47 protein-coding genes and 2 tRNA genes are annotated in these 57,671 nt (G+C 71.7%); 24 read left to right on the top strand and 25 right to left on the bottom strand.

Annotated elements, in window-relative coordinates:
* Nucleotides 1-156: 156 nt before the first annotated feature.
* The 3 genes from ndk to folC all read right to left on the bottom strand — a co-directional run bounded on the left by ndk (nt 157) and on the right by folC (nt 2,571).
* Nucleotides 157-570: a nucleoside-diphosphate kinase gene (gene ndk, locus ACSNOG_RS00825; RefSeq protein ID WP_179080876.1), complete on the bottom strand. Its 414-nt coding sequence runs from the start codon at nt 568-570 to the stop codon at nt 157-159.
* 88 nt (nt 571-658) lie between these two features.
* The gene (locus ACSNOG_RS00820) at nt 659-1,003 is read right to left on the bottom strand and encodes a DUF4233 domain-containing protein (protein ID WP_436750524.1); all 345 of its coding nucleotides are present in this window, start codon (nt 1,001-1,003) and stop codon (nt 659-661) included.
* 2 nt (nt 1,004-1,005) lie between these two features.
* On the bottom strand, nt 1,006-2,571 hold the full coding sequence (gene folC / locus ACSNOG_RS00815) for a bifunctional tetrahydrofolate synthase/dihydrofolate synthase (protein ID WP_436750523.1): 1,566 nt from the start codon (nt 2,569-2,571) through the stop codon (nt 1,006-1,008).
* 143 nt (nt 2,572-2,714) lie between these two features.
* On the opposite strand from folC, the gene ACSNOG_RS00810 reads away from it, so the two are divergent.
* The 5 genes from ACSNOG_RS00810 (at nt 2,715) to ACSNOG_RS00790 (ending at nt 8,686) form a co-directional block, all read left to right on the top strand.
* Entirely contained in the window at nt 2,715-3,785 is a 1,071-nt protein-coding gene (locus ACSNOG_RS00810; RefSeq protein WP_436750522.1) for an ATP-binding protein, read from the top strand.
* Complete coding sequence (locus ACSNOG_RS00805) at nt 3,782-4,510, top strand: response regulator transcription factor (RefSeq protein WP_436750521.1); 729 nt, start codon at nt 3,782-3,784, stop codon at nt 4,508-4,510. Before ACSNOG_RS00810 ends, ACSNOG_RS00805 begins: the two co-directional genes overlap by 4 nt.
* Nucleotides 4,511-4,631: 121 nt before the next feature.
* Nucleotides 4,632-5,762 (top strand): non-hydrolyzing UDP-N-acetylglucosamine 2-epimerase, encoded by a 1,131-nt coding sequence (gene wecB / locus ACSNOG_RS00800; protein ID WP_436750520.1) that lies wholly within the window; start codon nt 4,632-4,634, stop codon nt 5,760-5,762.
* A 181-nt stretch (nt 5,763-5,943) separates the two neighbouring features.
* On the top strand, nt 5,944-7,308 hold the full coding sequence (locus ACSNOG_RS00795) for a glycosyltransferase (protein ID WP_436750519.1): 1,365 nt from the start codon (nt 5,944-5,946) through the stop codon (nt 7,306-7,308).
* Nucleotides 7,309-7,513: 205 nt separating this feature from the next.
* A complete protein-coding gene (locus ACSNOG_RS00790) occupies nt 7,514-8,686 on the top strand; it encodes a hypothetical protein (RefSeq protein WP_436750518.1) in 1,173 nt (390 codons plus the stop codon).
* A 197-nt stretch (nt 8,687-8,883) separates the two neighbouring features.
* On the opposite strand, the gene ACSNOG_RS00785 is transcribed toward ACSNOG_RS00790, so the two are convergent.
* On the bottom strand, nt 8,884-11,517 hold the full coding sequence (locus ACSNOG_RS00785) for a valine--tRNA ligase (RefSeq protein WP_436750517.1): 2,634 nt from the start codon (nt 11,515-11,517) through the stop codon (nt 8,884-8,886).
* 143 nt (nt 11,518-11,660) lie between these two features.
* Here ACSNOG_RS00785 and ACSNOG_RS00780 point away from each other — a divergent pair, with 143 nt between their 5' ends.
* The 3 genes from ACSNOG_RS00780 (at nt 11,661) to ACSNOG_RS00770 (ending at nt 14,097) form a co-directional block, all read left to right on the top strand.
* Complete coding sequence (locus ACSNOG_RS00780; RefSeq protein WP_436750516.1) at nt 11,661-12,413, top strand: hypothetical protein; 753 nt, start codon at nt 11,661-11,663, stop codon at nt 12,411-12,413.
* 67 nt (nt 12,414-12,480) lie between these two features.
* The gene (locus tag ACSNOG_RS00775; RefSeq protein ID WP_436750515.1) at nt 12,481-13,194 is read left to right on the top strand and encodes a hypothetical protein; all 714 of its coding nucleotides are present in this window, start codon (nt 12,481-12,483) and stop codon (nt 13,192-13,194) included.
* 249 nt (nt 13,195-13,443) lie between these two features.
* A complete protein-coding gene (locus ACSNOG_RS00770; RefSeq protein WP_436750514.1) occupies nt 13,444-14,097 on the top strand; it encodes a hypothetical protein in 654 nt (217 codons plus the stop codon).
* Nucleotides 14,098-14,148: 51 nt separating this feature from the next.
* Here the strand turns inward: ACSNOG_RS00770 and ACSNOG_RS00765 are convergent, their stop codons facing one another.
* Nucleotides 14,149-14,577 carry a hypothetical protein gene (locus tag ACSNOG_RS00765; protein ID WP_436750513.1) on the bottom strand — a complete coding sequence of 143 codons (429 nt, stop codon included), beginning with the start codon at nt 14,575-14,577 and terminating at the stop codon, nt 14,149-14,151.
* 154 nt (nt 14,578-14,731) lie between these two features.
* On the opposite strand from ACSNOG_RS00765, the gene ACSNOG_RS00760 reads away from it, so the two are divergent.
* Nucleotides 14,732-14,965: a GntR family transcriptional regulator gene (locus ACSNOG_RS00760; RefSeq protein WP_436750512.1), complete on the top strand. Its 234-nt coding sequence runs from the start codon at nt 14,732-14,734 to the stop codon at nt 14,963-14,965.
* Between the two features lie 289 nt (nt 14,966-15,254).
* Here the strand turns inward: ACSNOG_RS00760 and ACSNOG_RS00755 are convergent, their stop codons facing one another.
* From ACSNOG_RS00755 to ACSNOG_RS00720, 8 genes are all read right to left on the bottom strand, one after another.
* Nucleotides 15,255-15,674 (bottom strand): hypothetical protein, encoded by a 420-nt coding sequence (locus tag ACSNOG_RS00755; RefSeq protein ID WP_436750511.1) that lies wholly within the window; start codon nt 15,672-15,674, stop codon nt 15,255-15,257.
* Nucleotides 15,675-15,803: 129 nt separating this feature from the next.
* A complete protein-coding gene (locus ACSNOG_RS00750; RefSeq protein ID WP_436750510.1) occupies nt 15,804-16,205 on the bottom strand; it encodes an ACT domain-containing protein in 402 nt (133 codons plus the stop codon).
* A 73-nt stretch (nt 16,206-16,278) separates the two neighbouring features.
* Complete coding sequence (locus ACSNOG_RS00745) at nt 16,279-16,542, bottom strand: hypothetical protein (protein ID WP_436750509.1); 264 nt, start codon at nt 16,540-16,542, stop codon at nt 16,279-16,281.
* Between the two features lie 192 nt (nt 16,543-16,734).
* Entirely contained in the window at nt 16,735-18,024 is a 1,290-nt protein-coding gene (gene clpX, locus ACSNOG_RS00740; RefSeq protein ID WP_030366476.1) for an ATP-dependent Clp protease ATP-binding subunit ClpX, read from the bottom strand.
* A 142-nt stretch (nt 18,025-18,166) separates the two neighbouring features.
* On the bottom strand, nt 18,167-18,835 hold the full coding sequence (locus ACSNOG_RS00735) for an ATP-dependent Clp protease proteolytic subunit (protein ID WP_374206189.1): 669 nt from the start codon (nt 18,833-18,835) through the stop codon (nt 18,167-18,169).
* 82 nt (nt 18,836-18,917) lie between these two features.
* Nucleotides 18,918-19,523 (bottom strand): ATP-dependent Clp protease proteolytic subunit, encoded by a 606-nt coding sequence (locus ACSNOG_RS00730; protein ID WP_058044443.1) that lies wholly within the window; start codon nt 19,521-19,523, stop codon nt 18,918-18,920.
* Between the two features lie 389 nt (nt 19,524-19,912).
* Complete coding sequence (tig, locus tag ACSNOG_RS00725) at nt 19,913-21,265, bottom strand: trigger factor (RefSeq protein ID WP_436750508.1); 1,353 nt, start codon at nt 21,263-21,265, stop codon at nt 19,913-19,915.
* 182 nt (nt 21,266-21,447) lie between these two features.
* A tRNA-Pro gene (locus ACSNOG_RS00720) sits at nt 21,448-21,524 on the bottom strand.
* Nucleotides 21,525-21,710: 186 nt separating this feature from the next.
* On the opposite strand from ACSNOG_RS00720, the gene ACSNOG_RS00715 reads away from it, so the two are divergent.
* A tRNA-Gly gene (locus tag ACSNOG_RS00715) sits at nt 21,711-21,784 on the top strand.
* A gap of 106 nt (nt 21,785-21,890) precedes the next feature.
* Here the strand turns inward: ACSNOG_RS00715 and ACSNOG_RS00710 are convergent.
* On the bottom strand, nt 21,891-22,085 hold the full coding sequence (locus ACSNOG_RS00710) for a hypothetical protein (protein ID WP_168092540.1): 195 nt from the start codon (nt 22,083-22,085) through the stop codon (nt 21,891-21,893).
* 227 nt (nt 22,086-22,312) lie between these two features.
* Between ACSNOG_RS00710 and ACSNOG_RS00705 the strand changes: the two genes are divergently transcribed.
* On the top strand, nt 22,313-23,395 hold the full coding sequence (locus ACSNOG_RS00705; protein WP_436750507.1) for an acyltransferase family protein: 1,083 nt from the start codon (nt 22,313-22,315) through the stop codon (nt 23,393-23,395).
* A 27-nt stretch (nt 23,396-23,422) separates the two neighbouring features.
* On the opposite strand, the gene ACSNOG_RS00700 is transcribed toward ACSNOG_RS00705, so the two are convergent.
* Together ACSNOG_RS00700 and ACSNOG_RS00695 are read right to left on the bottom strand one after the other, a co-directional pair.
* Nucleotides 23,423-23,869, bottom strand: a complete 447-nt coding sequence (locus ACSNOG_RS00700; RefSeq protein WP_436750506.1) for an HD domain-containing protein — start codon at nt 23,867-23,869, stop codon at nt 23,423-23,425.
* Between the two features lie 23 nt (nt 23,870-23,892).
* On the bottom strand, nt 23,893-25,032 hold the full coding sequence (locus ACSNOG_RS00695) for a PP2C family protein-serine/threonine phosphatase (RefSeq protein ID WP_436750505.1): 1,140 nt from the start codon (nt 25,030-25,032) through the stop codon (nt 23,893-23,895).
* 147 nt (nt 25,033-25,179) lie between these two features.
* On the opposite strand from ACSNOG_RS00695, the gene ACSNOG_RS00690 reads away from it, so the two are divergent.
* Entirely contained in the window at nt 25,180-26,409 is a 1,230-nt protein-coding gene (locus tag ACSNOG_RS00690) for a GNAT family N-acetyltransferase (protein WP_436750504.1), read from the top strand.
* Nucleotides 26,410-26,447: 38 nt separating this feature from the next.
* Here the strand turns inward: ACSNOG_RS00690 and ACSNOG_RS00685 are convergent, their stop codons facing one another.
* Both ACSNOG_RS00685 and ACSNOG_RS00680 read right to left on the bottom strand, forming a co-directional pair.
* On the bottom strand, nt 26,448-27,257 hold the full coding sequence (locus ACSNOG_RS00685) for an Fpg/Nei family DNA glycosylase (RefSeq protein WP_436750503.1): 810 nt from the start codon (nt 27,255-27,257) through the stop codon (nt 26,448-26,450).
* 73 nt (nt 27,258-27,330) lie between these two features.
* Complete coding sequence (locus tag ACSNOG_RS00680) at nt 27,331-27,816, bottom strand: ribose-5-phosphate isomerase (RefSeq protein ID WP_436750502.1); 486 nt, start codon at nt 27,814-27,816, stop codon at nt 27,331-27,333.
* A 167-nt stretch (nt 27,817-27,983) separates the two neighbouring features.
* Here ACSNOG_RS00680 and ACSNOG_RS00675 point away from each other — a divergent pair, with 167 nt between their 5' ends.
* Nucleotides 27,984-29,426, top strand: a complete 1,443-nt coding sequence (locus ACSNOG_RS00675; protein ID WP_436750501.1) for an amino acid permease — start codon at nt 27,984-27,986, stop codon at nt 29,424-29,426.
* Between the two features lie 82 nt (nt 29,427-29,508).
* On the opposite strand, the gene ACSNOG_RS00670 is transcribed toward ACSNOG_RS00675, so the two are convergent.
* Nucleotides 29,509-30,111, bottom strand: a complete 603-nt coding sequence (locus ACSNOG_RS00670; RefSeq protein ID WP_436750500.1) for a biotin transporter BioY — start codon at nt 30,109-30,111, stop codon at nt 29,509-29,511.
* Between the two features lie 284 nt (nt 30,112-30,395).
* Here ACSNOG_RS00670 and ACSNOG_RS00665 point away from each other — a divergent pair, with 284 nt between their 5' ends.
* From ACSNOG_RS00665 to ACSNOG_RS00655, 3 genes are all read left to right on the top strand, one after another.
* On the top strand, nt 30,396-31,790 hold the full coding sequence (locus ACSNOG_RS00665; RefSeq protein WP_436750499.1) for an amino acid permease: 1,395 nt from the start codon (nt 30,396-30,398) through the stop codon (nt 31,788-31,790).
* 171 nt (nt 31,791-31,961) lie between these two features.
* Entirely contained in the window at nt 31,962-33,374 is a 1,413-nt protein-coding gene (locus ACSNOG_RS00660; RefSeq protein WP_436750498.1) for an amino acid permease, read from the top strand.
* A gap of 199 nt (nt 33,375-33,573) precedes the next feature.
* Nucleotides 33,574-34,212: a superoxide dismutase gene (locus tag ACSNOG_RS00655; protein ID WP_058044431.1), complete on the top strand. Its 639-nt coding sequence runs from the start codon at nt 33,574-33,576 to the stop codon at nt 34,210-34,212.
* Nucleotides 34,213-34,308: 96 nt separating this feature from the next.
* Here ACSNOG_RS00655 and ACSNOG_RS00650 read toward each other — a convergent pair whose 3' ends face one another.
* Together ACSNOG_RS00650 and ACSNOG_RS00645 are read right to left on the bottom strand one after the other, a co-directional pair.
* Nucleotides 34,309-34,902 (bottom strand): hypothetical protein, encoded by a 594-nt coding sequence (locus ACSNOG_RS00650; protein WP_436750497.1) that lies wholly within the window; start codon nt 34,900-34,902, stop codon nt 34,309-34,311.
* Between the two features lie 54 nt (nt 34,903-34,956).
* Entirely contained in the window at nt 34,957-35,601 is a 645-nt protein-coding gene (locus ACSNOG_RS00645; protein WP_436750496.1) for a DsbA family oxidoreductase, read from the bottom strand.
* A gap of 106 nt (nt 35,602-35,707) precedes the next feature.
* On the opposite strand from ACSNOG_RS00645, the gene pepN (ACSNOG_RS00640) reads away from it, so the two are divergent.
* Entirely contained in the window at nt 35,708-38,299 is a 2,592-nt protein-coding gene (pepN, locus tag ACSNOG_RS00640) for an aminopeptidase N (RefSeq protein WP_436750495.1), read from the top strand.
* A gap of 306 nt (nt 38,300-38,605) precedes the next feature.
* A complete protein-coding gene (locus tag ACSNOG_RS00635; RefSeq protein ID WP_436750494.1) occupies nt 38,606-39,661 on the top strand; it encodes a hypothetical protein in 1,056 nt (351 codons plus the stop codon).
* A 44-nt stretch (nt 39,662-39,705) separates the two neighbouring features.
* Here the strand turns inward: ACSNOG_RS00635 and ACSNOG_RS00630 are convergent, their stop codons facing one another.
* Nucleotides 39,706-41,460 carry a TIGR03767 family metallophosphoesterase gene (locus ACSNOG_RS00630; protein ID WP_436750493.1) on the bottom strand — a complete coding sequence of 585 codons (1,755 nt, stop codon included), beginning with the start codon at nt 41,458-41,460 and terminating at the stop codon, nt 39,706-39,708.
* Between the two features lie 493 nt (nt 41,461-41,953).
* On the opposite strand from ACSNOG_RS00630, the gene ACSNOG_RS00625 reads away from it, so the two are divergent.
* From ACSNOG_RS00625 to pepN (ACSNOG_RS00605), 5 genes are all read left to right on the top strand, one after another.
* On the top strand, nt 41,954-45,259 hold the full coding sequence (locus tag ACSNOG_RS00625; RefSeq protein WP_436750492.1) for a S8 family serine peptidase: 3,306 nt from the start codon (nt 41,954-41,956) through the stop codon (nt 45,257-45,259).
* Nucleotides 45,260-45,453: 194 nt separating this feature from the next.
* Nucleotides 45,454-46,371: a trypsin-like serine peptidase gene (locus ACSNOG_RS00620; RefSeq protein WP_436750491.1), complete on the top strand. Its 918-nt coding sequence runs from the start codon at nt 45,454-45,456 to the stop codon at nt 46,369-46,371.
* Between the two features lie 46 nt (nt 46,372-46,417).
* Nucleotides 46,418-46,708, top strand: coding sequence for a carboxypeptidase-like regulatory domain-containing protein (locus ACSNOG_RS00615; protein WP_436750490.1), 291 nt, complete (start codon nt 46,418-46,420; stop codon nt 46,706-46,708).
* Nucleotides 46,709-46,864: 156 nt separating this feature from the next.
* Nucleotides 46,865-47,893, top strand: coding sequence for an aspartate-semialdehyde dehydrogenase (locus ACSNOG_RS00610; protein WP_436750489.1), 1,029 nt, complete (start codon nt 46,865-46,867; stop codon nt 47,891-47,893).
* A gap of 126 nt (nt 47,894-48,019) precedes the next feature.
* On the top strand, nt 48,020-50,590 hold the full coding sequence (gene pepN / locus ACSNOG_RS00605) for an aminopeptidase N (protein ID WP_436750488.1): 2,571 nt from the start codon (nt 48,020-48,022) through the stop codon (nt 50,588-50,590).
* Between the two features lie 198 nt (nt 50,591-50,788).
* Here pepN (ACSNOG_RS00605) and ACSNOG_RS00600 read toward each other — a convergent pair whose 3' ends face one another.
* The 3 genes from ACSNOG_RS00600 to malQ all read right to left on the bottom strand — a co-directional run bounded on the left by ACSNOG_RS00600 (nt 50,789) and on the right by malQ (nt 54,432).
* Nucleotides 50,789-51,763 (bottom strand): acyl-ACP desaturase, encoded by a 975-nt coding sequence (locus ACSNOG_RS00600; protein WP_436750487.1) that lies wholly within the window; start codon nt 51,761-51,763, stop codon nt 50,789-50,791.
* Between the two features lie 199 nt (nt 51,764-51,962).
* Nucleotides 51,963-52,169, bottom strand: a complete 207-nt coding sequence (locus ACSNOG_RS00595; RefSeq protein ID WP_436750554.1) for a hypothetical protein — start codon at nt 52,167-52,169, stop codon at nt 51,963-51,965.
* A 109-nt stretch (nt 52,170-52,278) separates the two neighbouring features.
* On the bottom strand, nt 52,279-54,432 hold the full coding sequence (malQ, locus tag ACSNOG_RS00590) for a 4-alpha-glucanotransferase (RefSeq protein WP_436750553.1): 2,154 nt from the start codon (nt 54,430-54,432) through the stop codon (nt 52,279-52,281).
* A gap of 222 nt (nt 54,433-54,654) precedes the next feature.
* Here malQ and ACSNOG_RS00585 point away from each other — a divergent pair, with 222 nt between their 5' ends.
* On the top strand, nt 54,655-57,612 hold the full coding sequence (locus ACSNOG_RS00585; protein ID WP_436750486.1) for a beta-N-acetylglucosaminidase domain-containing protein: 2,958 nt from the start codon (nt 54,655-54,657) through the stop codon (nt 57,610-57,612).
* Nucleotides 57,613-57,671 lie beyond the last annotated feature (59 nt).

The raw sequence follows: 57,671 nt of genomic DNA, 5'->3' as shown, positions 1-57,671 counted from the left end.
GGTTCCTCCGCCATTGTCGGCGGAAGTCGAGCTCCCCCCAGTAATGGTGACGTCGTGTCGGAGTGAGAGGTTCCCTCGTTCGCCGCGCATATGCCAGGGGCGACCGAAATAAAATCGGTCGCCCCTGATCGGAAAGGCTCCGGGCCTGAAGAGCTATCAGGCGAGGCCGGGAAAGAAAATCTTGATTTCCCGCTGGGCCGAGTCCTCGGAGTCCGAGGCGTGGATGAGGTTCTCGCGCGTGATGGTGCCGAAGTCACCACGGATGGATCCCGGGGCGGCCGAAATCGGGTCCGTCGGGCCGGCCAGGGCGCGCACGCCCTCGATGACGCGCTCGCCCTCGACGACCATGGCGACGACGGGCCCGGAGGACATGAAGCCCATCAGCGGCTCGTAGAACTCCCGGCCCTCGTGCTCGGCGTAGTGCTGGGCGAGGGTGGCACGGTCGAGGGTGCGCAGCTCCAGCGCGCTGATCGTCCATCCGGCCTTGCGCTCGATGCGGGCGATGACCTCGCCGACCAGCTTGCGCCGGACGCAGTCGGGCTTGAGAAGGACGAGGGTGCGCTGGCTCATACTGCGGCTCCTTGCGGGCGATCGAGTCTGGTGGCCCAGAGGGTACAGGGGCGCGGCGCAGGACCGGCACCGGGCACCGGGGACCGGGCTATGCGGCGTCGGCCGCCTGCGCGGCGAAGCGGGCCTTGGCCTCGTCGATCTTGCGGCCGAAGTGGACCGAAGCCCACCACAGGCCGCCGAAGACCACCCCGAGGATGAACATCATCGGGACGATGAAACCGCTCAGGACCAGGCCGATCTGGAGCAGCCAGCCCAGCTGGACGCCGCCGGGCCGGGCGAGCATGCCGCACAGCAGCACGCTGAGCACCATCGCCGTGGCGCTGACAGCCCACACCGTGCCCGCCGACAGGTCGGAGGTCTGCATGGCGACCAGGCCGGCGAACCCGATGACGAAGAATTCACCGATCAGAGTGCTGGCGCACAGCATTCGCATGATCAGCCCTTTCCGAGGAGCAGCCGGGCCTCGCCGACCGTGATCACCGAGCCGGTCACGAGGACGCCCGCGCCGGAGAACTCCGCCTCCTCCTCCGCGAGGGTGATCGCGGCCTCGAGGGCGTCGTCCAGACGCGGCTCGACCTGCACGCGCTCGGCGCCGAAGACCTCGACGGCGACGGCCGCGAGCTCGTCGGGGTCCATGGAGCGCGGGGTGGAGTTACGGGTGACGACGACCTCGGCGAAGACCGGCTCGAAGGCCTCCAGCAGGCCGCGGACGTCCTTGTCGGCGCTGGCGCCGACGACGCCGATGAGACGGCTGAAACCGAACGCCTCGGTGACGGCCTCGGCCGTGACCTGCGCGCCGGCCGGGTTGTGCGCGGCGTCCAGCACGACGGTGGGGCTGCGGCGCACGACCTCCAGCCGGCCCGGGGAGGTGACCTGGGCGAAGGCGCGGCGGACGGTGTCGATGTCGAGCGTGCGGGCGTGCTGCGAGCCGATCCCGAAGAACGCCTCGACGGCGGCCAGGGCGACCGCGGCGTTGTGCGCCTGGTGGGCGCCGTACAGCGGCAGGAAGACCTCGGGGTACTCGCCGCCGAGGCCGCGCAGCGTCAGCAGCTGGCCGCCGACGGCGACCTCGCGGGAGACGACGCCGAACTCCATGCCTTCGCGGGCGACGGTGGCGTCGACCTCGACCGAGCGCTTGAGGAGCACCTGGGCCGCGTCCACCGGCTGCTGGGCGAGGACGACCGTGGCGTCCTGCTTGACGATGCCGCCCTTCTCGCCCGCGATGTCGCCGGGCGTCGAACCCAGGCGGTCGGTGTGGTCCAGGGAGATGGGGGTGACGACGGCGACGGAGGCGTCGATGACGTTGGTGGCGTCCCAGGTGCCGCCCATGCCGACCTCGACGACGGCCACGTCGACCGGGGCGTCGGCGAAGGCCGCGTAGGCCATGGCCGTCATGACCTCGAAGAAGGACAGGCGGTAGTCCTCGCGGTCGTCGACCATCTCGACGTACGGCTTGATGTCCCGGTACGTCTCGATGAAGCGCTCGGCGGAGATCGGGGCGCCGTCGAGGCTGATGCGCTCGGTGATGGACTGGACGTGGGGGCTGGTGTAGCGCCCGGTGCGCAGGTCGAAGGCGCTCAGCAGCGACTCGATCATGCGGGCGGTGCTGGTCTTGCCGTTGGTGCCCGTGATGTGGATCGAGGGATAGGCGCGCTGCGGGTGGCCCAGGATGTCCATCAGGGCCTCGATGCGCACCAGCGACGGGTCGAGCTTGGTCTCGCCCCAGCGGCCGGCCAGCTCGGTCTCGACCTCGCGCAGCGCCCGGTCGGTCTCGGGGTCCTCGGGGCGGGCGGGGATGTCGCCCTGCGGCGGCCCGGCCTGGGTGCGCAGGGTCCGGCTGCCGGCCTCGATGACGGCGAGGTCGGGGGTCGGGGTCTCCCCTGCTCGAGCGGAGTCGAGAGCTTGGGGAAGTTCGGTCTCGGCATCGACAATGCCCTCGAAACGGTCATTGTCGTCGGGGCCGGTGCTGCCGTTGTCGTCGTTCAGGGGGCGCTCGCTCACGCGGACCAGTCTACGGACGGGGTACGACAGCGCGGGCGGCAGGCCCGGCGGCCTTGTCCTACGGTTTTCCCGGAAGACCCCTTTTTTCTGCTTTTTCCGTTTCCTTGAAAAGCCCCTCACGTACGGGAGCCGGGTGGTGCCGGGTGGCGAGCGAGGACGAGGACCGGTGGCGGACGCTGCTGGACGCGCTGCTGGAGGCGCTGCCCGCGGGCGCCGCCGTGCAGGGCCCGGACGACCGGGTGATCGCGGCCAACCGGAGGTTCACCCGCATGTCCGGCGCCGGGGCCCCGGCCGGCGAGATCCCGCCCCGCCACCACGTCCACCGGACGGCCGAGCTCCCCCTCCCCGACGGCCGCACCGTCCGCCGCGTGATCGAGCCGCTCCGCCACGAAGGCGCCTACCTGGGCGCCCTGTGGACGTACGAGGACGTCACCGAGCGCAAGCGGCGCGAGCGGGACCTGGAGCGCGACAACGTGGCGCTCACCGAGCTGGCCCGGCAGCGCAACGCCTTCACGGCCGCCGCCTCCCACGAGCTGCGCACGCCCCTCACCTCCGTGATCAGCTTCTGCGAGCTGCTCACCGACCCGTCCTTCGGCACCCTCACCGACGAGCAGTCCTCCTTCCTCGACGCCATCCGGCGCAACGCCGACCGCATGCAGCGGGTGATCGCCGACCTGCTGCTGACCACCCGGATGCGGGCCACCGCCGGCCTGGAGCTGGAATTCGGCGACGTGGAGGTGGACCGGATGCTGCAGGACGCCGTCCTCGACCGGATGAGCACGACACAGGAGGCGGGATTGTTCACCGTTGTGGAGTGCGCCCCCGGGCCCGTCCTGCGCGGCGACCGGCACCGGTTGCAGAACGTCCTGGCCAATCTCCTGGAGAATGCCGCGAAATACACTCCCGCGGGTGGCCGGATCTCGGTCACGGCGGCGCCGCGCGGCGAGTTCTGGGAGATCGAAGTCGCGGATACCGGAATCGGCGTCCCGGAGGAATTCCGCGAGGAGATCTTCAATGGTTTCGTACGGGCCCCGAACGCACGTACGGGTGGTTATCCCGGCACCGGTCTCGGACTCGCCATCAGCCGCGCGATCGTCCGGCTGCACGACGGCACGATCACCGTCGGCGAGGCGGCGGACGGCGGCGCGGCCTTCCTGATCCGGCTGCCCGTGGCGGGCCCGGGCGAGCCCCCGCACGAGGAGGCCGCCCCGTGACCCGCGTGCTCGTCGTCGAGGACGACCCCGACCTCGCCCTGGCCCTGCGCACCCTGCTCACCCGCGCGGGCTACGAGGTCGCCCACGCCGACAACGGCCGCGAGGGGCTGCGGCTGCTGTTCGCCGAGCGCCCCGCCCTCATGCTCCTCGACATCGGCCTGCCGCAGCTCGACGGCTGGGAGGTGCTGGAGCGCACCCGCGACCTCAGCGACCTGCCCGTCCTGCTGCTCACCGCCCGCGGCGCCGAGACCGACCGGGTCCGCGGCCTGCGCGCCGGCGCCGACGACTACCTGCCCAAGCCCTTCGGCAACGACGAGCTGCTCGCCCGCGTCGAGGCGCTGCTGCGCCGCACCGCCCCCACCCGCTGGGCCGGCGACTCCTTCGACGACGGGCTGCGGCTCGTGCCCGAGCGGCGCTCGGCGGTCTGGCAGGGCCACGAGGCCCGGCTCAGCGACATCGAGTACCGGCTGCTGCAGGTGCTCGTCCGCAACCGCGGCCGGGTGATCACCACCGACCAGCTGCTCGACCGCGTCTGGGACGACCCGCAGGGGACCGGGCGCGAACGCGTGAAGTTCGCCGTCCTGCGACTGCGGCGCAAGCTGCGGCAGGCCGCCGGCGACGAGGCCGCGGACCCACTGGAGGCCGTACGGGGCCTGGGCTACCGCTACCGGGCCGACGGCGGGGACGAAGGGCCCGCCGACGAGGAGGACGAAAGTCCCTTCTAGGGGTTTCCGCCCCTGTTCAGGCGATTCGCAACCGTCCGGCAACCGAAGACACCCCAGGGGTGCAACCGAGCACCCGGAGGCTCGTGAGCTGTCACCGCCCGCCAGCTCCAGGAGTCCCCTCGTGCAGTCCCTGCCCGCCCGCAGCGTCGCCGTCGTCCTCGGTACCCGCCCCGAGCTGGTCAAGCTCACCGACCTCGTACGCCTCCTGGGCCCCGCCGCCCACCTGGTGCACACCGGTCAGCACTACGACGAGGAACTGTCCGGCCGCTTCCTGACCGAGCTGGGCCTGCCCGAGCCGACGTTCCTGACGGGGGTCGGCGGGCAGCCGCGGGCCGTCCAGATCTCCGCCGCCCTCGCCCAGCTGGACGACCTCTTCACCGCCGAGCCGCCGCTCGCCGTCGTCGTCCAGGGCGACACCAACGCGGCCCTCGCCGGCGCGCTCGCCGCGAACGCCCGCGGCATCCCGCTGCTGCACGTCGAGGCCGGCCTGCGCAGCCACGACCGCAACATGCCCGAGGAGCACAACCGCGTCCTCATCGACAGCATCGCCGACGTGCTGTGCGCGGCCACCGAGGACAACCGCGCCAACCTGCTCGCCGAAGGCGTCGAGGACGCCCGCATCGCGGTGACCGGCAACACGGTCGTCGAGGCCGTCCACGGCCAGCTGCCGCCGGCCGCCGAGCGCGCGGCCCTGCTGGAGCGGCACGGCCTGAGCGCCGACTCGTACGTCCTGGCCACGATCCACCGCCCCGAGAACACCGACTCCCCCGAGGCGCTGCGGGCCATCTTCACCGAGCTCGCCGCGCTCGTGACCGACGGCCGGCCCGTCGTGCTGCCGCTGCACCCGCGCACCCGCGCCCGCGTCGAGGCCGCCGGCCTGGAGCACCTGCTGGCGGGCCTGACCGTCACCCGCCCGCTCGGCTACGGCGAGTTCCTCGCCCTGGCCCGGCACGCGGCGCTGCTCGTCTCCGACTCCGGCGGCATCCAGGAGGAGTGCACGGTCCTCGGCCGCCCGCTGGTGGTCGTACGCCGCTCCACGGAGCGGCCGGAAGCGATGGCGGACTTCGCGGACCTCGTCGCGCCGGGCGGCGCCATCGGCGAGGCCGCGGTGCGCCGCCTCGCGGAGGGCCCGGAGGGCCTGGCCCGCCTGGCGTCCCTGCCGAGCCCGTTCGGGGACGGGCTCGCATCGGAGCGGATCGTGACGCTGCTCGCGCGGATCGGCGCCCGGCAGGAACTGGTCACCGCCGCGTAACCGCGGGCCGGCTCGGCACCGCCGGACAGCGCCGTACCGAGTGCTCGCCGCCGCGGCGGAAGGACTGTGCAGCGCTGCTGCACCCCTTCCCCGCAGCAACGGCGGCCGGCCCCCACCGGCGTGACCAGCGGTACCGAGCCCACCGAAAGCCACTCCCCCTCTGAACCCCCGCGGAGCATCCGTGTTCTCCAGCCCCTTCCTCCTCGCCTTCCCCTTCTTCCTCCTCGCCTGCTTCCTCCTGTACTGGGCCGGCGCCCGCCACGCCTACCTCCGCCGCCCCGAGGCGGAGAACGGCGACGCCGACGCCTTCGACTGGCACTTCTTCGTCCCGTGCCGGGACGAAGAGGCCGTCGTCGGCACCACGGTGGAACGCCTGCGCACCGACCACCCGCGCGCGCACGTGTGGGTCATCGACGACGACAGCGACGACCGCACCGGCGCCATCGTCGCCGAGCGCGCCGAGACCGACCGCCGCGTGCACCTGGTCAGCCGGGTGCGCCCCCACGCCCGCCAGGGCAAGGGCGCGGCCCTGAACTCCGCCTACGACGAGCTGAACCAGTTCCTGTCCAAGGACACCGACCGCGAGCGCGTCGTCGTCTGCGTCATCGACGCCGACGGCCAGCTCGACCCGCACGCGCTGGAGCGCGTCAGCGGCCCCGCCGGCTTCGGCGACCCGGAGACCGGCGGCGTGCAGGTCAGCGTGCACATGCGCAACGCCGACGACCCGCGCCCGCTGCCGGACCGCGGCCGCCTCCGCAACGCCTTCGCCCGCCTCCTCGTGCGCATGCAGGACATGGAGTTCTCCGTCTCCAACGCCGGCATGCAGCTGCTGCGCGGCCGCACCGGCTCCGTGGGCCTGGGCGGCAACGGCCAGTTCACCCGGCTCGCCGCCCTGGACCGCATCGCCGCCGCCGAGCGCCGCCCCTGGCAGCGCGGCGCGCTCCTGGAGGACTACGAACTGGGCCTGCACATGATCCTCGGCGGCGACCGGATATCCCACATAGCCGACACCTGGGTCTCCCAGGAGGGCCTCCCGCACGCCCGCCGGTTCCTCACCCAGCGCACCCGCTGGGCCCAGGGCAACCTGCAGTGCGTCCGCTACGCGCCGCGCATCGTCTCCTCGCGCCACTACGGCGGCAAGGGCGTCCTGGAGACGCTGTACACCTTCCTGCAGCCGGTCGCCCACCTGGTGACCCTGGCCCTGTGTGCCGTCATGTTCGCCCTGCTGGGCCTGACCGCCGCCGAGGACGGCGTCGGCGAGGCGTTCGGCGGCATGCTCGCGCTGTGGCCGCTGGTCCTGGGCCTGGCCGTCGTCTCGGTGATGCCGTTCGTCCTGTGGGGCCCGGTCTACCGCCGCGACCGCGCGAGCGACCGCTCGCTGCTGTCCGCCCTGCTGTGGGGGCTGGCACTGTGGCTGTACGCGTACCACCTCTTCCCGGCGTCCGCGCGCGGCTTCGTGCGCATGCTGCGCGGCCGCAACGGCTGGGCGAAGACGCGCCGCAACGCCGAGGTGGTCACCTCGGGCCCGATCGCGATCGAGAGCTGATCGAGAACCGATCGTGAGGTGACCGGGAGCTGACGGCACGCCACCCCGCCCCAAACCATGAAGTGGGCCACATTCGCGGCCCACGAGGCAACCAACGCCCCCGTTCCGTCATCTGACCCCCGGTGACACATGTCCGGAGCAGGTCCGGGCAGCGGAACGGGAGCGTTGTGCGGTGCGGGTACGGGTACCGGAAATCAGCACACGGATGCACTTGCTGCTGCTCACGGCGTGGACAGTGCTGTGGTTCGCCCTGGTGGAGCCCAACGGCGGCTTCTCCTGGCACTACCTGCGCACCGGCGGCGAGCTGATCTACCAGGGGGCGTCGGGCGACGGCACCGGCGGGCTCAACCTCTACGCCCACCACCCCGAGCTGCAGATGGGCCCCATCAGCTTCCTGGTGGCGGGCCTGTTCAACCCCTTCTCCGAGCACGCCGGACAGTTCCTGGCGGCGGCCTTCATGTCCGTGCTCGGCCTGGTCATCGTGGTGCTCGCGGGCCGCAGCGCCGCCATCCACTTCCTGGGCACCGGCACCAACCACCAGCGCCTGCGGCAGCGCGTCCTCATCGCGGGCGCGGCGTTCATCCCCATGTGGATCGAGGTGTCGGTCCGCTTCGGACACCTGGACGACGTGCTCGCGCTGTTCTTCACCGCGCTGGCCGTCTGGTTCCTGACCCGGTGCAACCCGGCCGCCGTCGGCATCTGCCTGGCCCTGGCCATGGACTCGAAGCCGACGGCACTGGCCTTCGTCCCGCTGATCCTCGCCCTCCCGCGCGACCGCTGGCTGCGCGCGGCCCTCTGGTGCGCGGCCCTGCTGGCCGTCGCCTGGCTGCCGTTCTTCGTCGCGGCCCCGGACTCCTTCGCCGCCGCGAAGTTCACCATCCCCAACAACCCGGCCTCCGCGCTGCGCTGGCTGGGCGGCAACACCCCCGTGACCCCCGACTGGGCCCGCCCCGCCCAGGCCGCCCTCGGCCTCACCCTGGGCGCGATCGCCGTGTGGCGCGGGCGCTGGGCCGGAGTCGTGCTGCTGGGCGCGAACGCCCGTATCCTCCTCGACCCCAGCGTCTACACGTACTACACGGCCTCCGTGCTGCTCGGCACCCTGCTGTGGGACGTGTGCGGCCAGCGCCGCCTCGTGCCGTGGTGGAGCTGGATCGCCCTGATCGTGCTCTACGGAAGCGTCTTCGTCATACCCGACGAGTCGGCCAAGGGCTTCATCCGCCTGAGCTTCGTCGCGATCTCGACGGCGTACGTCCTGTTCTGGCCCCAGCACCGCCGCAAACGCCGCCGCGCCTCGGCCGAGGACGACGAGGGCCTGGTGGAGGGCCCATGGGGCCCCATGTGGGACCCGAACCGAACAAGACCGTGGGCAGCACGCTGAGCGCTCGGCTGTAGGCACACGCCCTGTAAGGGGCGCGGGGCAGCATCAATCTGCGGCTCCGCCGCGTGGGCGCGCCCTGTAAGGGGCGCGGGGAACTGCGCGACAAGCCCCCACCGACGGGCACTCGACATCGGACAGCAAAACGGCCCCCGTACCCATGGATACGGGGGCCGTTTTCAAAACCCGGCGGCGCCGGCTCAGCCCTTGGGCAGACCCGCCAGCTGCAAGCTGATCCGCTCGATATCCGCCTCGGCCGTCTCCAGCCGCTTACGGATCTTCTCCACGGCGGCTTCCGCCGCCTTGGCCAGGAACGCCTCGTTGCCGAGCTTGGCCGTGGACTGCGCCTTGTCCTTCTCGGCCGCGGCCAGCGCCTTGGTCAGACGCTTGCGCTCGGCCTCGACGTCGATCGTGCCGGACAGGTCCAGGGCGACGGTCGCCCCCGCGACCGGCAGCGACGCGGTGGCGGCGAAGCCCTCGCCGGCCGGCTGCAGACGCAGCAGCGACCGCATCGCGTCCTCGTGGGCCGCGAGCGCCGTACCCGCCAGGTCCAGCTGGGCCGGGACCTTCTGGCCGGGCTGCAGGCCCTGGTCGGAGCGGAAGCGGCGGACCTCGGTGACGACCTGCTGGACCGTCGCGATCTCCTGCTCGGCGGCCGCGTCACGGAAGCCACTGTCCTTGGGCCAGTCGGCGATGACGACGGACTCGCGACCCGTGAGCGTGGTCCACAGCGTCTCGGTGACGAAGGGCACGACCGGGTGCAGGAGCTTGAGGGTGACGTCGAGGACCTCGCCCAGGACGCGGGCCGAGACCTCGGCCTCGGGGCCGCCCTTCTGGAAGGTGGTCTTGGACAGCTCGACGTACCAGTCGAAGACCTCGTCCCACGCGAAGTGGAACAGCGCGTCGGAGAGCTTCGCGAACTGGTAGTCGTCGTAGAGGGCGTCCACCTCGGCGACGACGGCGTTCAGGCGCGAGAGGATCCAGCGGTCGGTGGCCGACATCCGCTCGGCGGGCGGCAGGTCGCCCTCCACCGTGGCGCCGTTCATCATCGCGAAGCGCGTCGCGTTCCAGATCTTGTTCGCGAAGTTGCGCGAGCCCTGGACCCAGTCCTCGCCGATCGGCACGTCGACGCCGGGGTTGGCGCCGCGGGCGAGGGTGAAGCGGACGGCGTCGGAGCCGTACTTGTCCATCCAGTCGAGCGGGTTGACCGCGTTGCCGAAGGACTTCGACATCTTCTTGCCGAACTGGTCGCGGACCATGCCGTGCAGGGCGATGGTGTGGAACGGCGGGGTGCCGTCCATCGCGTACAGGCCGAACATCATCATCCGGACGACCCAGAAGAAGAGGATGTCGTAGCCGGTGACGAGGACCGAGTTCGGGTAGAACTTCTCGACGCTCTCGGTCTTCTCCGGCCAGCCGAGGGTGGAGAAGGGCCACAGGCCCGAGGAGAACCAGGTGTCGAGGACGTCGGTCTCCTGGTGCCAGCCCTCGCCGCTCGGCGGCTGCTCGTCCGGGCCGACGCAGACCATCTCGCCGTCCGGGCCGTACCAGACCGGGATGCGGTGGCCCCACCACAGCTGGCGCGAGATGCACCAGTCGTGGAGGTTGTCGACCCACTCGAAGTAGCGCTTCGACATCTCCTCGGGGTGGATCTTGACCTTGCCGTCGCGGACGGTGTCGGCCGCGGCCTTGGCCAGCGGCGCGGTCTTCACCCACCACTGCATGGACTGACGCGGCTCCAGCGTCGTCTTGCAGCGCGAGCAGTGGCCGACGGAGTGGGTGTACGGGCGCTTCTCGGCGACGATCCGGCCCTCGGCGCGCAGGGCGCCGACGATCGCGGAACGGGCCTCGAAGCGGTCCAGGCCGAGGAAGGGCCCGTGGACGGTGATGACGCCGTGCTCGTCGAGGACGGTGAGCGAGGGCAGGTCGTGGCGGCGCCCGATCTCGAAGTCGTTCGGGTCGTGGGCCGGGGTGACCTTGACGGCACCCGTGCCGAACTCGGGGTCGACGTGCTCGTCGGCGACGACCGGGATGCGGCGGCCGGTCAGCGGCAGCTCGATCTCGGTGCCGACGAGGTGCTTGTAGCGCTCGTCCTCGGGGTGGACGGCCACGGCGGTGTCGCCGAGCATCGTCTCGGCGCGGGTCGTGGCCACGACGATGGAGGCGTCACCCTCGCCGTAGCGGATGGAGACGAGCTCGCCGTCGTCGTCCTGGTACTCCACCTCGATGTCGGAGATGGCGGTCAGACAGCGCGGGCACCAGTTGATGATGCGCTCGGCGCGGTAGATCAGCTCGTCGTCGTAGAGCTTCTTGAAGATCGTCTGGACGGCCTTGGACAGCCCCTCGTCCATGGTGAAGCGCTCGCGGGACCAGGCCACGCCGTCACCCAGACGGCGCATCTGCCCGGAGATCTGCCCGCCGGACTCGGCCTTCCACTGCCACACGCGCTCGACGAAGGCCTCGCGGCCGAGGTCGTGGCGGGACTTGCCCTCCTTGGCCAGCTCGCGCTCGACCACGTTCTGCGTGGCGATGCCGGCGTGGTCCATGCCGGGCTGCCACAGGACCTCGAAGCCCTGCATGCGCTTGCGGCGGGTGAGGGCGTCGATCAGCGTGTGCTCGAAGGCGTGGCCCAGGTGGAGGGAGCCGGTGACGTTCGGCGGCGGGATGACGATCGTGTAGGGCTCCTTCTCGCTCTTGGCATCCGCCTCGAAGTAGCCCCGCTCTACCCAGCGCTCGTACAGCGGCCCCTCTACGTCGGCCGGCGCGTACTGGGTCGGCAGGTCAGGGGTGCGGTCGGCGTGCCCGCTGTCGGGGCGCTGAGTGTTGTCGGTCACGGGGTGAATTCTACGGGGGCGTACGCGGGGGTTTCGAATCGATTGCCGCGGGATCGGCAAGGATGACGCCCACGCAACGAGAGAAGCGGCGGCAGAACGATGAGCAAGCGGTGAGCGAGCGGTGAGGAAGCAGTGAGTAAGCAGTGAGCAACCAGCAGGCCGGCCTGTACGAGCCGCTCCCCGTCGCCCCCAGGTCCTACGCGCAGCCGGGCGGCCCGAGCGGCTACGGCGCGGCCGTCTGGCCACCGCCGGTCCCGGACCGGCAGCGGGCCGGTGCCGGGAAGGTGATGGCCGCGGTGGCCATCAGCTCACTCGTCCTGGTGTGCACACTTCTGGGCGGTTTTCTGCTCCTCACGGGCGGCGGCAGCAAGGCGGACGGCGGCACGCGCTACCGCCTGGCGGCGCCGGACCACGTGGGAGCCTTCCGCAAGGATGCCCCCGTGGACCGCGCCTTCCGCGCGGACCACCTGGAGCGGCTGCGGCAACTGGGGGTACGGGACGCGGGGAGCGTCACGGCGGGCTATTCCGCACGGGAGGGGATGCTGATGTACAGCGGCCTGTGGGGAGAGGTGCAGGACCCCGAGCGCGCGGTCGACGGCTTGTTCGCGGCGATGGCGGAGAGCGCGCGGGAGCAGCGCGACGCCCGGCAGGACATCGAGGGCACCCCGGAACGGGTGAGCCGCCGGGCGCCGGGCGACGCGGTGACGAAGTGCCAGCCGGTGCGCTTCACTCCGGCGGAGGGCGGGGACGGGGCGGGCCTGACCCTCACGTACTGCGTATGGGCGGACCACAGCACGGTGGGCGTCGTGGGAGCGGCCCTGGGCGAACGGACGGGCGTCCCGGAGGCCGCGAAGGTGACGGGGCAACTGCGAGAGGCAGCGCGGACCCCGCAGTAAGGGCTGAATAAACGACAAGAAAGGATGTACCCGACTTCTATCGACAAAGAGACGCGGGGGACATCCGATGCACGATCCGATGCACGGCACGACGAGCCACAACCAGCCGCGAGGCAGAGGCAAAGCGATCGGCATCGGCGCGGGGGTCCTGGCCGTGCTGGGCGCCCTCGTGGGCGGCGGCCTGTACATGGTCAGCGGCAACGACGACACGGCGGGGACGTACACGATCGAGCTGCCGAAGACCCTGGCGGACGGCGAGTACAAGCAGCTCCCCGGCAAGAAGGAGAAGAGGGATCCCGACGCCGAGGACCGCGCCGAGATGAAGAAGCTGGGCGTCGGGGACGATGCCGACGGCGACAACGCCGCCTACCGGAACGACAAGAAGCAGGGTCTCCAGGTCATCGGCATGTACGGCAGGATCCCCGAGCCGGCGAAGGCCGTAGACAAGATGATCAAGGAGATGGGCAAGGCCGACGAGGACGACGCCAAGCAGCCGCCGGGCGATGAGCTCAAGCGCGGGGAGTACAAGGACTACCGCCCGAGCGGCTTCGACGGGGCGGTCCTGAAGTGCAAGCAGGACATGATGTCGTTCAGCACGGGCGGGGCGAGGATCTCCATGACCACGAGCCAGTGCATATGGGGCGACAAGGGCGCGGTCGGGGTCGTCGTCAGCCACTCCATGGGCGGCAGTGACGACTCCCGGCAGTCGGACGGCCTGCCCGCGGAGAAACTGGCCGAGCTCACGACCAAGATCCGCAACGAGGTCCGCAAGCCGAAGTAGCCGCGCGGAGCACAACTGTTCCGAAACCGTTGCCGCTCTGCGGTAAGGAGCACCTAAGAGATCCGGAAGGATAGCGGGACTGTCACACGAGTCCCCCCACGGATCGAGAGAGACGCATGAGCTACAACCAGCCGGGCCCGTACGGGCAGCAGCCGCCCCAGCAGCCGGGTCCCTACGCCCAGGGCGCGCCCGCCGGCCCCGCCCCAGAGCGGCGGCAAGGGCAAGGCGATCGGCATCACGATCGGCGCGGTGGCGGTCGTGGGCGCGCTCATCGCGGGCGCGATGTACTTCATGGGCGGCGACGGCGACGTGAAGCCGTACACGATCGTCCTGCCGGACAAGCTGCTGGACGGCAAGTACACGAAGGGCAGTGCGAGCGCGCCCGGCGCGAAGCAGACGGACACGCAGGACCTGAGCGACGACAAGAAGGCCAAGGAGCTCGGCATCTCCAACGGCACCGCAGTCTCGGGCACTTACACCAACGCCGAGAAGCAGCGCCTGTCGGTGACCGGTGCGTACGGTGAGCTCTCCGACCCGGCCAAGACGGTCGACGCGATGATCGCGAAGATCGAAGAGAGCCAGAAGCAGACCTCCTCGGGCGCGCAGGGGATCAAGCTCGAAACGGTCACTCCCTGGACGGAGTTCTCGCCGAGCGGCTTCGATGGTGCGGTCATGAAGTGCGCGACGAAGAAGTCGTCGTACACCTACGGGACCATGACGGGTTCCAGCGAGACCAGCCAGTGCCTCTGGGGGGACTCCAGCGCCATGGGTGCCGTCCGGATCACGAGCTCGAAGAGCAACAGCCCTTACGGAGGCGAGACGTCCACCGGGCAGCCGGTCTCCGCCAAGGACCTGTCCGAGCTGACCGTCAAGGTCCGCAACGAGGTCCGCAAGGAGAAGTAGCAGCGAACGGTGACGGCCGCCGCGGGGCAGGCGGCCGTCACCGCGTCCGGCCTACTTCCCCCACCGGCTCGCCGTGTTGGCGGCCTGCACCTTCGCACTGAGCAGCTCGGCCTCGGTGACGGGCCGGACCACGTCGGGGTCCGCTTCCCACTCCTTACCACCGGCGAGCCCGCGCAGCAGGAGCTGCGGCCCGCCGTTGCGCATGACCTGCCCCACGGCGCCGTCGCGGGTGTCCAGGACGAACGTGCCGATGCCGGGCAGGGGTTGCTGATGGTCCCGGGCAGCGCAGGTGCACGCGCCCAGCGGGGAACGGGGCCTCAGGTCGATGCCGTGGGCGGTGGCCCAGACGTAGACCCGGCAGGAGGAATCCTGCGAGGGGCGGAGTCCGGGTTCGGCGACGCGGGGCTTCGGTACGGGCCGTGCCTCGGGGGCGGAAATCCGCCGTACCCGGCGGACCCAGCGGCGGATAAAGTCACGCATGTCGACGCTCCTGACGTAAGCGTTGGCCACGCCCCGGGACCGTTGCCGCGGTCGCCGGGGTCTTCACGTGCAAGACCTTAGTGTAGCCATGCTATAGCACGCCGCAATATGGAATATCTCGACTAGGACGCCATGGTGTGCGTAGCGTGATCAAGTGATCGAATTCGCTCCCGACATCCCGCGCTGGCGCCAGGTGGCCGAGGTGATCCGGCAACGCATCAAGGACGGCACGTACGTGCCTCGATCACGCGTACCTTCCGTCGTCCAGCTCACGGAAGAGTTCGGCATCGCCAGCGTGACGGCCCAGAAGGTGCACCGCGCACTCCGCGCAGAGGGCCTCATCTACACGGAACCGGGCATGGGCTCCTTCGTCACTCCGCAGCCGTAGGCAAGCGTCCGTCGGCGTCGGGTGCGGGTTAGAACAGGCTCCGCAGGCAACCCGGGGCACTTATCCGCCGCCCCATGCCAGACGCCGGTTGCTAACCGCCCCCACATGCCTCCCGCAGCCGGACGAGCAACCACAACGGCGGCGAGCCGAGCGAAGCGCCCACGACGGGCCCAGCCACATCGCGGCAGCAGCCAGGTCCCCGCCGGCCACGGCCCATGCGCAAGGTCTCCTCACGCGCCCGCATCCGCGACGGCAGGAGTACGGCGGCCAACACCCCACTCAGCCCCGCTCAGCTCATCTCAGTCCCGCTGATGTAGTACACCTCCACGGTCGCCGTGCCGTGCAGGAACTGCTCGACCAGGGCGCCGGTGCGGTCGCCGCGGTCCCAGGCGGTCTTGGCCTTCGGGCTCAGTTCGCGGAGGCCGAGGCCCGGGCTCGCTGGGCGGATGAGCAGGCCGGCCCAGCCGGCGCTGCGCAGGTACTTCTCCAGCGTCGGGCCGGTGCTGACCTTCGACTCCAGGTAGCGGTGGGGCGGCAGGCCGTCGCGGTTGCCGATCGACTGGCCGGACAGGGCCCTGGAGAGCACGGCACGCGAGGCCGTGTTCCAGCCGACGTTGCCGTGCTGGAGGGCGGACCAGGTGGCGCCCTTGCTCGTCGCGATGGTCAGATCGCTGTTGCTGATGCTCTTGAGGATGAAGTGGCCGGCCATGTCCTTCTCCTGAAGGGTCGCGGGCCCGCGGGCTCGTGGTCTCGTGGTCTCGTGGTCTCGTGGTCCGAACCCCCGTATGCTCGCCCACTTCACGGCATCCGCCCAGAGCCCCAATCGGCCACCGGCGGGCTACTCCCCCGCCCCCTCCGCCAGCGCCTCCAGCGTGCCCACCGCCTCCTCCGCCCGCTCGTACGGGACGAAGAGGTGATCGTGGTGGAAGCCCGCCACGACGTTGCAGCTCAGGCCGGCCTGGGCCAGGGCCTGGGAGACGGCTGCCGTCAGGCCCACCGCCTCCAGTGCGGAGTGGACCCGCAGCGTGATCCAGCCCGCGACGTAGTCGTACGCCAGCCCGGCGGCGTCGGCCTCCTCCTGCCGTACGACCAGGGTGAGCCCCTCGGGCTCCCGCACGGTGACCACGGGCGCGAGGCCCCTCGGCGCCTCCCCCTCCACCGTCGCGTACACGTACCGCCCGGCATTCAGCTCGGGCCGCATACCGCTCAGCAGCTTCGTGAGGTCGCGTTCTCCAGCCATGCCGCCCACCCTATGCACGGGCACGCGAAAGGGCGCCCGGCACTCGTCCGGACGCCCTCCTCCACGCTACCGCTCAGCCTTCCTCGGCGAAGAGCTCCTCGGTGGACGAGACGGTGAAGGCGCGGTCCGCCCAGTTCCGCACGGTGTCCAGGTCCGTGCACTCGCCGATGCGCTCCCGGTCCCCGCCGGACACGGGGACTCCCCGGTGCTCCAGCACGCGCAGCACCATCTCCGCCTTACCCCTGGCCTCACCCTCGGCCTTGCCCCTGGCCTCGCCTTTGAGGAGCGTCTCCTCGATGAGCGTGCCCCGGCCCGGGAAGTACGTACGGATGGTCATCAGATTCCTCCAGGTCTCCCTGGCCGGGGTTTCCCCGGGCCGACTCCAGACAGTTCCCAGGGCACGCACGGCGCGTACGGCCGGAGCGGCGGGACCGCTCCCCGGCCCCGGAACCAGCGGGTGCGGAGAGAGTGCTTGCAGGAAAGGGCGCCCGGCACAGTGTGCCGGGCGCCCTCGAAGTTGCGTTCGCGCTTACGCGCTCTTCTCGTGTCGTTCGTCCTTGCCCACGATGCGCGGCTCGCGCGGCACCAGGGTCGGGTTCACGTTCGAGTGGACGACGTCCGCGGTGATGACGACCCGTGCGACGTCCTTCCTCGACGGGACCTCGTACATCACCGACATGAGGACTTCCTCCATGATGGCGCGCAGGCCGCGCGCGCCCGTGCCGCGGAGGATGGCCTGGTCCGCGATGGCCTCCAGGGCCGGGCGGTCGAACTCCAGCTCGACGCCGTCGAGTTCGAACAGGCGCTGGTACTGCTTCACCAGGGCGTTACGCGGCTCGACCAGGATCTGGAGGAGGGCCTCGCGGTCCAGGTTGTGGACGGAGGTGATGACCGGAAGGCGGCCGATGAACTCCGGGATCATGCCGAACTTGACCAGGTCCTCCGGCATGACCTCCTGGAACTGGTCGCTGGCCTCGATCTCGCGCTTGGAGCGGATCGTGGCGCCGAAGCCGATGCCCTTGGCGCCGGCCCGGGACTCGATGATCTTCTCCAGGCCGGAGAAGGCGCCGCCCACGATGAACAGCACGTTCGTCGTGTCGATCTGGATGAATTCCTGGTGCGGGTGCTTGCGGCCGCCCTGCGGGGGAACGGACGCGGTGGTGCCTTCCAGGATCTTCAGCAGGGCCTGCTGGACACCCTCGCCCGAGACGTCCCGTGTGATCGACGGATTTTCGCTCTTACGGGCGACCTTGTCGATCTCATCGATGTAGATGATGCCGGTCTCGGCCTTCTTGACGTCGTAGTCGGCGGCCTGGATCAGCTTCAGCAGGATGTTCTCGACGTCCTCGCCGACATAGCCGGCCTCCGTCAGGGCCGTCGCGTCGGCGATGGCGAAGGGGACGTTCAGCATGCGGGCCAGGGTCTGGGCCAGCAGCGTCTTGCCGGAGCCCGTGGGGCCCAGCAGCAGGATGTTGGACTTGGCGAGCTCGATGCCGTCGTCGCGGTTGTGCGCGCCGGTCTCACCGGCCTGCACGCGCTTGTAGTGGTTGTAGACGGCGACAGAGAGGGCCTTTTTCGCGGCTTCCTGGCCCACGACATAGCCTTCGAGGAACTCGTAGATTTCGCGGGGCTTGGGGAGTTCCTCCCAGCGCACCTCGCTCGTCTCCGCGAGCTCTTCCTCGATGATCTCGTTGCAGAGGTCGATGCACTCGTCGCAGATGTACACACCAGGACCCGCGATGAGCTTCTTCACCTGCTTCTGGCTCTTGCCGCAGAACGAGCACTTGAGCAGATCGCCGCCGTCACCGATGCGTGCCACGAGGTGCTTCCCCTTCGCCTGGGATCCGCCTTGCACTGCGAACCCGGGTGCTTGCCTATCGACGGTACCTTGCCGGGCCCCCCGAGCGGGCCCCCCTTGGCCTTACTCGGTCGGCTCAAGGGGGATACCAGCGGCACGGCGATCAAACGTTTACGGAACTCTTGCGGGTAGAAACGATCTGGTCGACCAGGCCGTAGGCGAGCGCGTCCTCGGCCGTGAGGATCTTGTCGCGCTCGATGTCGTCCCGGATCTTCTCGATCGGCTGGGTGGAGTGCTTGGCCAGCATCTCCTCCAGCTGGGTGCGCATCCGCATGATCTCCTTCGCGGCGATCTCCAGGTCGGAGAGCTGCTCGCGGCCCGTCTGGCTGGAGGGCTGGTGGATCAGCACGCGGGCGTTGGGCAGCGCCATGCGCTTGCCCGGGGTGCCGGCCGCGAGCAGGATCGCGGCGGCGGAGGCGGCCTGGCCCATGCAGACCGTCTGGATGTCCGGCTTCACGAACTGCATCGTGTCGTAGATGGCCGTGAGGGCCGTGAACGAGCCGCCGGGGCTGTTGATGTAGATCGAGATGTCGCGGTCCGGGTCCATCGACTCCAGGCACAGCAGCTGCGCCATGACGTCGTTGGCGGAGGCGTCGTCGATCTGCACACCGAGGAAGATCACGCGCTCTTCGAAGAGCTTCGCGTACGGGTCGTACTCGCGGACGCCCTGGGAGGTGCGCTCGACGAAGCGCGGGACGACGTAGCGGGAGTCAACCTGCGGGCCGGTGTACAGGCCGCTCGGGGACGAGATGTTCATGCGGGTTTTCACCATCCTGGTGGCGGTCGGTGGGCCGGGAGGCGTGCTCCCCGGCCCGGAAGCGGGCTCTGTGGCGGTACGTACTGCGCCGGGGCTCTCAGGCCCCGGTGCCGCCGCCGCCCGGAACGCCGGAAGCGTGGGTGATGATCTCGTCGATGATCCCGTACTCCTTGGCCTCCTGCGCGGTGAACCAGCGGTCCCGGTCGCCGTCGCGGATGATGGTCTCCACGGTCTGGCCGGTGTGGTGCGCGGTGATCTCGGCCATGCGCTTCTTGGTGCGCAGCAGCTGCTCGGCCTGGATCTTGATGTCCGAGGCGGTGCCGCCGAGGCCCGCGGACCCCTGGTGCATGAGGATGTCGGTGTTGGGCAGCGCGAAGCGCTTGCCCGGGGTGCCGCCGGTCAGCAGGAACTGGCCCATCGAGGCCGCGAGGCCCATGCCGATGGTGACCACGTCGTTCGGGATGTACTGCATGGTGTCGTAGACCGCCATGCCGGCCGTCACCGAGCCGCCGGGGCTGTTGATGTAGAGGTAGATGTCCTTGTCCGGGTCGGCGGCCAGGAGGAGCATCTGCGCCGTGATCTTGTTGGCGATGTCGTCGTCGACCTGCTGGCCGAGGAAGATGATCCGCTCCCCGAGCAGCCGGTTGTAGACCTGGTCGCCGAGGCCACCACCGATGGCGATCTCACCGGCGGCGGAAGGCATCAGATTCGTCACGTATCCACCTGCTCGTCTCTGACGGCAACGGGCCGTCTCCGCGTCTTCTCCGGGGACCGGGGTACGGGCGGCACGGCCGGAGTGCTTCCGGCGGTCGCCAAGTGGTCCCCTGCCCTCGTATCTACGGACCCTAACGCGCTGTTCGGCGGCCGCCATCCCGCATCAGGAACTGTTCGCTCTGAGCGCAGGTTCCGCAGGTCGCACAGCAGCCCGCGACGGCCCGCAGCGGGCGGTGCGGGCCCGGGGACACCCGTGGCGGGCACCCCGGGGGACGCGGACGGGCCCGGACGCGTGAAACACGTCCGGACCCGTCCGTCGCTGCCTTTACGGCCCGCCGCGCGGCCGCCTCAGCGGCCGCTCCGGCTGACTACCGGGGCTCAGGCCTCGGCGCCGGCCTCGACGGTCTCGCCGTCCTCGTCCTCGTCGTCCAGGCTGATGACCTCGCCGGACGCGTCCTTGACGGTGGCGGCCTCGACCACGGTGGCGAGCGCCTTGCCGCGGGCGACCTCACCGACGAGCATCGGGACCTGGCCACCCTCGACGACCGCCTGGGCGAACTGGTCGGGGCTCATGCCGGAGGACTGGGCACGGCGCATGAGGTGCTCGGTGAGCTCCTCCTGGCCGACCGAGACCTTCTCCTTGTTGACGATCTCGTCGAGGATGAACTGGGTCTTGATGCCCTTCTCGGCCTGCTCCTTGAGCTCGGCGTCGAACTCCTCGGCGGACTTGCCCTGGATCTCCAGGTACTTCGCCAGGTCCAGGCCCATCTGGCCCAGCTGGTGGTGCTCGAGGTTGTGCTTGCGGGTGTTGACCTCGTCCTCGAGCAGCTTCTCCGGCATCGGGACCTCGACGAGCTTGATCAGCTCGTCCAGGACCTTCTCCTGGGCCTGCGTGGCCTGGTCGAACTTCTTCATCCGCTCAAGGCGCTTGCGGCTGTCGGCACGCAGCTCCTCCAGCGTGTCGAACTCGCTCGCCAGCTGGGCGAAGTCGTCGTCGAGCTCCGGCAGTTCGCGGGACTTGACGGCGGTGACGTCGACCTTGACCTCGGCCTCCTTGCCCTCGGCGGAGCCGCCCTTGAGCTCGGAGGTGAAGGTGGCGGTGCCGCCGGTCTCCAGGCCGGTGACGGCCTCGTCGATGCCGTCGAGCAGCTGGCCGGAGCCGATGGTGTAGTCGACGCCCTTGGCGACGCCGTCCTCGAGGACCTCGCCGTCGACCTTGGCCTCCAGGTCGACGGTGACGATGTCACCCTCGGCGGCGGCGCGCTCTACCGGGGAGGTGGTCGCGAAGCGGTCGCGCAGCTGCTCGAGCGACTTCTCGACGTCCTCGTCGGTGACCTCGACGGAGTCGACGGTGACCTCGATGCCGGAGTAGTCCGGGATCTCCAGGGTCGGGCGGATGTCCACCTCGGCGGTGAAGGCCAGCAGCTCGCCGTCCTTCAGCTCCGTGATGTCGACCTCGGGCTGACCCAGCGGGTTCAGCTCGGCCTCGTTGATCGCCTCGGTGTAGAACTTCGGAAGCGCGTCGTTGACGGCCTCCTCCAGCACCGCACCGCGGCCGAAGCGCTGGTCGATGACACGGGCCGGGATCTTGCCCTGACGGAAGCCCTTCACCGTGACCTGCTGGTTGATCTTCTTGTACGCCGCGTCGAGGCTGGCCTTGAGCTCCTCGAAGGGCACCTCGACAGTGAGCCGAACCCGAGTCGGGTTCAGGGTCTCCACGGCGCTCTTCACGGTTCGGTCTCCTTGGGGCTGACTTCTGGTGATTCTGCTGAGGTTCAGCGGATCGCGCCCGGTAGGCAGACTCGGTAGTGCAGACACACGGGCACGCAGCTTGCATAGTAACCGCAAGCAGGATGAGGCCCACAATGTGATCTTGCCCGGGGCCGCGTGGCGCGGCCGCGTGTCGTCGTGCGTGGTCGGGGTGGCCGGATTCGAACCGACGACCTTCCGCTCCCAAAGCGGACGCGCTACCAAGCTGCGCCACACCCCGTAAGTGCGAGACGTAGGGTACATGCCCGCGGAGGTGTCAGTGACCTGGTTAACGTCGGCGCGAGGGAGCACGGGGCGGCGCGGAAGCGGCGCGCGGCGGGGGCCGAAGGGGTGACGTGCGGCGCACGGCCCGGACCCGCTACGATGCACAACGTGCCGCACGCCCTTCAGGGGGATCGCGGCGCGTGCGGGCGTAGCTCAATGGTAGAGCCCCAGTCTTCCAAACTGGCTACGCGGGTTCGATTCCCGTCGCCCGCTCCACCGACGCCTCCGGCCCTGCCGGAGGCGTTCGTCGTTCCGGCGCGCGGCGCGGAAGGCGCCCGGGCGCAGCGCGGAGGATTCCGGTGCGCGGCACGGAAGCCGCGGCTCAGAACTTGATGCCGTTTATCGTCTCGGCGATCGAGTTCAGGAACCTCTGGATCGACGGCGCCATGCCCGTCGAGGCGAGGAAGAAGCCGAAGAGGATGGCGACGATCGCCGGCCCGCCCTTGATGCTGTTGGAGCGGAAGAGCACCACCAGCACGATCGCCAAGAGCAGCACCACTGACAGCGAAATGGCCACAACTGATCACACCCTCGGTCGGATACTCACTGGTCTGCCCGGGAGACATGCTCCCCGCGGCCCTCGCCCGTCAACCATCGTGCCACCAACTTCCCTGTTTCCGTGGGCCTGTGACATTTCATCGGCACTTCGTCCAGAAACTGCCCGCAAAGCCGTGGGCAGTGGATATCGGGCGACTTGGCGGACCGCGTGGCGGCGACCGGCGCGGCGCGGCTAGGGTGCGTCGGATGTCCCCCGCCGTCACACCTCCCGCCAGCGCGGTGATCCCCTCGGGGCGGCCCGCTCCGGCGCCCGCGCCGGCCGCCCCCGCACAGCGCGATCCCTTTTTCGACAACGCGAAATACCTCGCGATCGTCCTCGTGGCGCTGGGACACGCGTGGGAGCCGCTCTCCCACACCAGCCGCGCCGCGATGGCGCTGTACATCACCGTGTACACCTTCCACATGCCGGCGTTCATCCTCATATCCGGGTATTTCTCCCGCGGCTTCGATCTGAGCCCCGCCAAGCTCAAGCGCCTGCTCACGGGGGTGGTCGTGCCGTACCTGGTCTTCGAGGTCGCCTACACGTTCTTCCAGCACTGGGCGGAGGACGACGCGCCGCCGGAGCCCATTTCCCTGCTCAACCCGTGGTACCTGAACTGGTTCCTGGCCGCGCTCTTCATCTGGCGGCTGACCACCCCGGTGTGGAAGCTCATCCGGTGGCCGATCCCCGTCGCGTTCGCCGTGTCCGTCCTGGCCGCGGTCTCGCCCGAGGTCGGCGGCGACTTCGCGATGGAGCGGGTGCTGCAGTTCCTGCCGTTCTTCGTGATCGGCCTGCACCTGCGGCGCGAGCACTTCGAGCTGGTGCGGCGCCGCTGGGTGCGGATCGCGGCGGTGCCGGTCTTCGCCGTGGCGGTCGCCGTCGCGTACCGGCTGGCCCCGGGGCTGGACACCGGCTGGCTCTACCGCAGCAGCGCCGTCCAGGACCTGCACGAGCCGGCCTGGACGGCCCCGGTGGCGACGCTCGTGCTGTTCCTGTGCGCGGCCGTGCTCACGGCGGGCTTCCTGGCCTGGGTGCCGCGCCGGAAGGTGTGGTTCACGGCGCTGGGCGCGGGGACCCTGTACGGGTACCTGCTGCACGGCTTCCTGATCAAGCTGTCGCGCTGGTGGGAGTGGTACGACGCGGCGGCGTGGGTGCGTCGGCCGGTCGGCGAGGTCGTGGTGACCCTGATCGCGATCGCGGGCATGACGGCGCTGTGCACGGCGCCGGTGCGGCGGGTGTTCCGGTGCGTCATGGAGCCGCGCATGGAGTGGGCTTTCCGTAAGCCCTAGAGCGACGGGCCGGGCCCGGCCGCTTCCCTACGCCTCGATGCCCAGCAGGGCCCGCATTCGCGCGTACTTCGCCGCCAGGCGGCTCCGCGTCGCCTCGTCCAGCTCCTTCGCCCGCTCCGGGTCGGAGTTGTGGGCGAGGTCCGACTCCTTGACCAGGAGGGCGCCCGGCGTGGCCAGGATGCGGGCCGCGTAGTCCTCCGGGGTCTCGCCCGGGCGCTTGGTGACCGCCAGGACCATGTCCTTGACCGCCCGGGGCAGCTCCGAGCCCTCCAGCCACTCCTCGCTCACCGCGCCGTCCTCGACGGCGTCGTGGAGCCAGGCCGCGGCCGTCTGCTCGTCGCTGCCGCCGCGCCGCCGCACGCCCTCGGCGACGGCGGCCAGGTGCTCGGTGTACGGGCGGCCGGCCTTGTCGGTCTGGGCGGCGTGGGCGCGGCGCGCGAGCGCCTCGACGGCGGCGAGGTCGAGAACGGTCATGCGGGGCCTCCGTGGTTCGGTGTTCAGTGCCGGCAGATCAGCAGCAGGGCCCGGTCGTCGTTGACGTCCTTCGCTACGGCCTCGATCAGGTGCCAGGCGGCGCCCTGGAAGCCGGCGGAGACGTAGCGGTCGGCTTCGCCCGTGAGGCGGTCCATGCCCTCGGTGAGGTCCCGCTCGGAGGTCTCGACCAGTCCGTCGGTGAAGAGCATGAGGACGTCGCCGGGCTGCAGGGTGCCCTTTATCGGGTCGAACTGGGCTCCGTCGTACACGCCGAGCAGCGGCCCCTCCGCGGCCTTCTCCTCCCAGCGGCCGGTGCCGGCGCAGAGCTGGAGGCCGGGCAGGTGGCCGGCGGAGAACATCTCGTAGTCGCCGCTGTCGAGGTCGAGGACGAGGTGCACGGAGGTCGCGAAGCCCTCGTCCCAGTCCTGGCGGAGCAGGTAGCCGTTGGCGGCGGGGAGGAAGTCGTGGGGCGGCAGGGAGCCGAGGAGGCCGCCGAAGGCGCCGGAGAGCAGGAGCGCGCGGGAAGCGGCGTCCATGCCCTTGCCGGAGACGTCCGTCAGGACGACCTCCAGGGTGCGGCCGCCGTTCGTCCGGGCGGCCACCACGAAGTCGCCGGAGAAGGACTGGCCGCCGGCCGGGCGCAGCGCCATCTCGCGGTGCCAGCCGCGCGGCAGTTTGGGCAGCTTGCTCTGGACGCGGATGCGTTCGCGCAGGTCGAAGAGCATGGTGCCGCCGCGCCGCCAGGGCACGCCGACGCGGCTGCGGAACTGGGCGATGAGCAGGCCGAGGAAGCCGACGGCCGCGACGACGAGGATCGTGCCGGGGGTGACGCGGACGCCGTCGCCGGAGGCGGCGGGGTTGATCACGGCGGCCTCGGCGATGAGGGCCACGGCGGAGGCGGCGTAGAGCGCGAGGAGGCTGGCGGGGCGCAGCAGCAGCCCGCCGGCGACGATCGGCAGGACGAGGGCGGTGGGCACGCACCAGGCGGGCAGCGCGATGGTGGTCAGGGCGAGGGCGGGGACGGTGAGCAGCAGGGCCGCGAGGGCGATCCAGTCGGATCCGTCGCCGCGGAAGTAGTCGACCCCGGCTTTGCGCACGCTTGTGCGGGCCCGGTGCCACGCCTTGCGCATCCGGGCCGTCGGGGTCTCCGCACCGCCAGTCATTGCATCGTGACCTTATCCACCCATTCGGCGGTGCGTCGACTCACGCCGCGCCGACACGGCCGTGCACGGTACGTCCCGTGCGACAGGGTCGGCCCCATATGCGAAATTCCTGCGCCCGGGGGGCCGGGTCGCTGCTAGGCATGGGGTATGACAACGGAGTTGCGAGTCCTGCGCGATGCTGAGTTCGACGACTGGTACGCCGCGGTGGAGCTGGGGTTCGGCGGGGTCCCCGAGGCTCCGGAGGAGGCGGCCCTGTGGCGGGAGCTGGCCGGCCTCGACCGTTCGATCGGGGTCTGGGACGGGCCGGAGGCGGTGGGTACGACCGGGGCGTTCGCCCTGCGGATCACCGTTCCCGGGGGCGCCCCGGTGCCCGCCGCCGGGGTGACGATGGTGAGCGTGCGGCCGACGCACCGCAGGCGCGGCGTGCTGCGGCAGATGATGCGGCGGCAGCTGGACGACGTACGGGCCTGGGGCGAACCCCTGGCCGTCCTGACGGCTTCCGAGCCGGACATCTACGGGCGGTTCGGCTACGGCATCGCGACCCACTCCCTGAGCGTCCGTATCGATACGACCCGCGTGCGCGTGTCCGCCCCGGAGGGCACGGACGGAGTGCGGCTGCGCTTGTCGAAGCCCGATGAAGCGCGCGACGCCTGCGAGGCGGTCTACGCACGCCGGGTAGCCGCCCGCCCCGGCATGCTCGCGCGGCAGCCCGGCTGGGAGGCCGTGCCGCTGCTCGACCCGGCGGCCGGGCGCGAGGGCGCGTCGCCGCTGCAGTGCGTGCTCGCCGAGGCGGACGGGCGGACGGTGGGGTACGCGCGGTACGCGGTCCGGCCGCTGTGGGCCGAGTCGGGCCCGGGCGGGACGGTGCTGCTGCGCGACGTGGAGGCGCTGACCCCGGCCGCGTACGCCGCGCTGTGGCGCTATCTGACGGAGCTCGACCTGACCTCGGTCGTGACCGCCCACAACCGGCCGGTGGACGATCCGCTGCTGCACCTCGTCAGCGACATCCGGCGGTGCGAGCCGCGCGTGAAGGACTCGCTGCACGTGCGGCTGGTCGACGTCGGGGCGGCGCTCTCCGCGCGGACGTACCGCGCCCCGGTGGATGTGGTGCTGGACGTCACCGACGAGTTCTGTCCCTGGAACGCGGGGCGGTGGCGGCTGACCGGCGACGCGAAGGGCGCCTCCTGCGAGCGCACCGAGGACGCGGCCGACCTGGCCCTGTCCGTGCGGGAGCTGGGATCGGCCTACCTGGGCGGGGTGTCCCTGGCATCGCTGGCGGGGGCGGGCCGGGTGCGGGAGCTGCGCGAGGGGGCGCTGGAGGAGGCAGCTGCGGGCTTCGGCGGGGACGTGGCGCCCTGGCTGCCGCACGGCTTCTAACCGCGTCCCCGGATCCTGCGGACTGTGCTGAGGGGCTGTCAGCGCTGCTGGCAGCCCGGGCACCAGAAGAGATTGCGGGCGGCGAGACCGGCGGTGCGGATCTCGCCGCCACAGATGTGGCAGGCCATCAGGGCGCGCCGGTAGACGTAGACCTCGCCGCCGTGGTCGTCCACGCGCGGCGGGCGGCCCATGGCCTCCGGCATGTGCTCGGGCCGTACGGTGTCGATTCTGTTGTTACGGACGCCCTCGCGCATCAGCTCGACCAGGTCCGACCAGATCCCCTCCCATTCGGAGCGGGTCAGATCACGGCCGAGGCGGTAAGGGTCGATTCCGTGCCGGAAGAGGACCTCGGCGCGGTAGACGTTACCGACGCCCGCGATGACCTTCTGGTCCATGAGCAAGGCCGCGACGCTGGTGCGGCTGCGCGAGATGCGGTGCCAGGCGGCCTCGCCGTCGTCGGCGGGGCGCAGCGGGTCCGGGCCGAGGCGGTCGTGTATCGCCTGCTTCTCGGCATCGGTGATCAGGGCACAGGTGGTCGGGCCGCGGAGGTCCGCGTAGGCCTCGGGGTGCGCCAGGCGCAGGCGGACCGTGTCGGTGGGCGGCGGGGCGTGGCCGGTGCCGAAGGCGTACTTGCCGAAGAGGCCGAGGTGGACGTGGATCCAGTCGGCGGCGCCGAAGCCGAGGAAGAGGTGCTTGCCGTGGGCTTCGGCGGTCTCCAGGGGACGGCCGTCGACGAGGGCCGCGCCGTCGGAGAACTTGCCCTGGGGGCTGGTCACGCGAACGGTTCGCCCCGCGAACAGGTCGCGGTGGTCCGCCGCGAGGCGGTGGATCGTATGCCCTTCAGGCACGGCGGCTGTCCTCCGGACGGGGTGGCCCGGCCACCCGGTCACGAAGACCGGGCGGGCCGGGCGGAAGAACTGACTACTGCTGCGGGTGGTGCGCCGGGATCTCCGGGAGCTCGCCCGTCGTCTCGTAGCGCGCCAGCATCTCGATGCGGCGGGTGTGCCGCTCCTCACCCGAGTACGGCGTGGCCAGGAAGATCTCGACGAACTTCGTCGCCTCCTCCTGGGTGTGCATCCGGCCGCCGATGCTGATGACGTTGGCGTCGTTGTGCTCGCGGCCGAGGGCGGCCGTCTGCTCGCTCCAGGCCAGGGCGGCCCGGACGCCCTTGACCTTGTTGGCGGCGATCTGCTCGCCGTTGCCCGAGCCGCCGATCACGATGCCGAGGCTGCCGGCGTCGGCAGCGGTCCGCTCCGCGGCACGGAGGCAGAACGGCGGGTAGTCGTCCCGGGCGTCGTAGATGTGGGGACCGCAGTCGACGGGCTCGTGGCCGTGGGCCGTGAGCCACTCGACGAGGTGGTTCTTGAGTTCGTAGCCGGCATGGTCGGAGCCGAGGTACACGCGCATGCGTCCGAGTGTGGCACGAACGGGAAGCGTGATCGCCCAGCAGGTCGTGGTAACTCTGAGTGAACACAACGAAATGGATTCGGGTCTTCCTAAAAACACCTTCGAAAAGTTCTAATGCGGTGGCTCGTAACCCGAGAACCAAAGGAACAACCCGAAGGAACGTGCATATGAGCGCGACACCGCCGACCATGACGAAGGGGTCGACGACCGGCGATCCCGGTAACGCCCCGGCGGCGGGCGGGGACGGCCTGAAGGCCGGACTCAAGAACCGCCACCTGTCCATGATCGCCATTGGCGGTGTGATCGGTGCGGGCCTCTTCGTGGGTTCCGCCTCGGGCATCGCCGCCGCCGGCCCCGGCATTCTCATCTCCTACGCCCTCGTCGGCGCGCTCGTCGTCTTCGTGATGCGGATGCTCGGCGAGATGGCCGCCGCCAACCCGACCTCCGGCTCGTTCTCCGCCTACGCGGACCGGGCGCTCGGCCGCTGGGCCGGTTTCTCCATCGGCTGGCTGTACTGGTTCTTCTGGGTCGTCGTGCTGGCGGTCGAGGCGACCGCGGGCGCCGCCATCCTCAACGGCTGGATACCGGCCGTCCCGCAGTGGGCCTGGGCCCTGATCGTCATGATCGTGCTGACGGCGACCAACCTCGCCTCGGTCAGCTCGTACGGCGAGTTCGAGTTCTGGTTCGCCGGCATCAAGGTCGTCGCGATCGCCGCGTTCGTGATCATCGGTGGCCTGGCCGTCTTCGGCGTGCTGCCGGGCTCGGACAACCCGGGCGCGGGCCTGGACAACCTCACCGCGCACGGCGGCTTCCTGCCCAACGGCGCGGGCGCCATCCTCACCGGTGTGCTGATGGTCGTCTTCTCCTTCATGGGCAGCGAGATCGTCACGCTCGCCGCCGGTGAGTCCGAGGACCCGCAGCGCGCGGTCCGCCAGGCCACCAACAGCGTCATCTGGCGCATCGCCGTCTTCTACCTCGGCTCGATCTTCGTCGTGGTCAGCCTGCTCCCGTGGGACAGCAAGGAGATCGCGGAGAAGGGCAGCTACGTCGCGGCGCTCGACTCGATCGGCATCCCGCACGCCGGCCAGATCATGAACGTCATCGTGCTGACGGCCGTCCTGTCCTGCCTGAACTCCGGCCTCTACACCGCCTCCCGTATGGCCTTCTCCCTCGGCCAGCGCGGCGACGCGCCGAAGTCCTTCGCCACCGTCAACAAGCGGGGCGTGCCGCAGGTCGCCATCCTCTCCTCGGTCGTCTTCGGCTTCGTGTCGGTGATCTTCAACTACGTCTGGCCGGACACCGTCTTCAAGTTCCTGCTGAACGCCTCCGGCGCCGTCGCCCTCTTCGTCTGGCTGGTGATCTGCTTCACCCAGCTGAAGATGCGCGGCATCATCCTGCGCGAGATGCCGGAGAAGCTCACGGTGAAGATGTGGTTCTTCCCGTACCTGACGTGGGCCACCATCGGCATGATCACCTTCGTGCTGGGCTACATGCTCTACACCGGCGGCGACAACCGCCAGACGGTGCTCGCCTCCTGCCTGGTGGGTGTCATCGTCGTGGGGCTGGGCGTCGTCCTCGACCGCCGTCACCGCGCGAACGCCGGGCGCTGACCAGCACCCAACAGCGCGCATCTGTACGAGCGGCCCGCGTCCCCTTGGGGGGCGCGGGCCGCTCGTATAGAGAGGAGGAAGATCAGCCCTTGCGGCCGACCAGCTTCCACGCAGCGGGCAGCGCGCCCATCGCCAGCGCCGCCTTGAGCGCGTCGCCGATGAGGAACGGCGTCAGGCCCGCCGCGACGGCGTCGGCGAAGGACATGTTCGTGGCCAGCGCCAGGTACGGCACGCCGACCGCGTAGATGATCGCGGAGCCGAGCGCCATCGTGCCGGCGGTGCGCAGGGCCGAGCGGTCGGCGCCGCGGCGGGCGAGGGCGCCGACGACGGTCGCGGCGAGCAGCATGCCGAGGACGTAGCCGAAGGACGGGAAGGCGGCGCCGGAGCGGGCCTCGGCGAACCACGGCATGCCCGCGACGCCGGCGACGGCGTACAGGGCGAGGGAGAGGAAGCCGCGGCGGGCGCCGAGGGCGGTGCCGACGAGCAGGACCGCGAAGGTCTGGCCGCTGACCGGGACCGGGGAGCCGGGCACCGGGACGGCGATCTGCGCCGCGAGGCCGGTGAGGGCGGCTCCGCCGAGGACGAGGGCCGCGTCGCGCACCCGGGCGCGCCCGGCGGTGGAAGCGGGGAGCAGATCGGCGAGGACCGTACCGGTCCGGGGAACTGAGGCAGCGGCGGTGGCCATCTTTACTCCGCAGTTGAGTGGTGGGGACAAGCAGTGACCTGGTGACGTTAACCGAGCGCACTCGAACGGGCATCGCACGGCAATGACAAAGGCGGGGCGTGCTGCTTGGAGAGTTCCCCGGGTGGTTCCCGCTGCGGGCCGGATTTCGCGTGATGCTCGTCACTGGAGCTCGGTGAGGCTTGGCTCGGACGGCCTTGCCGGGAGAATGTGGAGTCACCTATACCCCTTTGCGCTCCGCGCGAAGATCGCCAGCGCCCTTCGCGCGGATCCGAGAGTACGCACCCATGCACGACGCACCCCCCACCGCGGAGAGTCTCGCGGGCGAGAAAGAACCCCTGTCGGGCGGGCTCAAGCAGCGCCACCTGACGATGCTCGGGCTGGGCGGCGTCATCGGCGCCGGCCTCTTCGTCGGCTCCGGCGCCGGCATCGCCGTGGCGGGGCCGGGCATCATCGTCTCCTACCTGATCGCGGGCGCACTCGCGATGCTGGTGATGCGGATGCTCGGCGAGATGTCCGCCGCCATGCCCGCCTCGGGCGCCTTCTCGGTGCACGCCGAGCGGGCCCTGGGCCGCTGGGCGGGCTTCACCGTCGGCTGGCTGTACTGGTTCCTGCTGGTGGTCGTGCTGGCCGTGGAGGCCACGGGCGCGGCGCAGATCGCGAACGGCTGGGTGCCGGGCGTGCCGCAGTGGGCCTGGGTGCTGATCTTCATGGTGGTCTTCACGGCCGCCAACCTCACCGCCGTGAAGAACTTCGGCGAGTTCGAGTTCTGGTTCGCCGCGCTCAAGGTCGGCGCGATCGTCCTCTTCCTGGCCCTGAGCCTGCTGGCGATCTTCGGCGTGCTGCCGGACACCGAGGCCGTGGGCTTCACCAACCTCACCGGTGACGGCGGCTTCCTGCCCAACGGCGTGAGCGGGGTCGTCTCCGGCGTCCTCGCCGTCGTCTTCGCCTTCGGCGGCCTGGAGGTCCTCACGATCGCCGCGGCCGAGTCCGACGACCCGGCGCGCGCCGTGGGCCGTGCGGTGCGCAGCGCCGTGTGGCGCATCCTCTTCTTCTACGTGGGCTCGATGCTCGTCATCGTCACCCTGCTCCCGTGGTCGTCCATGCAGCCGGGCAAGAGCCCGTACGTGGCCGTGCTCGACCACATCGGGATCCCGGCCGCCGGTCAGATCATGAACATCGTGGTCTTCGTGGCGCTGCTGTCCGCGCTGAACGCCAACCTCTACGGCTCGTCGCGGATGGTCTTCTCGCTCGCCGAGCGCGGCGAGGCGCCCAGGACGCTGCTGAAGGTGTCGGGCGGCGGCGTGCCGCGCCGGGCCGTGCTGGCGTCGGTCGCGTTCGGTTTCGCCTCGGTGATACTCAATCTCCAGTGGCCGGATTCGATCTTCCGGTACTTGCTCAATGCCGTGGGTGCCGTCCTGCTCTTCGTGTGGGGCCTGATCGCCGTTTCGCAGCTGCGGCTGCGGCGCCGGATCGAGCGGGAGATGCCGGAGCGGCTCGCCCTGCGGATGTGGTGCTTCCCGTATCTGACCTGGGTCGCTCTGGCCGGGATGGCCGGCGTGCTCGTGCTGATGCTGACCGACGAGGGGGCCCGGCCGCAGCTGATGTGGTCGGCCGCGGCGACCGGCGCCGTGCTCCTGGTGGCCGGCCTGCGCGAGCTCCGGCTGCGCCGGGCAGGCTGACCGGCCCGCCGGGTCGGCTCGTTTCCATCGCCTTCTGGCGAGATGTCAGGCACGCACAGTCATACCTGCGTCTGAATATCGGACAGCTCTGTCACAGGTGTTGTCCTGGGCGAACATGACCCCCACACTGAGGCAACTTTTCCGCTCTCACCCCACGGGACACACACGACCATGACTCGGACTTCTGCGTCCTCCGCGCCCGAGCGCGCGGTCAATGGCCAGGCGCCGGGCGGCACGGATCTGTCGCACGGCCTCAAGCAGCGCCACCTGTCGATGATCGCCCTCGGCGGGGTCATCGGCGCCGGCCTCTTCGTCGGCTCCGGCGCGGGCATCGCCGCGGCGGGTCCGGCCATCGTGCTCGCCTATGCCGTCTCCGGGCTGCTCGTGATGCTCGTGATGCGGATGCTGGGTGAGATGGCCGCGGCCAACCCGGCCTCGGGCACCTTCTCCGTGCACGCCGAGAAGGCAATAGGCCCCTGGGCCGGCTTCACGGCCGGCTGGATGTTCTGGGTCGAGCTCTGCGTGGGCATCGCCGTGGAGGCGATCGGTGCGGCGCACATCATGCAGTCCTGGTTCCCCTCCACGGCCTCGTGGATGTGGGTCCTGATCTTCATGGCCGTCTTCTGCGGGACGAACCTCGCGGCGGTCAGCAACTTCGGCGAGTTCGAATTCTGGTTCGCGGCGCTCAAGGTCGCCGCGATCGGCATCTTCCTCGTCCTGGGCGTCCTCGCCATCTTCGGCGCGCTGCCGGGCACCGAGGCCCCCGGCTCCGACAACCTCACCGGCCACGGCGGCTTCCTGCCCAACGGTGCCAACGGCCTGGTCGTGGGCCTGCTCGCCTCCGTCTTCGCCTACGGCGGCCTGGAGACGGTGACGATCGCGGCGGCGGAGTCCGAGCACCCGGTCAAGGGCGTCGCCCAGGCCGTCCGCACGGCGATGTGGCGGATCGCCCTCTTCTACGTCGGCTCGATGCTGGTCATCGTCACCGTGCTGCCCTGGAACGACAAGGCGCTCCTGACGGACGGCCCCTACGTGGCGGTGCTCAAGCACCTCGACATCCCGGCCGCCGGGCAGATCATGAACGTCATCGTCCTGGTCGCCCTGCTCTCCGCGATGAACGCCAACATCTACGGCGCCTCCCGGATGTCGCACTCCCTGGTCATGCGCGGCGAGGGCCCGCGGTTCCTGGCCAAGGTCACCGGCGGCGTGCCGCGGCTGACCGTGATCGCCTCCTCCGCCTTCGGCTTCTTCGCCGTCCTGCTCAGCTACTGGTGGCCCGACACCGTCTTCAAGTGGCTGCTGTACATGACGGGTGCCGCGGTGCTCGTGGTGTGGGGCTTCATCGCCGTCACCCAGCTGCGGATGCGCCGGCAGCTGGAGCGCTCGGCGCCGGAGAAGCTCGTGGTGAAGATGTGGCTCTTCCCGGGTCTGACCTGGGTGGCCCTGGCCGGGATCGTGGCGGTCCTCTCGCTGATGCTGCGCGAGGAGGACACCCGCATCCAGCTGTACTTCACCGCCGGCCTGACGGGCGCCCTCGCCCTCATCGGCTACGTGCGGCAGCGCATGACGGCCGCGAAGCACTGACCGCGGGCGCCGGCCGGCCGGCGCCCGGGCCCTTCGGCCACCACCCACACCCCCCACGAGGCGGGCTGGGTCCTGATCTTCAGGACCTAGCCCGCCTCGGTCTTTCGTAGGAGATCCCCCACCCTTACGGCCCGTCAGTTGCTCTTGCTGGTAGCGTCTACCTGCAAGTTAATTGCAATAAGCAGTCGGAGGGCTCGGCATGGCCATCTACACACTTCCTGAACTTCCCTACGATTACGCTGCGCTGCAGCCGACGATCGACGCGAAGATCATCGAGCTGCACCACGACAAGCACCACGCGGCGTACGTCAAGGGCGCGAACGACACCCTGGAGCAGCTCGCCGAGGCCCGCGACAAGGACCAGTGGGGCGCCATCAACGGCCTGGAGAAGAACCTGGCCTTCCACCTCTCCGGTCACATCCTGCACAGCATCTACTGGCAGAACATGTCCGGCGACGGCGGCGGCGAGCCCCTCGACAAGGACGGCGTGGGCGAGCTCGCCGACGCCATCGCCGAGTCCTTCGGCTCCTTCGCCAAGTTCAAGGCGCAGCTGACCAAGGCCTCCGCCACCACCCAGGGCTCCGGCTGGGGCGTCCTGGCCTACGAGCCGATCAGCGGCAAGCTGATCGTCGAGCAGGTCTACGACCACCAGGGCAACGTCGGCCAGGGCTCGGTCCCGATCCTGGTCTTCGACGCCTGGGAGCACGCCTTCTACCTGCAGTACAAGAACCAGAAGGTCGACTTCATCGACGCCATGTGGGCCGTCGTCAACTGGCAGGACGTGGCGAAGCGCTTCGAGGCCGCCAAGCAGCGCGGCAACCTGCTGCTGGTCCCGTAATCCCACAGGGAATTCCCCGGTGTCCTGCTCGTGATCGTCTTCTCACCCTTCACGCGGCAGGCGGAGAGGGCCCCCGCACCGGGGGGGCCCTCTCACTCATACGTGGCCGAACGCCTCGCCCGTCACCGTGAACCCCTTCGCGAGTCCCACGTCGTGCAGGCGGGCGAACCGGCCGGCGTCCCAGCACGTGCACACCGCGAAGCGGTAGTCGGCCGACGTCGTGCCGTCGGCGGCGACCCGTACCGTGCCCGTCAGCCGGTACTCGAAGGCGCCCAGCGCCAGCCGCCAGTCCACGCTCCCCCACGCCCGCGGGAGCTCCACCTCGCGCCGGCCGCTGTCCGCGGGGTAGGCCGCGGCCGTACGGGGCCCCTCGCGCCACCGCTCCAGGGCCTCGGCGCGCCAGCGGTCCAGCTGCTCCCCGGCGGCGGAGCGCACGGCCGGGAGGGCGAGCAGGGCGTCCGCGTCCACGCGGTGGGCGGCGCCGGTGCCGTGCAGGTAGTGGCGCAGGACCGCCGCCGCCCGGCGCAGGCCCAGTGCGGACCGCAGCGGGACCAGGGCCCGGCAGCCCGCGCGCAGCAGCAGGTCGTACGGGCGTACGGGCAGCTCCGCGTAGTGGCCTGCGGCCGGCGTGTCCCCGTCCGCCCGGCTCCCGTCGAAGCCCAGCGGCGGGGTGAGATCGGTCTGCCCCATACCGGGACATTAAGGGAGCGTGGGCAAAGGCGCCCGCCGACGGCGCCGGAGGGCTCAGTCGAAGACCGGCCCGCTCGTGCGGGTGCGCTTGATCTCGTAGAAGCCCGGCGTGGAGGCGACCAGCAGCGTGCCGTCCCACAGTCTCGCCGCGGCCTCGCCCTTGGGGGCGGGCGTGACGACCGGGCCGAAGAAGGCGATCTGCTCGCCGTCGGCGCCCGGCACCGCGATGACGGGGGTGCCGACGTCCTGGCCGACCTTGGAGATGCCCTCCTCGTGCGAGGCGCGCAGCTCCGCGTCGAAGGCGTCCGAGCCGGCGACGTCCGCGAGCTCGGCCGGCAGGCCCGCCTCTTCCAGGGCGGCGACGATCGTGGCGTGGTCCCGGGGCAGGCCCTGGTGGTGGAAGCGGGTGCCGAGGGCCGTGTAGAGCGGGCCGAGGACCTCGCTGCCGAACTTCTGCTCGGCGGCGATGCACACCCGCACCGGCGCCCAGGCGCGGCCGCCGGGCCGCATGTCCTCGCGGTACTCCGCGGGCACCTCGTCGAGCCTGTTCTCGTTGAGGACGGCCAGGCTCATCACGTGCCAGCGCACCTCGACCGGGCGGACCTTCTCGACCTCCAGCATCCAGCGCGAGGTCATCCAGGCCCAGGGGCACAGCGGGTCGAACCAGAAGTCGGCGGGGGTCTTCTCCACGGCGGTCACGCAGATCTCCTCAGAAGGGTGATTCGGTCGCCGTTTCAACAAAGACACCCCGTGCCATGATTCCGCTGTCGCCCAAGACACACCCTCCAGCCGAAGGAGTCCCGACGTGCCCGGTGAGAACCTGACCCGCGAGGAGGCCCGCGAGCGGGCCCGGCTGCTGGCGGTGGACGCCTACGAGGTGGCCCTCGACCTGCGGTCCGCGGTGGGGACGGGACAGGAGAACCGGACGTTCCGTTCGGTCACCACCGTGCGCTTCCGCTGCACCGAGCCCGGCGCGGCGACGTTCGCGGACCTGCTGGCGCCCGCCGTCACGGCCGTCACGCTCAACGGCCGCGCCCTGGACCCGGCCGACGTCTTCGACGGCTCGCGGATCGCGCTCGCGGACCTGGCCGCCGAGAACGTGCTGGTCGTGGACGCGCAGTGCGCGTACAGCCGGACCGGTGAGGGCCTGCACCGCTTCGAGGACCCCGAGGACGGCGAGGTCTACCTCTACACCCAGTACGAGCCGGCCGACGCGCGCCGGGTCTTCACCACCTTCGAGCAGCCCGACCTCAAGGCGCCCTTCGCCCTGACGGTGACCGCGCCGGCCGGCTGGACGGTGCTGGGCAACGGCGCGCAGGCGGGCGAGCCCGAGCCCGTCGCGCCGTCCGCCGCCACCTGGCGGTTCGCCACGACGCTGCCGATCTCCACGTACATCACGGCGGTCGTCGCCGGCCCGTACCACGTGGTCCGCGACCACTACAGCCGCAAGCTGCCCGACGGCAGCGTCCTGGAGATCCCGCTGGGCGCACTGTGCCGCAAGGGCCTGGCCCGGCACTTCGACGCGGACGACATCTTCACCGTCACCAAGCAGGGCCTGGACTTCTTCCACGACCACTTCGACTACCCGTACCCGTTCGGGAAGTACGACCAGGCGTTCGTGCCCGAGTACAACCTCGGCGCGATGGAGAACCCGGGGCTCGTGACCTTCCGCGAGGAGTTCGTCTTCCGCGGCAAGGTGACGCAGACCTCCTACGAGGGCCGGGCCAACGTCATCCTGCACGAGATGGCGCACATGTGGTTCGGCGACCTGGTCACCATGGAGTGGTGGGACGACCTGTGGCTCAAGGAGTCCTTCGCCGACTTCATGGGGACCTTCTCGATGGTCGAGGCGACCCGTTTCACCAACGGCTGGATCACCTTCGCCAACCGCCGCAAGGCCTGGGCGTACCGCGCCGACCAGCTGCCCTCCACCCACCCGGTCACGGCCGACATCCACGACCTGGAGGAGGCCAAGCTCAACTTCGACGGCATCACCTACGCCAAGGGCGCCTCCGTCCTCAAGCAGCTCGTCGCCTACGCCGGGCGCGACGCCTTCCTGGAAGGCGCCCGGCGCTACTTCAAGCGGCACGCCTTCGGCAACACCCGCCTGACCGACCTGCTGGAGGTGCTGGAGGAGACCTCCGGCCGGGACATGGCCGCCTGGGCGCGCTCCTGGCTGCAGACCGCGGGCGTCAACTCCCTCACGCCGCTCGCGACGTACGACTCCGCCGACCGGATCACCGAGCTCGCGATCCTGCAGGAGGCCGCGCCCGCACACCCCGAGCTGCGCCCGCACCGCGTGGCTGTCGGCCTCTACCGGCGCGAGGCCGGCGGCGCGCTCGTGCGCTACGCCCGCACCGAGGTGGACGTCGCGGGCCCGCGCACGGTCGTGGCCGAGCTGGCCGGAGCCGAGCGCCCGGAGCTGATCCTGGTCAACGACGACGACCTGACCTACTGCAAGGTCCGCTTCGACGAGGGCTCGCTGGCGACGCTGCGCGCCCACCTCGGCGAGCTCGTGGACCCGCTGGCGCGCGCCCTGTGCTGGTCGGCGCTGTGGAACCTCACCCGCGACGGGCTGATGCCCGCCCGCGACTTCCTCTCCCTCGTCGAGCGGTTCGCGGGCGCGGAGAGCGAGGTCGGCGTGCTGCAGATGCTGCAGGCGTGGGCGCGCACGGCCCTGGTCCACTACGCGGCGCCCGCGTGGCGCGAGGAGGGCGGCCGTCTCCTCGCCGAGGGCGCGCTGCGCGAGCTGCGGGTCGCCGAGCCCGGCAGCGGCCACCAGCTGGCGTGGGCGCGCTTCTTCGCCCAGCTGGCCTCCTCCCCCTCCGACCTGCAGCTGCTGGGCGGTCTGCTGGACGGCTCCGCGAAGATCGACGGGCTGGAGGTGGACCAGGAGCTGCGCTGGGCCTTCCTGGCCGCGTCGGCGGCGCGGGGCGCGGCCGACGAGGCGGCGATCGGCGCGGAGCTCGCCCGCGACAACACCGCCTCCGGCGAGCGGCACCGCGTCCGCTGCCTGGCCTCCCGTCCCTCCGCGGAGGTGAAGGAGCAGGCGTGGCAGGCGGTCGTCGTCTCCGACACGCTCTCCAACGCCCTGGCCGAGGCCACGATCGCGGGCTTCGACCAGCCGGGCCAGCGCGGACTCCTCGCACCGTACGCCGAGCGCTACTTCGCGGTGATCGAGGGCATCTGGCGCGAGCGGTCCATCGAGTACGCGATGGCCGTCGTGCGGGGGCTCTTCCCGATGCTGCAGGACGACTCCCGCACCCTCGGTGCGGCCGACGCGTGGCTCGCGGAGCACGCGGACGCGCCCGCGGCGCTGCGGCGGCTCGTGCTGGAGGCGCGGGACGACCTGGCTCGCGCGTTGCGGGCGCAGGAGCGGGACGCGGCAGCGGAGTAAGTCCGCGGGGGCGGGGGTACGGTCCGGCTGCGGGGTGACCCCGCGGCCGGGCGCCCTCGCCCCGGCCGAGGTCCGTCCGGCACCGCCGGGCACGCCGGTTCGGGTTCCCGCCGCTGCGGGAGAGAGACTCGGACGCCGCCCGCCGGGTGAAGACAGCGTCCCGTCCGGGACAAGCGGGTGGCGGGGCCGGCCCAAGGCCGACCGGCCCCCTCGAACACCCGTACTTTAGGGCGGCGTTGTCCTGAATTGTCGACGGGCATGTAACACCGGGTTAGGGCCCGCCGCGGACGCGGGAACCTGCCGGGCATGAACTCCGACACCCCTCTCTCCCCGCGCCCCCTGCACCACCTCTCCGACGTCCGTCACCGTGTCATGACAGCACGTCAGCTGCGCGAACACGGTGTGTCCGGACCCGCCGCCGGGGAGCGCTGCCGCCCCGGCGGCCCCTGGCAGCAGCTGCTGCCCGGCGTCTTCCTGCTCCGCACGGGGCCCGCCACCAGCGAGGAGCGGCTGCACGCCGCCCTGCTGTACACGGTCCCGCGCACCCAGGGCCCGCCCGTCCAGCCGGGCCCCGCCACCGCCACCGCCGCGGCCCGGGAGGCGGCGGCCGGCCCCTACGGGCCCGCGATGATCACCGGTGCGGCGGCGCTCGCCCTGCACCGGTTCACCTCCGTGCCCCCGCTGCTCGCCCTCGACCACATCGACGTGCTCGTGCCGCGCACCCGCCGGCTGCGCGCGTCCGGCTTCGTACGGATCACGCGGGCCCACGCCCTGCCGCACCCGCAGATGCTGACGGGGGTGCCCGTGGCGCCGGTCGCGCGGGCGGTCGCCGACACCGTCGCCCAGCTCACCGACGCCTCCACGGTGCGCCGGCTGCTGGCGGAGGCGGTGCGCGGGGGTCACTGCGAGGCGGCCGCCGTCGTCAAGGAGTTGACGCGGGCGCGGCTGCTGGGGCGGGCGCACGTGGTGGACGCGGTGGACACGCTGCTGGCCGAGGGCCGGGCCGTCGCCGAGGGCCGGCTCTACGACCTGGTGCGCGACCACCAGCTGCCCGCGCCGCTGTGGAACGTGGACCTGCGGCTGCCGGGCGGGCCGTGCCTGGGCCGGGTGGACGCGTTCTGGCCGGAGCACAGCGTGGCGGTGGAGATCGACTCGCGGACGCCGCGGCAGGACGACGACGCGGTGTGGTCGGCGCAGTTCCGCAAGCGGGAGCACCTGGAGCGGCTCGGGGTCATGGTCGTGCACATCACGCCGAAGAAGCTGCGCGAGACCCCCGAGCAGCAGGCCGCGGTGGTCCGCACCGCTTTGATGGCGTCGGCCGACCGCGACCCCGCCGCGTATCTGGTGGTGCTGCCCAGGTGACCGCCCCGGGCCTGCGGGGCGGGCCCCGCCGCCCGGTCCCGGCGTCAGCGCCGGGAGAGCAGCAGCTCGGTGTTGCGGTCGGCGGGCGCGCCGGCCAGGGAGGTGTCGTTGCCGGGGGCGTTGAAGGCCAGCTCCCGGTAGAGGGAGGCGAGTCCTGTCTGGGAGAGGTCGCCGAAGTCGGTGCGGTAGGGGGCCGCGGATTCGATGAGCGTGGTGAACAGCGAGACCGTGCCGTCGTGGTTGTCCGCGACCTCGATGACGCGCGCGAGCTGCGGGTAGTCGACGTGCGAGGCGGTGGCGATCTCCCAGAAGGTGCCGCGGGGGCGGATCCGGTTGCGGTGGCTGTGACCGTTGATCCAGGCGAGGACGTTGTTGTGGTCCTGCAGGACGGCGATCAGCTCGTTGCCGTCGTGGCGGTCCTCGCCGGGGTGGGTCGGGTCGGGGGTCAGGTTGTCCATGCTCCAGCTGGGGTGGTGGCTGAAGACGAGCGCGTACTTGTCCGCGTAGCGCTTCAAGGTGCGCTCCAGCCAGCGCAGTTGGCCGGTGCCCAGCGAGCCCTGGTAGTGGCCTCCGGGGTCGGTGGTGTCGAGGCTGATGCCGATGACCTTGTCGGAGATCCTGAAGGAGTAGTAGAGGTCGCCCGAGTCGAGGTTGTCGCGGGTGTAGCCGTGGCCGACGGGGCCGCGGCCCTTGTAGCGCGGGTCGAGGTGCGCGGCCACGTACTGCCGGGCGGTCAGCGGCACGCGCCGGGGGTCGGCGGTGACGGTGCGCATCTCCTTGCGGTGCGCCTTCAGCAGGGCCTCGATGCGCTTGCCCTTGGGGTCGACGCCCTTGGACTCGCCCTCCATCAGCCACTTGGCCTCGGCGGCGGAGACGGTCTGGAGCTTCTTGTTGCCGGTCGCGGCCTCGGCGATGAAGGTGCCCGCGGCCGGGTAGCAGCCGCCGGAGAGGCCGTCGTGGTTGCCGTAGGTGGAGTACCAGGGGACGTTGAGGCCGGGGCTGTTGACCTGGCGGGTGGCGGCGCCGAGGTAGCCGGGGATGCGCGGGAAGCCCGCCTGCTTGTCCTGGTCGCGCACGGCGCTCTCGGGCTGCCAGAAGAGCTTCAGGCCGCTGTTCTGCACGCCCTCGTAGTGGCGCGGGTCACCGGTGTTGGGGGTCGCGCGGCCGCCGCTCATGGCGGTGAGGAACCACTCGACCTCGATGCGCGCGTTCTCGTCGCCGTTGTCGCCGGTGGTGATGACGAAGGACAGGGGCGCGCCGGTCGCGGGACCGTGCCGGAGCTTGTTGACGCGCTCGATGAGCGAGACGACGCCGGGCAGGGTCAGCGCCTCGTGCGGGCGCCACGCGCCGGGCTCGCCCGACCGGAAGAACTCGTAGCGCAGCGGGTGCTGCACGTCCGTCAGGTGCAGGTCGGTGAACTGCACGAAGGAGGCGAGCGTCGTGCGCCGGTCCTCGCGGCCGCGCTGCGCCGCGGCCAGCTCGGCGCGCACCTGCCGGGGCCAGCCGGGGCCATCGCCGAGGCGGCGGTAGCCGGCGGTGCCGCGGGGGGCGGCCACCGAGACGAGGGTGGTCCCGGCGCCGTTGGGGCCGGCCACGGCGGCGGCGTCCGCGCTCGCCGAGGCGGCCTGCGCCGCTCCCGGCGCGCCCGGGCCCGGATCCAGCGGCTGGGCGGCGGCCGGCACCGGGTCCGCCCCCAGGGCCAGGCCGATGCCCGTGGCGGTGGTCACGGCCCCCGCTGCCGCGAGGAACGTACGGCGGTCGAGGCGGGCGTCTGCGGATCTGTCTGATCTGCGGTGCATAGCGGTCTCCCCGAGTGCGAACGCGAAGCGGGCTGAAGCGGGCTACGGGCTGCGGAGCGCCGCGGTGGCGCTCCTTCCTACCGAGGATCGTTGGCAGCGGGGGTGACCTGGGCGTGAACGCGGCCGCAACGGCCGCCGCCGATCACCGCACATCGATCTTGGCGAATGCGAACGGACATACAGCACTCGTCCCCTGGCGGACTGACGCTCACTCAGCGTTCACTCTCGGGTGGAACACTGGGCAGGTTCTGGGGCCGGAGCTGTAGTCCGTTTGCCCTACAGCCTCTGAGCTGCGGGAACGCCTCTGACCGCTTCACGGCCTCCGTCACACTTCCTCCCGACTGGAGCCTGGCGGGTTTACGCCATCCTTACGTTCCCTCTCCGACAACTCTCCCCAAACCCCCGTCACTTCCATAAAAGTGATCGGTCATCCGGCTCCGATTTCCGGACGCCCGCTGTTCAGCGGCACTTTCACGTCAAGCCAGGGATGGACATGACCCCCGAATCCCGTAACACGCGCCCCGGCGGCGCAAGACGCGCGGCCCGAATAGCCGTCGCGGCCTCCCTCGTGGCCGCCCTCACGGCCGCCGGCGCCGCGTCCGCCTTCGCCGACGAGCCCCTGCCCGCCCCGGGCCCGGTCAAGTCGCCCGCGGACAAGCTCGGTTCGCACGACGCCGCCCTGCTCGCCGGGGCCAAGGCCGGCGGCGACAAGACGGTCACGATGATGATCGCCACCGCGCCCGGGCAGACCGGCCAGGTCGCCGGCAAGCTCGGTGCCATCAAGGGCGCGTCGGTGGGGCGCACGGACGACAAGCTCGGCTACGTCCGCGCCACCGTCCCCACACCCAAGGCCGACGCCGCCATCTCCGAGGCCCAGAAGCTCGCCTCGGTGCACGGCATCGACCTCAAGCAGGAGATCAAGCTCCCGGACCCGACGCCGCGCGCCGACGCCGCCGAGGGCGCCCGCGGCGCCAAGGCCGGCAGCTTCCCCGCGCCGGGCAAGGACACCCCGGCGAAGAACCCCTACCAGCCGGCCTTCGAGACCGGCGCCGTGGACTTCACCGAGGACCACCCGAAGGCCGACGGCCGGGGCGTGACCATCGGCATCCTCGACTCGGGCATCGACCTGGGCCACCCGGCGCTGCAGAAGACCACCACCGGCGAGCGCAAGATCGTCGACTGGGTCACCGCGACCGACCCGCTCACCGACCAGGACGGCACCTGGCTGCCGATGACGGCCGACGTCTCCGGCCCGTCCTTCTCCTTCAACGGCCGCAGCTACTCGGTGCCCGGCAACGGCCCCTACCAGGTGGCCCTCTTCCGGGAGAACGCGACCGCCGGCGGCGACATGAAGGGCGACCTCAACCGGGACGGCGACACCACCGACTCCTGGGCCGTCCTCTACGACAAGGCCAAGGGCACCGTCCGCGTCGACCTCGGCGACGACGCCGACTTCGGCAACGACGAGGAGATGAAGCCCTACAAGGACGGCTTCCAGGTCGGGTACTTCGGCAAGGACAACCCCGACACCGCGATCGCCGAGCGCATCCCCTTCGTCGTGCAGGTCCGCAAGGACGTGCCGATGGACCCGAAGGGCGGCGACTGGGTCGGCAAGAAGGCCGACTTCGTCAGCATCGGCGTCATCGAGTCCGAGCACGGCACGCACGTCGCGGGCATCACCGCGGCCCACGGCCTCTTCGGCGGGAAGATGAACGGCGCCGCCCCGGGCGCCAAGCTCGTCTCCTCGCGCGCCTGCACCTGGAGCGGCGGCTGCACCAACGTCGCCCTGACCGAGGGCATGATCGACCTCGTGGTCAACCGCGGCGTCGACATCGTCAACATGTCGATCGGCGGCCTCCCGGCGCTCAACGACGGCAACAACGCCCGCTCCGAGCTCTACACGCGCCTCATCGACACCTACGGCGTGCAGCTGGTGATCTCCGCGGGCAACAGCGGCCCCGGCGCCAACACCATCGGCGACCCCGGCCTGGCCGACAAGGTCATCAGCGTCGGCGCGTCCGTCTCCAAGGAGACCTGGGCGGCCAACTACGGCTCGGAGGTGAAGACCAAGTACGCGATGATGCCCTTCTCCTCCCGCGGCCCGCGCGAGGACGGCGGCTTCACCCCGACGATCACCGCCCCGGGCGCGTCGGTCAACACCACGCCGACCTGGGAGCCGGGCGCCCCCGTCAAGGAGTCCGGCTACGACCTGCCGCCCGGCTACGGCATGCTGCAGGGCACCTCGATGGCCTCCCCGCAGGCCGCCGGCGCCTCCGCGCTGCTGATCTCGGCCGCCAAGCAGAGCAGGATGAAGCTCACCCCGGCCGACCTGCGCACGGCGCTCACCAGCACCGCCAAGCAGATCAAGGGCGCGCAGGCCTACGAGCAGGGCTCCGGCCTGATCAACATCGAGGACGCCTGGGAGGCGCTGCGCCACCGCGCCACGGCCCACGACTACACCGTGAAGGCTCCCGTCTCCACCGCGCTGTCCGCCGCGCTCAAGACCCCGGGCTTCGGCACCGGCCTCTACGACCGCGAGGGCGGCCTGAAGGCCGGCGAGAGTCGTACCTACGACGTGACGGTCACCCGCACCTCCGGGCCCGACAAGGCCGTGTGGCACGAGCTGAAGTGGCGCAACAACGACGGCACCTTCAAGCTCGCCGGTGACGACGAGGTCAAGCTGCCGCTGAACAAGCCCGTGACCGTCAAGGTCAAGGCGAAGGCGAAGACGGCCGGCCTGCACAGCGCGATCCTGACCGTGGACGACGACCGCACCGAGGGCATCGACAAGCAGGTCCTCACGACCGTCGTCGCCGCGGAGCCGGTCGCCGCGCCGTCCTACGTGGTCAAGAAGACCGCCACGGCCGTGCGCAACGCCTCCACCTCGTACTTCGTCAGCGTGCCGAAGGGCGCCAAGACGCTGGAGGTCGCGCTCGGCGGCCTGGCCAAGGACAGCCAGACGCGGTTCATCGCGATCAACCCGTACGGCGTGCCGGTCGACCCGACCTCGACCGTCAACTGCTACCCGAACTACCCGAACCCGGACAACAAGTGCCGTCCGGACCTGCGCAGCTACGCCAACCCGCTGCCGGGCGTCTGGGAGATCGAGGTCGAATCGCGGCGCACCTCGCCGCTGCTGGAGAACCCCTACGCGCTGACGGCCACCGCGCTCGGCGTCACCTTCGACCCGGCGACGCAGACCGTCCCCGAGGCGAAGGTCGGCACCCCGGCCGCCGTCTCCTGGAAGGCCGTCAACGGCTTCGCCGCGCTGGAGGGCAAGCTCAAGGGCGGCCAGCTGGGCTCCTCGAAGATCGCCCGGCCGGAGATCAAGGAGGGGGAGAAGCAGGTCACCAAGGTCACGCTCGGGGCCGGCGTCACCCGCTTCGACGCGGCGATCGGCGCCACCGCCGACGCCAAGGCGGACCTGGACCTGACCGTCTACAAGGACGGCAAGGCCGTGGGCTCCTCCACCAGCGGCGGCTCCGACGAGCTCGTGAGCCTGACCAAGCCGGCGGCGGGCGAGTACACCGTCGAGGTCACGGGCTACTCGGTGCCCGCGGGCTCGACCGCCTACGACTACCGCGACGTGTTCTTCGCCCCCTCGCTGGGTGAGATCAAGGTCGCCGACGGCGCGGCCGTCAAGCTCGGCGCCGGGCAGTCCGCGCAGGTCACGGCCGAGGTCGTGGTGGCGGGCGCGGCTCCGGAGGGCCGCTCGTTCTTCGGGGACGTGCAGCTGGTCAACGCGGCCGGGACGGTCGCGGGGAACGGCAGCGTGAAGATCGAGAAGGTCGTCGGCTGACCGCTGACGCACGAGAGGACCAGGGGCGGGCGCGCGGTATGGGCGCCCGCCCCTTTCGCGCTTCGAGCGCTTGCTCGTGCGCCCCTGCACGCCCCTACCGTGGCCCGGATTCCCGGAGGAGATTCGGCGCAGGGTGCACTTATGCCCTATTCGATGCGGTCTGCGGACCTTGCCGTCGAAGGGACGGTTCCGCCATGCCACAGGACCCCCACACCCCCGTCTCCAGCGACCCCGCGGCGGACCTGCTCCCCGCCGACGGGCAGCCCGTCCTCCAGCAGCCCGGCACGGGCACGGGCGGCGAGCCCGCCCCGGGCAGCTCCACGGGCACCGAGCCCGTCGAGGGCTACCGGCTGCCGGAGGCGCCCGAGGCCGACGACGGCTTCGGCGGCCCCCTCCGCGACATCGGCGAGGCCTCCTTCGGGCCCCCGGCCGGCCCGGAGACCGTCCACGGGCCCGACGACCGGGTGCAGATCACCAACACCTGCGTCTACCCCTGGCGCGTGCACTGCTTCCTGGAGATCACGGCCGCCGACGGCAGCGCCTGGCTGGGCACCGGCTGGTTCATCGGCCCGCACACCATCGCCACCGCCGGGCACGTCGTCTTCATCAAGAACAGCGGCGTGCCCGGACGGGACGGCTGGGTCCGCAGCATCAAGGTGTGGCCCGGGCGCAACGGCAGCACGGTCTGCTACGGGCCGATCGTCAGCACCAGCTTCCGGTCGGTGACCGGCTGGACGGGCAGCGGCGACGAGAACTTCGACTACGGCGCGATCATCCTGCCCTCGGACCTGGGCGCGCAGACCGGCTGGTTCGGCTTCGGCGTCTGGTCCGACGCCGATCTGCTCCAGGTCACCGGCAACATCGCCGGCTATCCGGCCGACAAGCCGTACGCCACGCTCTGGTACGACGCGCGCCGCATCGACTCGGTGGGCCCGCGCAAGGTGTACTACGACATCGACACCTTCGGCGGGCAGAGCGGCAGCTCCGTCTACCGCATCATCGGCAACGACCGGTACGGGTTCGCCGTCCACGCGTACGGCGGGGCCCGGGTGAACTCCGGGACCCGGATCACCAGGCCGGTGTACGACAACTTCGCGGCCTGGAAGGCGTGACCCGCCGGAAAGGCATGACCCATAGGGAAGGCGTGACCCGATCCGCATGAGCACCCCCTCCGCGCCCGCCGGCGTCATCCGCGGCACGGTCCGCGACGCCGCGGGCGCGCCCGTCGCCGGCGCCCGCGTGGCCTTCGCCGACGGGCCGGTCCCGCTGCCCGACGTCGCCGCCGTCACCGACGGCGAAGGCCGCTTCGCGCTCGCCGCCCCGGCCGCCGGGACGTACACCCTGGTGTGCCGGGCGGACGGCGGGACGGCGACCGCCCGGGTGCGGGTCGCCGCGGGCCCCGCGACCGCCCGCCCGGAGGATGTCCGGGCCGACCTGCGCCTGGGCTGAAGATTTCCCGTACCGCCCGGCTCCCCGTCGCACACCCGGCAAAGGATTGGACTTTTGGTACGGGTGTGACCACATGATGGAACCGGCGTGCCAGGAGGGACGTCCCTGGCAGCAGGTTGCATTGATGTATGTGATGTACATGAGTAGGGAGCCCTCATGAGGATCGGAATCGTCGGAGCCACCGGGCAGGTCGGCGGAGTCATGCGCAAGATCCTCGCCGACCGGGCCTTCCCGGTCGGCGAACTGCGCCTGTTCGCCTCGGCGCGCTCCGCCGGGTCCACCCTCCCCTGGCAGGGCACGGAGATCACGATCGAGGACGCCTCGACGGCCGACTACAGCGGCCTGGACATCGTGCTGTTCTCCGCCGGCGGCGCGACCTCCCGCGCGCTGGCCGAGAAGGTCGCCGCCCAGGGCGCCGTCGTGATCGACAACTCCTCGGCCTGGCGCATGGACCCCGAGGTCCCCCTCGTCGTCTCCGAGGTGAACCCGCACGCGGTCAAGGACCGCCCCAAGGGCATCATCGCCAACCCGAACTGCACCACCATGGCCGCCATGCCCGTGCTGCGCCCGCTGCACGAGGAGGCGGGGCTGACCGCCCTGATCGCCACCACCTACCAGGCCGTCTCCGGCTCCGGCCTCGCCGGTGTGGCCGAGCTCGACGGCCAGGTCCGCTCGGTCGGCGAGCGGGCCGCGGAGCTCACCCACGACGGCGAGGCCGTCGAGTTCCCCGAGCCCGGCGTCTACAAGCGCCCCATCGCCTACAACGTGCTGCCGCTGGCCGGCTCGATCGTGGACGACGGCCGCTTCGAGACGGACGAGGAGCAGAAGCTGCGCAACGAGTCCCGCAAGATCCTGGAGATCCCGGACCTCAAGGTCTCCGGCACCTGCGTCCGCGTCCCCGTCTTCTCCGGCCACTCGCTGCAGGTCAACGCCCGCTTCGAGCGCCCGGTCAGCGTCGAGCGCGCGTACGAGCTGCTGAAGGACGCCCCGGGCGTGGAGCTCTCGGAGATCCCCACCCCGCTGCAGGCCGCCGGCAAGGACGCTTCCTACGTGGGCCGCATCCGCCGTGACGAGACCGTCGAGCACGGCCTCGCGCTGTTCCTCTCCAACGACAACCTGCGCAAGGGCGCGGCGCTCAACGCCGTGCAGATCGCGGAGCTGGTCGCCGCGGAGCTGCGCGGCTGACGCCGTCGCACGGGGCCGCACGGGCCGGGCACCCTCCGGGTGCCCGGCCCTTGTGATGTTCGGTGTTCCTGGGACACCCCACGTGGAAGGATGGCCGGAAAGTCGCGAAGTTAAGGAGATGCCCAGGTGCCTGGAACGAATCTGACCCGCGAAGAGGCGCAGCTGAGGGCTCGCCTGCTGACCGTCGACGCGTACGAGATCGACCTCGATCTCTCCGGCGCGCAGGAGGGGGGCACCTACCGCTCCGAGACCGTGGTGCGGTTCGACGCGGCCGAGGCGGGCGAGACGTTCATCGATCTGGTGGCGCCCGCGGTGCACGAGGTCGTGCTGAACGGGACGGCGCTCGATCCGGCCGAGGTGTTCGCGGACAGCCGGATCGCGCTGCCCGGCCTGGTGGCCGGCCGCAACGAACTGAAGGTCGTCGCCGACTGCGCTTACACCAACACGGGCGAGGGCCTGCACCGCTTCGTCGACCCGGTCGACGAGCAGGCCTACCTGTACACCCAGTTCGAGGTGCCGGACGCGCGCCGCGTCTTCGCCTCCTTCGAGCAGCCCGACCTGAAGGCCGTCTTCACCTTCACCGTGAAGGCGCCCGAGGGCTGGACGGTCATCTCCAACTCGCCGACCCCCGAGCGGCCCGCCGACAACATCTGGCGCTTCGAGCCGACCCAGCGGATCTCCACGTACATCACGGCCCTGATCGCCGGCCCGTACCACGGCGTGCACAGCGCGTACGAGAAGGACGGCCGCAGCATTCCGCTGGCCATCTACTGCCGCCCCTCGCTGGCCGAGTTCCTGGACGCCGACCACATCTTCGACGTGACGAAGCAGGGCTTCGACTGGTTCGAGGAGAAGTTCGACTACCCCTACCCGTTCCCCAAGTACGACCAGCTGTTCGTGCCGGAGTTCAACGCGGGCGCGATGGAGAACGCGGGCGCGGTCACCATCCGCGACCAGTACGTCTTCCGCTCGAAGGTCACGGACGCCGCGTACGAGGGGCGCGCCGAGACCATCCTCCACGAGCTGGCCCACATGTGGTTCGGCGACCTGGTCACCATGGAGTGGTGGAACGACCTGTGGCTGAACGAGTCGTTCGCCACCTTCACCTCGATCGCCTGCCAGGCCTCCGCCCCGGGCTCGCGGTGGCCCCACGCGTGGACCACGTTCGCCAACTCCATGAAGACCTGGGCGTACCGGCAGGACCAGCTGCCGTCCACCCACCCGATCATGGCCGAGATCCGCGACCTGGACGACGTGCTCGTCAACTTCGACGGCATCACCTACGCCAAGGGCGCGTCCGTGCTGAAGCAGCTCGTCGCCTACGTGGGCGAGGACGCGTTCTTCCGCGGCGTCCAGGCGTACTTCAAGGCGCACGCCTTCGGGAACACCCGCCTGACCGACCTGCTCGGCGCGCTGGAGGAGACCTCCGGGCGCGACCTGACCACCTGGTCGAAGCTGTGGCTGGAGACCGCCGGCATCAACATCCTGCGCCCGGAGATCGAGACGGACGCCTCCGGCGTCATCACGTCCTTCGCCGTCCGCCAGGAGGCCCCGGCTCTGCCCGCCGGCGCCAAGGGCGAGCCGACGCTGCGGCCGCACCGCATCGCCGTCGGCCTCTACGAGCTGGAGGACGGCAAGCTCGTCCGCAAGGAGCGGATCGAGCTCGACGTCGACGGCGAGCTCACCCCCGTCGACGCGCTCGCCGGCAAGCCCCGCCCGGCCGTCGTCCTCCTCAACGACGACGACCTGTCCTACGCCAAGGTCCGCCTCGACGAGCAGTCGCTCGCGACCGTCACCGCGCACCTCGGCGACTTCACCGAGTCCCTGCCGCGCGCCCTGTGCTGGGCCTCCGCGTGGGACATGACGCGCGACGGCGAGCTCGCCGCCCGCGACTACCTCGCGCTCGTCCTGTCCGGCATCGCCAAGGAGTCGGACATCGGCGTCGTGCAGTCCCTGCAGCGGCAGGTGAAGCTGGCCCTCGACCTGTACGCCGCGCCCGAGTGGCGTGCCACCGGTCTCGCCCGGTGGACCGAGGCGGCCCTGGAGCACCTGAAGTCCGCCGAGGCGGGCAGCGACCACCAGCTCGCCTGGGCCCGTGCGTTCGCCGCCACCGCCCGCACGGACGAGCAGCTCGCCCTGCTGCAGGGGCTCCTCGACGGCACCGAGGAGATCGCCGGCCTCGCCGTCGACACCGAGCTGCGCTGGGCCCTGCTCGGCCGCCTCGCGGCCACCGGGCACGCGGACGAGGCCGCGATCGCGGCGGAGCTGGAGCGGGACCGGACGTCCGCCGGCGAGCGGTACGCCGCGGCGGCGCGGGCCTCCCGGCCCACGGCCGAGGCGAAGGAAGCCGCGTGGAAGGCGGTCGTCGAGTCGGCCGCCCTGCCCAACGCCGTGCAGGAGGCCGTCATCGGCGGCTTCGTCCAGGCGGACCAGCGGGAGCTGCTCGCGCCGTACGCCGAGAAGTACTTCGCCGCGGTCAAGCCCGTGTGGGAGAGCCGCAGCCACGAGATCGCCCAGCAGATCGCGATCGGGCTCTACCCCGCGCTCCTGGTCTCCCAGGAGACCCTGGACGCGACGGACGCGTGGCTCTCCTCCGCCGAGCCGAACGCCGCGCTGCGGCGCCTGGTGCTGGAGTCCCGCTCGGGCGTGGAGCGCGCCCTGCGCGCCCAGGCGGCCGACGCGGCCGCGGCGAGCTAGCGCGCGCTGCGCGAAGCGCACGAGGGTGCCCCCGGCTCGCCCGAGCCGGGGGCACCCTCGGTTGTTCGCGGTGCCCCCCGGCGCCCCTGGTGCCGTACGGGCTCAGGTGAGCCCGGCACCGCCGATTGCCACCGCTGTGGCTGATCGCCGTCGCGGCGGAATCAAAGGTGCGGGCACCCTTGAACCCGTTGCCTGGCCTCAGGCCTGCTCGGCCCGGGCGGCGCGGCGGGCCAGCAATGCCGCGCGCCGCTCGTCGAACTTCGTGGCCTGGTCGTCCAGGCCGTTCATGAACAGGCCCAGTTCCTCCTGGGCGCGGAGGCCGTCCGGGCCCAGGCCCGTGATCTCCAGGACCTTCAGGAAGCGCAGGACCGGCTGCAGGACGTCGTCGTGGTGGATGCGCAGGTTGTAGATGCCGCCGATCGCCATCTGGGCCGCGGCCCGCTCGAAGCCGGGGATGCCGTGGCCGGGCATGCGGAAGTTGACGACGACGTCGCGGACGGCGGACATCGTCTGGTCCGGGGCGAGTTCGAACGCCTTGCCGAGCAGGTTGCGGTAGAAGACCATGTGCAGGTTCTCGTCCGTGGCGATGCGGGCGAGCATCCGGTCGCAGACGGGGTCACCGGAGTGGTGGCCGGTGTTGCGGTGGGAGATGCGGGTGGCGAGCTCCTGGAAGGCGACGTAGGCCACCGAGTGCAGCATGCTGTGCCGGTTGTCGGACTCGAAGCCCTCGCTCATGTGCGACATCCGGAACCGCTCCAGGGCGACGGGGTCGACGGCCCGCGAGGTCAGCAGGTAGTCGCGCATGACGATGCCGTGCCGGCCCTCCTCCGCCGTCCAGCGGTGCACCCACGTGCCCCAGGCGCCGTCGCGGCCGAAGAGCTGGGCGATCTCGTGGTGGTAGCTGGGGAGGTTGTCCTCGGTGAGGAGGTTGACCACCAGCGCGGTGCGCCCGATGTCGGTGACCTTGGACTGCTCGGGGGCCCAGGCCTCGCCGCCCATGATGCCGTCGAAGTTACGCCCGTCGCTCCAGGGCACGTACTCGTGCGGCATCCACTCCTTGGCGACCTTCAGGTGCCGGTTGAGCTCGGTCTCGACGACCTCTTCGAGGGCGTACAGCAGGCGGCTGTCGCTCCATACGGCCCGGGCGTGGTGGCGGAGGGGGGCGATGGTCACGGACGGCTCCTGAGGGGATGATCGCACTTACGGTTCCGTAGGTTACGACACCGTAGGTTAAACGACCCGTAAAGCGAAATCCCCCGCTCCGGAATGAGGGGCGGAACACACGCGGAAGACAGGCGGAGCACACGCGAAAAAGCCCGGTGCCCCCGGTCCAGAAGGACCGGGGGCACCGGGCTGAAGAAGATCGTGCAGGCTATCGCGTGCGCGGGTGGTGGGTGTCGACGGTGTGCGGGTTGTCCGAGTGCCTGGCGGCGACCATCGTGAGGCCGGCGATCACCAGGAAGAGGACGATCGGCGCGGCGACGTAGAGGCCGAGCGTGCTGGCCACGCTCAGGCCCGGACCCGGGTCGTCACCGTCGTCGCGGGTGAGCGCGAACGCGGGGGACGACATCAGCAGCATCAGCAGCGTGCCGGCCGAGATGGCACCGGCTCGCACGGCGTTCTTGTTCTTAGTGCTCACGGCCTCAAGATATCGGGAGCGTAAGAGACCCGCGCGCCCGGGGGTGGGGCTACGGCTCCGCCGCGGCCCTCACCTCCGCCATCAGGGCCCCGAGCCGGGGCGAGGCCGCGAGCTCTTCCAGGGTCAGCGGCCGCCCGTCGGGGCCGGCGACGGGCAGCCGCCAGTTCGGGTACTGGTCCCAGGTGCCGGGGAGGTTCTGCGGGCGGCGGTCCCCGACGGCGTCCGGCAGCCAGACGCCGACGAGGCGGGCGGGGGTGCGCAGCAGGTAGCGGTGGACGGCCAGGACGGCGCTCTCCTCGTCGCAGGGCCCTTCGGGCAGCAGGCCGAGCCGCCGGAAGAGCTCCAGCCACTCCCCCACCTCCCGCGCGTCCTCCCGCCGCTCCTCGTCGAGCGGGCGGGTGAGCAGGCCCAGCCGGTGCCGCAGGGCGACGTGGTCGCCACTCAGGCGGGCGGCGGTGCTGGGCAGGTCGTGGGTGGTGGCGGTGGCCAGGCAGCCGGTGCGCCACTGCTCCGGCCGCAGCGGCGGTGCGGGAGCGGCCTCCCCGCCTGCCGCGGGGGCCCGTGCGTAGTCCCGCTCGAACCACAGCACCGACGTGCCGAGCACGCCGCGCTCGGCCAGCGCCTCGCGGACTCCTGGCTCGACCGTGCCGAGGTCCTCGCCCACGACCGCGGCTCCGGCCCGGTGGGCTTCCAGGGCGAGGACGCCGAGCATCGCCTCGGGGTCGTAGCGGACGTACGCGCCCTCGGTGGGCTCCGCGCCCTGCGGCACCCACCACAGCCGGAACAGGCCCATGACGTGGTCGATGCGCAGGCCGCCCGCGTGCCGCAGGAGGCCGCGCAGCAGCTCGCGGTAGGGGCGGTAGCCGCAGGCCTCCAGGGCGTCGGGGCGCCAGGGCGGCAGGCCCCAGTCCTGGCCGCGGGGGCTGAAGGCGTCGGGGGGCGCGCCGACGGACATGCCGGCGGCGAAGGCGTCCTGCTGCGCCCAGGTGTCCGCGCCGGAGGGGTGCACGCCGACGGCGAGGTCGTGGACGAGGCCGAGGCGCATCCCGGCGGCCTTGGCGGTGCGCTGGGCGGCGGCGAGCTGCTCGTCGGTGAGCCAGGCGAGGCGGCTGTGGAAGTCGATGCGGCCGGCCAGGGCGGTACGGGCGCGGGCGGTGTCCGCCGAGCGGGGGTCGCGCAGGCCGCCGGGCCAGGCGCGCCAGTGCGGCCCGTGCACTTCGGCGAGCGCGCACCAGGTGCTGTGGTCCTCCAGGGCACGGCCCTGCCCGGCGCGGAAGGCCTCGTACGCGGCGAGGCGGGCGGGGGCGAGCGGCACGGTGCGGACGAGCTCCAGGGCGCGCCGCTTGAGCTCCCAGACGGCGTCGCGGTCGATGAGCTCGCCCTTGTGGAGGACGGCGTCGCGCAGGGCGGCGGCCCGGCCGAGGAGCCGCTCGGCGCGCTCGCGGCGCTCGCCGGTGAGCAGCGCGAACTCGGGCACGTCCTCGACGCGCAGGTGGACGGGGTCGGGGAAGCGGCGGGAGGAGGGCCGGTAGGGCGAGGGGTCGGTGGGGGCGCCGCCCGCGCCGGGGACGGCGGCGTGCAGGGGGTTGACCTGGAGGAAGTCCGTGCCGAAAGCGCGGCCGGACCAGTCGGCGAGGGCGGCCAGGTCGCCGAGGTCGCCCATGCCCCAGGAGCGGGCCGAGAGCAGGGAGTAGAGCTGGACGAGGAAGCCGTGGCCGCGGCGGGGCGGGGCGGGCAGCCGGTCCGGGGCGACGATCAGGGGCGCGGCGGCGGTCCGGCCGTCGGGTGCGTGGGCGCGCAGCAGGTGCGTCCCGAGCGGGAGCGCGCCGAGGGCGTACGCCCCGGGCTCGCCCACCGCCGCCGCGTCCGCGCCGGCCGCGCTCGCCCCGGGGGCGCCCCGCGCGAGGTCCAGGACGACGACCGCTCCGTCCTCCGTCTCCACGCACGCCTCCGTGCCCGGTGGCAGGGCGGGCAGCGCGCCGCGCCCGGCGCGCAGGACCACCGTGCCGGGCAGCAGCCTGCGGCGGGCGGCGTCCTCGTGGGCGGCCAGGGCGTCGCGCACGGAGCCGGGCGTGGAGGCGTCGACGCCGAGGGCGGCGAGGATCGCGACGACCGTCTCCTCGGGCACGCCGACGCTGCGGCCGGGGGCGGGGCTGTACGACGTCGCGATGCCGTGCAGTGCGGCGAGCCGCGCCCTGGCCATCTGCACCTCGGCCATCACCACCTCCGCAGGTGTCCGTGCCGAAGGCCGTACCCGCCGCCGGGCCGCGGGACACCACTCGAATTCCCGTTCACCCGCGGACGTTCGGCTTTCGCAGTCGACGCGCCGGGCAATACAGGCACTTCGGTCACGTGCGTTGACACGCCCTGCGGCTGGTGATGGGCTCGCCCCCGTCGGAAGCACCTAGGGGCGAGGGAGACGGCCGTGCACTTCCGGGGCAGCGACTCCTCACCCGGCGGCCACGGGCCCGCGCGCCCCCGGCGCGCCGGGGTCACCGTCCTCGCGGCGGCCCTGCTGGGCGGACTGCTGGCGGGCGCGCCCGGCACCGTCGCGGCGCCCCGGCCCGGCGACGCCGCCGCTGCCGCGCCCGATCCGCAGGGCGAGGGCGCCCTGCCGCCGGTGTGGCCGCGGCCGCAGGCCTCGCGCGCCCTCGGGTCGTACGCCCAAGTGGGCGAAGAGGTCACCCTGATGGCCGAGCCGGGCACCGATCCGTACGCGATCGAGGCGCTACGCGGGATCCTGCGCGGCGCGGGCGCGCGGACGGTCGTGGACGCGGCCCCGGGCGGCACGCCGCCCCCGCGCGGCCTGATCGTCTACGCGGGCGGGCGGGGCGCGGAGGAGGCGCTGCGGGCGCTGGGCGCACCGGAGGCCGGGGACCTGCCCTCCGGCGGGTACCGGCTGGCGACCGGCGAGGTGGCGGGCCGGCCGACGGCCGCGCTCGCGGGCACGGGTCCCGACGGGCTCTTCCACGCGGCGCAGACGCTGCGGCAGCTGGCGGTGGAGCGCGGCGGCGCGAGGGGATTCGCCGGCGCAGTGGTCCGCGACTGGCCGGGCACGGCGGTGCGGGGCCTGTCCGAGGGCTTCTACGGGGAGCCGTGGTCGCGCGAGCAGCGGCTGGCGCAGCTGGACTTCATGGGCCGCACCAAGCAGAACCGGTACCTGTACGCGCCGGGCGACGACCCGTACCGGCAGGCCCGCTGGCGCGCCGCCTACCCCGCGGCCCAGCGCGAGGATTTCCGGGCGCTGGCCGAGCGGGCCCGCCGCAACCACGTGACGCTGGCCTGGGCGGTGACGCCGGGGCAGTCGATGTGCTTCTCCTCGGCCGGGGACCTGCGCGACCTCAAGCGCAAGGTGGACGGCATGTGGGCGCTGGGCTTCCGCGCCTTCCAGCTGCAGTTCCAGGACGTGAGCTACAGCGAGTGGCACTGCGGGGCGGACGCGGACGAGTTCGGCTCGGGGCCGAAGGCGGCGGCGAAGGCGCAGGCGAAGGTCGCGGGGGCGCTGGCGGCGCATCTGGCGGCCAAGGGCCCGGAGGCGGCCCCGCTGTCGCTGCTGCCGACCGAGTACTACCAGGACGGGCGGACGGCGTTCCGGCGGGCGCTCGCGGAGCGGCTCGACCCGAGCGTGGAGGTGGCCTGGACGGGCGTCGGGGTGGTGCCGAAGACCATCACCGGCGGTGAACTGTCCGACGCGCGCGCCGCCTTCGGCCACCCGCTGGTGACGATGGACAACTACCCGGTCAACGACTTCGCGCAGGACCGTATCTTCCTCGGGCCGTACACCGGGCGGGAGCCGGCCGTCGCGACGGGCTCCGCCGCACTGCTGGCCAACGCCTCTTCGCAGCCCGCCGTCTCGCGCATCCCGCTCTTCACCGCGGCGGACTACGCGTGGAACCCGCGCGGCTACCGCCCCGAGCAGTCGTGGCGGGCCGCCGTCGACGACCTGGCCGGGCCGGACCCGCGCACCCGGGAGGCGCTGCGGGCGCTGGCGGGCAACGACGCCTCCTCGGTGCTCGGCGGCACCGAGTCGGCGTACCTGCGCCCGCTGCTGGACGCGTTCTGGACCGCCATGTCGGGCACGGACGCCAAGGCGCGGGACGAGGCGGCGGGCCGGCTGCGGTCCGCCTTCGCCACCATGCGGGAAGCCCAGCAGCGCCTGTCGGGGACCTACGGCGGCGAGGTGGGCCCGTGGCTGGAGCAGCTCGCGCGGCACGGCGAGGCGGGCACGCGCGCGCTGGACATGCTGCTCGCCCAGGCGCGCGGCGACGGCGCGGAGGCCTGGCGGGCCCAGCTGGACGTGCAGCGGCTGCGCGGGCGGATCAAGGACAGCCCGGTGACGGTCGGCAAGGGCGTGCTCACCCCCTTCCTCGACCAGGCCCTGGCGCGCGCGAACGGCTGGACGGGCGTGGACCGCCCGGTGCGCACCGCGGGGCGGGCCACCGACGGCGACCCGGCCACCACCCTGACGCCCGCCGCGGGCGAGCCGCTGACCGTACGGCTGGAGGGGCCGCGGCCGCTGACGGCCGTCACCGTGCTCACGGCGCCCGCGCCGGGCGCGCGCGGCGCGGTCTGGGCGCGCGACGTCGCCAAGGGGTGGCAGCCGCTGGGCGCGGTGTCGGACGGCGGGTGGACGCAGCTGCCCGGCAAGGGGGTGCGGGCGGACGCGCTGCGGGTGGTGTGGGAAGGGGGCGGCACGCCGCCGCCCGTCCACGAGATCGCCCCCTGGTTCGCGGACACGCCGTCGGCCGACGTGGAGCTCACGCGCACGGAGGCGGAGGCCGAGCTGGGCGGGCGCCCGGCGGCCGTGGACGTCCGCATGATCAACCGGCGGCCGGAGGAGGTCCGCGAGAAGCTCACCGTGAAGGCGCCCGAGGGTGTCTCGGTCAAGGCCCCCGCCGAGGTGGCCGTGGCGCGCGGCGGGGTGGCCACGGCCCGGATCGAGCTCACGGTCCCGGCGGGCGGCCCGGCCCGCACCTTCACCGTTCCGGTCCGCCTCGGCGAACAGGAGCGGACCCTGACCGTACGGGCCTATCCGCCGGCCGGCGGCCCGGACCTGGCGCGCGGCGCGGCCCTGAGCTCCGAGGGCGGGGGCGCCCGGCAGCTGGAGCTGGCCCGGCCCGTGCGGCTGGGGCGCCTGGTGCTCCACTGGCGGGACGGTCAGGACGGCGAGCAGGACGGGCGGGGAGCGGACCGCTACCGCGTGCAGGTGTCGGCGGACGGCCGCACCTGGCGGGAGGCGGCCGTGGCCTCCGGCAGGGGCGAGGGGGGAGACGCGGAACCGGTGCGCATGGACGCGCCGGACACGCGCTTCGTAAGGGTGCAGGGCGAGCGGGACGGGAACGCCCTGCGGGGCGTGGAGGCCTACGCGGTCGACCGTGCCTGAGCGCGGTGCGCACACCGTCCCCGGGGGGGGGGGGGGGGGGGGGGGGGGGGGGGCGGGGG

Origin of the sequence: Streptomyces sp. URMC 124 (genome assembly GCF_051386455.1) — a bacterium.
GTDB lineage: Bacteria > Actinomycetota > Actinomycetes > Streptomycetales > Streptomycetaceae > Streptomyces.
Note: the sequence above shows the minus strand (reverse complement) of the source record. Positions and strands in the feature narration are given on the sequence as shown.

Bases quoted from the DNA above. Each gene is read 5' to 3' on its own strand.
- ACSNOG_RS00625 (WP_436750492.1), top strand. From the start codon at position 41,954: ATGACCCCCGAATCCCGTAACACGCGCCCCGGCGGCGCAAGACGCGCG.
- ACSNOG_RS00755 (WP_436750511.1), bottom strand. From the start codon at position 15,674: ATGGCCGGCCACTTCATCCTCAAGAGCATCAGCAACAGCGATCTGACC.
- ACSNOG_RS00700 (WP_436750506.1), bottom strand. From the start codon at position 23,869: ATGACCGTTCTCGACCTCGCCGCCGTCGAGGCGCTCGCGCGCCGCGCC.
- ACSNOG_RS00790 (WP_436750518.1), top strand. From the start codon at position 7,514: ATGCACTTGCTGCTGCTCACGGCGTGGACAGTGCTGTGGTTCGCCCTG.
- ACSNOG_RS00705 (WP_436750507.1), top strand. From the start codon at position 22,313: ATGTCCCCCGCCGTCACACCTCCCGCCAGCGCGGTGATCCCCTCGGGG.
- ACSNOG_RS00615 (WP_436750490.1), top strand. From the start codon at position 46,418: ATGAGCACCCCCTCCGCGCCCGCCGGCGTCATCCGCGGCACGGTCCGC.
- ACSNOG_RS00655 (WP_058044431.1), top strand. From the start codon at position 33,574: ATGGCCATCTACACACTTCCTGAACTTCCCTACGATTACGCTGCGCTG.
- ACSNOG_RS00675 (WP_436750501.1), top strand. From the start codon at position 27,984: ATGAGCGCGACACCGCCGACCATGACGAAGGGGTCGACGACCGGCGAT.
- ACSNOG_RS00595 (WP_436750554.1), bottom strand. From the start codon at position 52,169: ATGCTGCTGATGTCGTCCCCCGCGTTCGCGCTCACCCGCGACGACGGT.
- ACSNOG_RS00690 (WP_436750504.1), top strand. From the start codon at position 25,180: ATGACAACGGAGTTGCGAGTCCTGCGCGATGCTGAGTTCGACGACTGG.
- ACSNOG_RS00745 (WP_436750509.1), bottom strand. From the start codon at position 16,542: ATGACCATCCGTACGTACTTCCCGGGCCGGGGCACGCTCATCGAGGAG.
- ACSNOG_RS00820 (WP_436750524.1), bottom strand. From the start codon at position 1,003: ATGCGAATGCTGTGCGCCAGCACTCTGATCGGTGAATTCTTCGTCATC.
- ACSNOG_RS00635 (WP_436750494.1), top strand. From the start codon at position 38,606: ATGAACTCCGACACCCCTCTCTCCCCGCGCCCCCTGCACCACCTCTCC.
- ACSNOG_RS00650 (WP_436750497.1), bottom strand. From the start codon at position 34,902: ATGGGGCAGACCGATCTCACCCCGCCGCTGGGCTTCGACGGGAGCCGG.
- ACSNOG_RS00680 (WP_436750502.1), bottom strand. From the start codon at position 27,816: ATGCGCGTGTACCTCGGCTCCGACCATGCCGGCTACGAACTCAAGAAC.
- malQ (WP_436750553.1), bottom strand. From the start codon at position 54,432: ATGGCCAGGGCGCGGCTCGCCGCACTGCACGGCATCGCGACGTCGTAC.
- ACSNOG_RS00620 (WP_436750491.1), top strand. From the start codon at position 45,454: ATGCCACAGGACCCCCACACCCCCGTCTCCAGCGACCCCGCGGCGGAC.
- ACSNOG_RS00730 (WP_058044443.1), bottom strand. From the start codon at position 19,523: ATGCCTTCCGCCGCCGGTGAGATCGCCATCGGTGGTGGCCTCGGCGAC.
- ACSNOG_RS00610 (WP_436750489.1), top strand. From the start codon at position 46,865: ATGAGGATCGGAATCGTCGGAGCCACCGGGCAGGTCGGCGGAGTCATG.
- ACSNOG_RS00670 (WP_436750500.1), bottom strand. From the start codon at position 30,111: ATGGCCACCGCCGCTGCCTCAGTTCCCCGGACCGGTACGGTCCTCGCC.
- ACSNOG_RS00750 (WP_436750510.1), bottom strand. From the start codon at position 16,205: ATGGCTGGAGAACGCGACCTCACGAAGCTGCTGAGCGGTATGCGGCCC.
- ACSNOG_RS00660 (WP_436750498.1), top strand. From the start codon at position 31,962: ATGACTCGGACTTCTGCGTCCTCCGCGCCCGAGCGCGCGGTCAATGGC.
- ACSNOG_RS00765 (WP_436750513.1), bottom strand. From the start codon at position 14,577: ATGCGTGACTTTATCCGCCGCTGGGTCCGCCGGGTACGGCGGATTTCC.
- ACSNOG_RS00695 (WP_436750505.1), bottom strand. From the start codon at position 25,032: ATGACTGGCGGTGCGGAGACCCCGACGGCCCGGATGCGCAAGGCGTGG.
- ACSNOG_RS00735 (WP_374206189.1), bottom strand. From the start codon at position 18,835: ATGGTGAAAACCCGCATGAACATCTCGTCCCCGAGCGGCCTGTACACC.
- ACSNOG_RS00630 (WP_436750493.1), bottom strand. From the start codon at position 41,460: ATGCACCGCAGATCAGACAGATCCGCAGACGCCCGCCTCGACCGCCGT.
- ndk (WP_179080876.1), bottom strand. From the start codon at position 570: ATGAGCCAGCGCACCCTCGTCCTTCTCAAGCCCGACTGCGTCCGGCGC.
- ACSNOG_RS00775 (WP_436750515.1), top strand. From the start codon at position 12,481: ATGCACGATCCGATGCACGGCACGACGAGCCACAACCAGCCGCGAGGC.
- ACSNOG_RS00665 (WP_436750499.1), top strand. From the start codon at position 30,396: ATGCACGACGCACCCCCCACCGCGGAGAGTCTCGCGGGCGAGAAAGAA.